Below are 56,718 nucleotides of genomic sequence, written 5' to 3'. Positions count from 1 at the left end.
GTCGTGGCGGCGGTTCTCGACGACGACGGAGTCCTCGTCGAGGCGCGTGCGCACGGGCGCGACGATCTGCTTCCACTCGAACAGGCCCGGGCTCGGGGTGCTGTCCGAGAGGACCATGCCGTCCATCACGAAGTTGCCGTCGTGGACGACCTCGCCGAAGTCGCCGCCGTAGGCCCAGTACTCGACGCCGTCGGCGGTGCGGGCGCGGAGCCCGTGGTCGCGCCACTCCCAGACGAAGCCGCCGTGCAGGCGCGGGTAGCGCTCGACGAGGTCCTCGTACTGGTCGATCGCGCCGGGTCCGTTGCCCATGGCGTGCACGTACTCGCAGAGCAGGAACGGCTTGGAGCGCTGGCGCGCGGACTCTCCGGGGGAGCAGCCGAGCAGGGTGGTGCGCGACGCGTCGTCGCCGATCTGCCGGGTCTCGGGCACCGAGGAGTACATCCGCGAGTACACGTCGGTGTACGCGCCGGTGTAGTCGCCCTCGTAGTGCACCGGGCGCTCGGGGTCGCGGCCGTGCACCCACGCCGACATCGCGGCGAGGTTCGCTCCGGTGCCCGCCTCGTTGCCGAGCGACCAGAGCACGATGCTCGGGTGGTTCTTGTCGCGCTCGACGGTGCGCTCGATGCGGTCGAGGTACGCCTCGCGCCAGGCGGGGTCGCCGCTCGGGTTCCCGGCCCAGCCCCAGCGCTCGAAGCCGTGGGTCTCGAGGTCGCACTCGAGGACGACCCAGAAGCCGAGCTCGTCGGCGAGGTCGAGCAGCCGCGGGTGCGGCGGGTAGTGGCTGGTGCGGATCGCGTTGACGTTGAACCGCTTCATCAGCGCCAGGTCCTCGCGGGCGGAGTCCTCGTCGAAGGCGCGCCCGCGATCGGGGTGCGTCTCGTGCCGGTTCACGCCGTGGAAGACGACGCGCTCGCCGTTCACCAGGAAGCGGTCGCCGCGGATCTCGACCGTGCGGAAGCCCAGGCGGAGCGAGACGGTCTCGCCCGCGGAGGCGATCTCGGCGTCGTACAGGTGCGGCGACTCCGCCGACCACGGCTCGACGGCGTCGAGGGCGATCGGAGCGACGTCGTCGGCGCTCGCCCACTCGACGTCGAGGCCGAGCCCGGGGACGCGCAGGACGACGGGGAACGCCTCAGGCGACGCGGTCAGCTCGGCGTCGATCGTGCCCGTGCCGTCCGAGTAGCCGGTGCGCACCCAGACGTCCTCGAGCCCGCCGAGGGGGCGGGCGAGCAGGTGCACCGAGCGGAAGATCCCGGGCAGCCACCACTGGTCCTGGTCCTCGACGTAGCTCGACGCCGACCACTGGTGCACGCGCACCACGACGAGGTTCTCGCCCGGACGCACGGCCCCGGTGACGTCGAACTCCTGCGCGAGGCGGCTGCCGGATCCGATGCCGATCTCGACGCCGTTGACCCAGACCCGGTAGCGCGATTCGACCCCGTCGAAGCGCAGGACGACCGCCTCGGCGCCGCTCCACGACTCCGGGACCTCGATCGTGCGGCGGTAGTCGCCGGTGGGGTTCTCGTCCGGCACGAAGGGCGGCTCGGTCGCGAAGGGGAACCGGACGTTCGTGTAGGCGGGGAGGCCGTAGCGGCCGTCGCCCTGCAGCACCCAGTGCGCGGGCACCGGGATCGAGTCCCAGGCGGAGTCGTCGAAGGACTCGGAGCCGACGTCGTCCACTCCCTCGCCCTCGGGCAGCACGTCCAGTCCGCCGAGGGTGCCGGGCGCGGCCGGCAGCAGGCGGAAGCGCCACTGCCCGTCGAGCGCGATCGACGGGGCGTCGGAGTGGAGCCACGAGCGGGCCCGGCGGCGCAGGCCCCGACCGGGGCCGGTGTCGGTGAGGTAGTGCTCGGGAGCCGAGGTCGGGGTCACTTCACGGAGCCTTCCGTCAGGCCGCCGCGCCGGAGCGCTGCGGCGCCGCGCGCCTCAGCATCCGAGCGGAGTCGAGCCGTCACGTCGTCGTGGGGGACGCCTCCGCCTCGTGCGGCTGCGCCGTCTCGGACGCTAGCACAATGTCGAGTGGACGCTCGAATTTCGAGTCCTCACATGGTGATGATCGAGATCACGGTCGGCCCCAGCACCGCGATGAAGAGGACCGGCAGGATGAACAGCATGAGCGGGAAGAGGATGTTGACGGGGATCTTCATCGCCTTCTCCTCCGCGCGCATCCGGCGCTTCAACCGCATCTCCTTCGCCTGCGTCCGCAGCACCCCGCTGACCGAGACGCCGTAGACGTCGGCCTGCACGATCGCGCGGACGAAGCTGCGCAGGTCGGGCACCGAGGTCCGCAGCTCCAGCGCCCGGTACGCGTCGCGACGCGTCATGCCCACGCGCATGTCCTGGAGGGTGCGCACCAGCTCCTCGGCGAGGGGCCCCTTGCCGTTGTCGCCGGCCCGGGCCATCGCCGCCTCGAAGCCCAGTCCGGCCTCGACGGCGATGAGCATCTGATCGAGGGTGTCCGGGAGCTCGAGGGCGATCGCGGCCTGCCGCTCGAGTCCGCGGCTGTGCAGGAGCAGATCGGGCACGAAGTACGCCACGGCCACGATCGCGACGAGGACCAGGACGAGGATCGGCGGCGGCTGGCGCGTGATCACCAGGGCGGCGGCCCCCGCGGCGACGAGCGCCAGCAGGGGTTTCGCGAGGATCACCCGCGCCAGCGGCCAGGCGGCGGGACGCCCGGCGTGCGCGTGGAGGCGGTCGAGCCGTCGGAGCGCCCCGGGCAGCAGCAGCCTCCTCGCGATCCGCTCCAACCGGTCGGCGGCCGAGCGGGTGTCGGCCGCCTCCTGGACGAGCCCCTGCATGAGGTTGCGGCGGGCGGCGGTGCGCTCTCCGCCGACGGGAGCGAGGGCGGCGAACAGCAGCGGGAGCGCGGTGAGCAGGCACAGCGAGGCGATGAGCACGGTGTCGCCCCTCAGAACTTGAAATTGATGACGCGGCGCATCCAGAGGCCGCCGATGACGAACATGATCGCGGCGACCACCATCAGCACGTAGCCCAGCCAGTGCTCCGTGAACTTGATCACGTACGACGGACTGGTCAGGCTCAGGACGCCGAGGACGACGAACGGCAGCGCCATCAGGATGTAGACGGACATCTTCCCCTCGGCCGCGAGAGCCGAGACCTGACGGCGGATCTGGTTGCGCTCGCGGATCGTGCTGCCCACCTGGTCGAGCACCTCCGCGAGGTCGCCGCCCACCTCGCGGTGGATGCCGATCGCCTGCCCCACCCAGCTGAGGTCCTCGCTCCGCATCCGCTCGGCGGTCTGGGCCAGGGACACGTTCAGGTCGCGGCCGAGACGGGTCTCGTTCACGATGCGGGCGAACTCCTCCGCCGTCGGTGCCTCCGACTCCCGGGAGGCGGCGTCGATCGCGCGCAGCAAGGAGTGGCCCGCGCGCAGTCCGCTCGCGAGCAGCTGGAGCGTGCCGTCGAGCTGGTCGGCGAACCGGCGCCGGCGGCGGTCGGCGAGGATGCGGAGGAGGGCGACGGTGGTGCCGATGACGACGGCGACGAGCGCGACTCCGACGACGGCGGACCCGGCGAGCAGCCCGAGCAGGAAAGCCACGACGGAGGCCGCGGACACAAGGATCAGGAGCTCCGAGGGCGTCTGCGAGAGTCCCGCCTCGCGCAGCGCGTCGGCGAGCCGCTCCGTCCATCCCCGTCTCGTGAGAGCGGCCGAGATGACGTCGCTCGTCGAGCGGGTCAGCTGCGAGAGACCGGAGTTCCCGGCGCCGGCGTCGGGACGCCGCCGCTCGAGGGGGAGGCGGGGGGCCGAGGAGCCGAAGACTCCGAAGACCACGACGAGCACGGCGGCGTAACAGAGCACGACGCCGAGCACCGCCATCATCGGCGCTGGCCGGGCATCGGGGGCGCGAAGACCCGAGGCGAGACCTCGATGCCCAGCTCGGCGAAGCGGTCGAGGAAGCGCGGACGCACTCCGGTCGCGACCGGGGCGCCCTGGATCCGGCCCGACGCGTCCACTCCGGCGTAGTCGAAGACGAAGGCGTCCTGCAGCACGACCACGTCGCCCTCCATGCCCTGCACCTCCGTGACGTGGGTGACGCGGCGGCTGCCGTCGCGCATGCGGGTGAGCTGCACGATGACGTCCACCGCCGAGGCGATCTGCTCGCGGATCGCGCGGAGGGGGAGGTCCATCCCCGCCATCAGCACGAGGGTCTCGAGTCGCGAGATGGCGTCGCGCGGCGAGTTGGAGTGGACGGTCGACAGCGAGCCGTCGTGACCGGTGTTCATGGCCTGCAGCATGTCGAGCGCCTCGCCGCCGCGGCACTCGCCGACCACGATGCGGTCGGGACGCATCCGGAGGGAGTTGCGCAGCAGCTCGCGGATCGAGACCTCGCCGCGTCCCTCGATGTTCGCCGGCCGGCTCTCGAGCCGCACCACGTGCGTCTGCTGGAGTTGCAGCTCCACCGCGTCCTCGATCGTGATGATGCGCTCGCCGTGGGGAATGAAGGAGGAGAGGACGTTGAGCAGGGTCGTCTTGCCGGTGCCGGTGCCGCCCGAGACGATGATGTTGAGGTGCGCGCGTACGCAGGCGTCGAGGAGCTCGCCCATCTCGGGGGTCACCGAGCCGAAGCCGATCAGGTCGGACACCGTGAGCGGGTCGCGCGAGAACTTGCGGATGGTCAACGACGACCCGTTCACGGCGAGGGGTGGGATGACGGCGTTCACGCGCGAGCCGTCCTCGAGCCGGGCGTCGACCAGCGGTGACGACTCGTCGATCCGTCGTCCGACGCGGGTGACGATCTTCTCGATCACCGCGCGCAGCTGCGCCTCCGACCGGAAGCGTGTGCCGCTCAGCGTCAGTCGGCCGCTGCGCTCGACGAAGATCTGCTCGTGCCCGTTGACCATGATCTCGGTCAGCGTCGGGTCGTCGAGGAGCGGCTGCAGCGGCCCGAAGCCGAGCACGTCGTCGGCGATCTGCGCGACGAGGCGCTGACGCTCCTCCGGAGTGAGCGGAGCGGACTCGGCGTCCACGATCTCGCCCAGGATGTCGCGCGCCTGCCCGAGCAGGTCCGACTCCGCGAGCGTCGGGTCGTTCAGGCGCGAGCCCATCCTGCGGAAGAGCTCGTCGCCGACCCTGCTCTTGAGGGCGAGCAGTCCGTCGACCCGCTCGCGCTCGTCCTGCTGCCGGTCCGTCTCGGGATCGGGCTCCTGCTCGGGGGCGGGAGGCGGGGAGGCGACGGGCAGGTGCGGGGCGTCGCGCCCGGCGTGCTTGGAGGCGAGGCGTTCGGCGAGGCTCACTGGATCCTGACCCTTCTCTGCTGTGCGGTGCCTTCGGCACCCGTGAACGCGCCCGCGAGCCGCGCGAGCAGCACGGCCGCTCTGGAGCGGCGCTTCGCGAGGAGCAGCGGCCTGCCCGTGTTGGTCGCGAGCGCGAGGTCGGCCGAGCGGGGCAGGACCGCGGTGACCGACATGCGGACCGTGGCCTCGATGTCCTTCACCGTGATGCCCGACTTCTTCTCGGCGAGGTTGACGACGAGGTGGCGGTTCTCGGGCAGGAGGCCCAGCTCCTCGAGCACGGTGAGCTCGCGGCGGAGCCCTCGGACCCCGGGGACGTCCATCGCCGTGACGAACAGAGCGTCGGTCGCCACTTCGAGGGCGGCGAGCGTGTGATCCGTGAGCCCGGCCGAGGTGTCGACGACGACGGTGGCGAAGTCGGACGAGAGCTGCCGCAGCAGGTGCGTCACCGCGTCGGACGAGATGCGGTCGGCGTCGGCGGGGTCGATCGGAGCGGCGAGGGAGTAGAAGCCCGCCTCGTGCACGGACAGGTAGGCCTTGAGCACCAGCAGGTCGGAGGACGCGGCCGGGCCGACCGCGTCGCGGAGGGTGTGCACCGGATCCAGGCCCAGCGCACTCGCGACGTCGCCGAACTGGGCGTCGAGGTCGACGAGGACGGTCGAGAGCGGAGCGGCACTGCCGAGGGCGACGGCCAGATTGACCGAGAGCGTGGTCTTGCCCACCCCGCCCTTGGGCGAGAGGACGACGATGACCTTCTTCTCCCGACCGCCGCGGGGGGCCGCGGGACGATCGCCGATCCGCGCCTGGGCGGCCCGGCTCGACCGGCGGATCACGTCGCCGAGGGAGTCGTCGTCGGCGTCGGGGGAGAGGACGTCCCGGATGCCGGCCCTCATCGCGGCGACCGCGAGGTCGGGGTCGGGCTCGGCGACGAGGACGAGCGTGATCCGCGGGAAGGCGGTGTCGAGGGCGGCAGCGAAGCGCAGCGCCGTCCCGTTCTCGACTCCGGGACCGATCAGGACGACGTCGACCGGGTCGTCGCCAGGCGGCGGGAGGATCGCCTCGGGACGCAGACCGGTCGCGGCCGCGGGGAGGGCGGTGACTCCGGAGTCGTCGTCCCCGGCGAGGGCGGCGGAGACACGGTCGACGAAGGTGGCGGAATCGGTCACCGCGAGGAAGCGTGTCACTGGAGGAGCTCCTGAGGGGTGATGATCCGGGTTCCGCCGGTGTCGGTGTCCTCCGACTGCTTCGTCAGCCAGATCGAACTCGACTGGGCAGCGCTCACGATCAGCTCCGCGTCGGGGCCTGACACCGCGAAGGTGACGTAGACCGATCCGGCGGGCAGCGGTTCAACTCCGCTCGTGTCGTCCTCCGCTGCGGAGCCGAGACCCTGCAGCGTCGTCACGAGCACCTTCTGCAGCCGCATGTGCGTCTTCTCGCTCACCGTGAGGATCATGCCGACGGTGTCGCCGGGCGCCAGAGCCCCGCCCACGACCCGTTCGGGGCCGAGGATGACGGTCACCTCCTGCAGACCGGCGGGCACATCGACACGACCGGGCACCTCGAGCGCGTCGGGAGACACGAGGCGCACGGTCAGCAGCTGCTCCCCCGTCACGAGATCGACCGAGGTGACGAGTCCGCCCAGGCCGTCGAGCGTGGTCGCGGCGCCGGCGGCGACCGCCGCCTGCGGGAGCGCCTTGACCTCCAGGTACTCCGACAGCTGCTCGGAGGGCGTGCCTGCGGGGGCGTCACGGGAGAGGACGAGGACGTCGACCGGCTGTTGATCCTCGAGAGCTCGCTGGTCGGCGCCCCTGGTGTAGAGGGTCACGGCGATCACGCCGACGACGGCGAGCACGAATCCGAGGATCGCGAAGAGGATGCGGAGCTTCACGGGGCAGGGGGTCCTAGTCCGACAGGGTGATGATGGCGGCGCCGAGGTTCTCGCCGCCGAGGGTGAACGCGTCGTCGAGTGAGACGAAGGACTTGAACTTCCCGATGATGCCCTTGCACGTGCCCTTGCACTGCGCACCGGGATACGTCTGGTTGTTCCAGCTCATGCCGGGGAAGTTCCAGCCGAGCACCTGGAAGGCGGCGAATCCCCGGATCGTGTACCAGCCGCTCGAGCCCGTCCCGCCCTTGTCCGAGTAGACGGGGAGGAGCACGGTCGTGCCGCCGAGTCCCGACAGCTGCGCGGCGCAGCCAGTGGGCAGGCTCACCCCGGTGCTGCCCGAGACGGGCGCGGGCTTCGTGATGTCGACCCGCGCCTTGCAGGTGCCGGCGGGGTCGAGCAACCAGCCGAAGCCGCCCGGGAGGAGCTGACCGGACGGGCTCGTCGTTTGGCAGGCGGTGCCCCCGGAGTCGCCGTGCATGCTGATCACCTGCACGGCGCCGTCGAGCTGGAAGACGCAGGGGGCGAAGGCCAGCGCGAGAACCGCCTCCCCGGCGGCGGGGCTGCCCCACGAGGCGGTGGCGGAGGCGCCGACCTGGAGGGACTTGACGCCGAAGACGGGGGCGAACACCGTCGCCAGCGAGCCGGCGCCGGTGGAGCCGTCCTTCGCCGATGTCGTGACGCGCACCGAGCCGGCGCTCGGGAAGGTCGTGGTGGATCCGGACGCCCCGTCGCCGGCGTTCGCGTCGGCGTAGGTCGCGGCGAGGGCGACGGCCGCGGCCTTCGCGCCCACCGTCGTGCACGGGGTCGCCGCGCAGCTCTGCGCCACCGCGAGGGCGGCCGCGTCGGCGCCGTTCTGCAGCTCGGCGCGCTCGACGTTCAGCCGGGCGATGTCGATCGCCAGGGCGGCGCACGCCAGCACGACGACCATCGAGACCGCGACGATGATCGCGACGGCGCCGTGCTCATCGGCGAGGCGCGAGGTCAGCCGCCGCATCGCATCGCCGCCTTCCCGGTCAGGGTGATGCCGTCGCCGAAGAGACCGGTCATCAGGTGGTACTGGTAGTGGATCGTCGTCGTGCCGCGGGCACCCGCGGTGCAGGTGGTCGGAGAGACGGAGATCTGCGCATCGGTGAGAGCGGGGGACAAGTAGAAGGCCGAGTCTTTGACGGCACTTCTCGCTCGAGCGGGATCGTTATGGAGAGCCATGCTCCTCGCGCCTTCTCTGGCGGCATTCGTCAGAGTGGTCTGCGCGGTGAAAAGGAGCGAGAACTCGATGATCCCGACGAGTATCACCATCAGGATCGGGAGCACTAGCGCGAACTCCAGAGCGACCGCGCCCTTTTCCTCGCGGAATCGCAGAGACATGGCCATGATCCGGATCGGAGCGGAAGAGGGGAAGGGTGCCGCGGAGGCCGCGGCACCCTTCCCCTGCTGAACCGGACCTACGGACGGGTCGTCGGGGTGGCCGTCGCGGCGGGCAGCTTGTTGCTGACATCCGCGAAGATGCTCGCCAACTGCGGTCCGAGGAGGACGACGACGACGATGATCACGACGGCGATCAGGCCCACCAGCAGGCCGTACTCGACGGCGGTCGCGCCCTCCTGCTCCTCGCGGAGACGGTCCTTCGCGGTGGCGACGAGAGACTGAAGGGTGATGAGGAGAGAGAGCATGGTGAACCTCCGAGATGGGGTGAGCGAGACCGGTTTACAAGGGGAGCAGGAATTCGACGACCCAGTGTGAGACCGATCGCGCGAATACCAGTGGTGCTGCTGCAGAGAAGGAGCCGGATCACGGGGGTGATCGAGTGCCCGCCGAATTGATTCGGCTGTATTCATTTCTGCGGCATCACTGATGATAGAGAGATCACCCGGCTCGTCTCGTACCCTTCCGGGGGACAAAGCACTTGACGATCCGTCCCTCCGCGTCAGGGGGAGAGCGCGAGCACCGCCACGGCCCCGACGAGCATCATCGGGCCGAACGGCACCGGCGTGCCGCGACGGGCTCGACCCGTCAGCAGCAGCACCGCCGCGGCGAGGGCCGCGAGCGCGAAACCGCCGGCGGCGCCCACGAGCAGCTCGCTCCAGCCGCGCGAGGCGAGCATCGTGCCGATCACCGCGGCGAACTTCACGTCGCCCATCCCGAGGCCGCCGGGCGAGATCAGCGCGAGCACCAGGTAGACCGCGAACAGGGCCAGCCCGCCCAGCAGCGCGCGGAGCCCGTCGCCGGGCCGTCCGTCGACGAGGCTCGCGATCAGGACGAGCGGCCCGCCGACCGCGATCGCGGGGACGACCACCACGTTCGGCAGCAGCCGGTGCCGGAGGTCGATCGCGGACAGGTGCACGCCCACGACCGTGAGGAGCACGAGGACGGCGAGCACGGCGCTCGGCGGGCTCGTCGCCGTGAGTGCCGCCGCACCCACGGCGCTCGCCGCTCCGGTCGCCACCGCGATGGCCGGGGAGGAGCGACCGGGCGGCAGGCCCCGCTCGACGCGGGGCATGCGCCGGAGCACGGCATCGAGGAGGGCCCCCGCGACGAAGGCGACGAGCGCCGCGATCACGACGAGGGCGGCGCTGGCGGACATGCGCCCATCCTGCCCGCGCTCGCCTCTCGGACTCGGCTCATTCCCGGCTTGGCGGTGCAGACTCGCGGCGGCCGCGCGCGGGAGACCCCGCGGTCCGCCGGCGGTCATACGCCGGCGAGCGGGAGAGCGAGACCGTTCCACCGCCACACGGGAGCCCCCTGGCGTGAGACCCCGGGGGGCTCCTCCACCCCCTCCGGATCGCCCTTCCTCCGCGCGCCGCTACTTCACCGAGCCCTCGGTCAGACCTCCGCGCCAGAAGCGCTGCAGCACGACCATCGCGATCGCCAGCGGGATGATCGACAGCAGCACGCCGCCGGTCGTCAGCTCGTAGAACTCGGGCAGGCGGTCGACCTGGCTGAGCCAGTTGTTCAGCCCCAGCGTGATCGGGAACAGCTCGGTGTCCGAGAGCATCACCAGCGGCAGGAAGTAGTTGTTCCAGATGCCGACCAGCTGGAAGAGGAACACCGTCACCAGCGCCGGCGTCAGGATGCGCAGCCCCAGCGTGTGGAAGATCCGCAGCTCGCTCGCCCCGTCGATCCGCGCCGCCTCGATGATCGCGGTGTCGACCGTCGCCTGCGCGTAGATGCGGCAGAGGAAGAGGCCGAACGGCGAGACCAGCGAGGGGATCAGCACGCTCCAGTAGGTGTTCGCGATGCCCATCTGGCTGAAGAGCAGGAACAGCGGCAGGGCCGTCGCGGTGCCGGGCACGAGCACCCCCGCGAGGATCGTGCCGAAGACGAGGCGGTCGCCCCGGAACTCGTACTTCGCGAGCGCGTAGCCGCCCGCCGCGGCGAGGTACGTCGCGAGCAGGGCCCCGACCCCGGCGTACAGCACCGAGTTGAGGAACCAGCGGACGAAGATGCCGCCGTCGTAGGTCAGCACCTGGCTCAGGTTGTCCCAGAGCGCGAACGTGGGGGCGAACCAGAAGCCGTAGGTCGCGAAGAGGTCCTCGGTGGTCTTGGTGGCGGCGACCACGACCCAGTAGACGGGGACGAGGAAGTAGACCGCGACGATCACGAGGACCGCCGTGACGATGATCGTGGAGGCGCGGTGGCGGCCGGCCGAGCGGTCGGGGCCGCGCCCGGACTTCACGGGCCGGTTCGCGGTGACCACCCCGGTGGTCGTGGGCTGCACGGTGTCGCGCGTCGCCTGGCTCATGAGGACTTCCTGTTCGAGATCGAGAGGAACGTGAAGGAGAGGACGAACGCGACGAGGGCGATCAGGACGGCCTGCGCGGCGGCGACGTTGTAGTCGTTGTAGGCGAAGGCGGTCGTGTAGGCGCTGAGGTTCGGCGTGTACTGGCTGTCGATCGCGGGCGCGACGGTCTTGAGGACCTGCGCCTCGGCGAAGAGCTGCAGGGTGCCGATGATCGAGAAGATCGTGGTCAGCACGAGCGCCGGGCGGATGAGCGGCAGCTGGATGCTGCGCGCGACGCGGAGGGTGGACGCTCCGTCGACCTTCGCCGCCTCGTACAGCTCGACCGGGATCGCCTTCAGCTGCGCGACGATGATCAGCATGTTGTAGCCGGTGTAGCTCCACAGCGAGATGTTCGCGATCGACCACAGCACCGAGTCCGCGCCGAGGAAGTCGGGCTCGAGGCCGACCACGTTCGCCGCGTCGATGATCGGGCTGAGCCCGGGCACGTAGAGGAACGACCAGAGGATCGTCGCGATCACCCCGGGCACGCCGTAGGGGAGGAAGTAGGCCGCGCGGAAGAAGCCGGGGAACCGGGCCGAGGCCGACTCGAGCATCAGCGCGAGCACGGTGCAGAGCGCGATCATCACCGGCACCTGGACGATGCCGAAGAGGAGCATGCGGCCGATCGACGCGAGGAAGTTGCCGTCGGCGAGGGCCTGCGCGTAGTTCGAGAAGCCGGCGAACTCCGTCGTCACCCCCGCCTCGCCGAAGAGCCCCGAGCGGGTCACCTTCGTGAAGCTCGAGCCGATGGCCACGACGATCGGGAGGAGGAAGGTGAGGACGAACAGGGCGAGGAACGGGGCGAGCAGGATCCACGGGGCGCGGCCCACGGCTCCGCTCCGCTTCCGGTTCCCGGTGTCGCCGGTGGCCGCGACCGCGGCGGCGGCGGCGGCGGCGGGAGAGGTCGTCGTGGTCATGCGGAGGCCTTCCTGATGCTGAGGCCCTTGTTCTCGAAGACCGTGATGATCTGCCTCTCGGCCTCGGCGACCGCGTCGACGAGGCTGGTGCCCGACGCCTTCTTCCGGAAGCCGTCGCTGAGGATGTTGAAGGACTGCTGGGTGACCGGCCACCAGGACCAGTCGGGGTTCTGCTGCTGCGAGGCGGGCACGAGGACCTCCTCGGTGTAGTTCTGGCCCGAGAAGAACTCGCTCGGTCCCTTGCGCGCCGTGCCGATCTCGCCGACCGCGGGCGACCAGCCGATGCCGCTGTTCGCGATCATCGCGTCGATGCCCTCCTGCGACGTGGTCATCCAGACGGCGAACTCGAGCGCCTCCTTCGGGTGCGCGCTGCTCGCGAAGACCGCGGCCGTCGAGCCGCCGAGGAAGCTCGATCCGAAGCCCGTGCCGCCCCAGACGGGCATGGGCGCCGCGCGCCACTTGCCCGCGCCGCCGCTCACGCCCTGGATGAGCGCGTCGCCCCAGCTGCCCGTGGTGCAGGAGGCGATGCCGCCCGTCGCCGCCGCCGCGAACCACGCGGGGGAGTAGGCGCCGTAGCCGGTCTCGACGAGGTCCTGATCGATCGCGGTGTCGAAGAAGGAGGCGACCTGCGTCGTGGCCTCGTCGGTCATGTCGATGACCCAGCCGTCCTCCTCCGCGGTCAGCCACTGCGCACCGGCCTGCGTGGCGAAGGCCGCGAAGACGGAGGCGTCGGCGAGGGGGAAGCAGTCGATGTAGGAGTCGGCGCCGCGGAGCTCGGCGGCGACCGCGGCCCAGTCGTCCCAGGTGCGCGGCGGCTCGGCGCCCACGCGTTCGAGCACCTCCGGCTGGTAGAAGAAGGCCATCGGACCGCTGTCCTGCGGGATCCCGTAGACGCCCCCGGAGTAGCTGACCTGCCCCCAGAGGGTCGGGTCGTAGAGATCGGCGTAGTCGGCGGCGCCGTAGCGCTCGAGGTCGACCAGCCCGTTCACGAGCATGAACTCGGGCAGCGAGCGCAGCTCGACCTGGCCGATGTCCGGACCGCCGCCGGCCGCGAGGGCCGAGTAGAGCTTCTGGTAGCCGCCCGCGTTGCCGCCGGGGATCCAGACGGCGTCGACCTGGACGTCCGGATGCGACGCGTTCCAGACGTCGCAGACCTTCTGCAGGTCTTTCAGCCAGGCCCAGTACTGCAGGCGGATCGGTCCGCTCGCGGCCGGGATCGCCGGCGCGGTGTTGACCGAGGTGGTGCCGGGGGTGGCGCAGGCCGCCAGCGTCCCGAGTGCGGCCGTGCCGAGTCCGGCGGCCATGAGCTGTCTCCGTGTGAACGGCGTCACTGTCCCTCACTTCGTCGTGGGTGGGTGCCCGGGAGGTCTCCCGGCCCGGTGGATCGGACGCTACCACAAAATCGAGTATCCGCTCGAAATTGGTGTGAGGGCGGCTGGAGCGCGGGGTACGCTGGCCGCCTGAGGGCGGCATCCGCTCTCGCGAGCAGCGGAGGGAGCCGTCGTGTCCGAGACCGTCGAGCCCGTCCGCCCCCGCCGCGGCCCCTACGCCAAGTCGGCGCAGCGCCGCCGCGCGATCATCGACGCGGCCCACGCCGTCTTCGCCTCCCGCGGCTACGCCCGCGGATCGCTGCAGGAGGTCGCCGACCGCGTCGGCCTCAGCCAGACGAGCCTCCTGCACTACTTCCCGACCAAGACCGACCTGCTGCTGGCGGTGCTCGAGCACCGCGACGAGATCACCGGCGACGGCTCGTCCCCGCCCGACCCCGGCGAGAGCATGGTCGAGGGGATCCTCCGTCAGACCCGCTACAACGAGACGGCCCCCGGAGTGATCGAGCTCTACGCGGTGCTGTGCGGCGATTCGACGACGGCGGATCATCCGGGCCGCGAGTTCTTCGCCCGGCGCTTCCGGACGCTCCGCCAGGGCTACGCCGACGACCTGCGCGCCCTGCAGGCCGAGGGGCGGCTGCGCGAGGGGGCCGACCCCGACCGGGTCGCCGCGTCGATCATCGCGCTGTGGGACGGGATCCAGCTGCAGTGGCTGCTCGAGCGCGACGCGGTCGACATGGTCGCGTGCCTGGCCGACTACCTCGACCTGATGGTCCTCCCGCCCCGGTGACCAGCCCCTAGGCTCCGGGCATGGGGACGACCTGGAACGACACCGGCTGGATCTGGATCGGCTTCGCGCTCGTGACCGCGGGGCTCGCGGAGCAGAAGGGCCGCTCGCGCTGGCGCTGGTTCGTGCTGGGCCTGCTCCTCGGACCGCTCGCGCTGGCCCTGGTCGTGATGTGGGCGAGGCCCGAGGCCGGCGTGACCACGGACGTCCGCTGGAACTTCGCGCTCGGCGCGGGGCTCGCGGCGGTCGCGCTGCTGCTCGTGGCGGTGGCGTCGAGCCTGTGGCTCCTGCTCGTGCCGGCGGTGCTCGCGGCGGTCGTCGCAGGCCTGCTGGCCTGGCTCAGCCGCCGCGTGCCGTACGAGCGCCTCCCGCGCTGACGCCCGGTGCCCGGACGCGAGGGAACCCCGGACCGTCGAGGGAACCAGGTGCTCCTGGCGGTCTCGACGGTCCGGGGTTCCCTCGGTGGACGGTGCCCTACGGCAGCAGGCGCGACGGGCCGCGGAAGAGGTAGGTGACCTCGCGCAGGTTCGCCTGGTGCAGCATCAGCATGATCACGCGGGAGAGGCCCATGCCGAATCCTCCGTGCGGCGGGACGCCGTAGCGGAAGAAGTCGAGGTAGAAGCCGAGCTCCTCGGGGTCGAGGCCCTTCTCGCGGGCCTGCTCGACGAGCACGTCGACGCGGTGCTCGCGCTGCGCCCCGGTCGAGATCTCGACGCCGTTGTAGATGAGGTCGTAGCTGTTGGTGATCGCGCCGTCGCCCTCGCGGCGCATGTGGTAGAACGGCCGGATGCTCGAGGCGTAGTCGGTCAGGAACACGAAGTCGTGGCCGAACTCCTCCTTCACGTAGGCCGCGATGCGGCGCTCGCCCTCGGGGTCCATGTCGTCGTCGGCGCGGGGCACCTCGTAGCCGCGCTCGGCGACGATGCGCTTGGCCTCGGCGAGCGGGATGCGCGGGAACGGCGTGGTGGGCACCTCGAGGTCGATGTCGAAGAGCGCCTTCACCTCGGCGCCGTGCTTCTCGACGACGGCGGTGAGGCCGGCGACCATCAGCTGCTCGTGCAACTCCATGACGTCCTCGTGCGACTCGATCCACGAGACCTCGGAGTCGACGCTCGTGAACTCGGTCGCGTGACGGGAGGTGAAGCTCGGGTCGGCGCGGAAGGCCGGCCCCACCTCGAACACCTTGCCGAAGCCCGCGGGCTGCGCCATCTGCTTGAAGAACTGCGGGCTCTGCGCGAGGTAGGCCTTGGTCTCGAAGTACTCGACCTCGAAGAGCTCGGCGCGCGACTCCGAGGCGCTCGCCATGAGCTTCGGGGTGTGGATCTCGATGAAGTCGTTGTCGATCCAGTAGGTGCGCAGCGCGTGCTCGAAGGTGGTCTGCACCCGGGCGATGAGGTTCTGCTCGGGGCGGCGAAGGTCGAGGAAGCGCCAGTCCATGCGCTTGTCGATGCCGGAGTCGGGGGCGATGGGCGCCTCGGGGATCGACGCGGCGACGATCTCGAGCGTCTCGAGCTTCACCTCGATGCCGCCGAGCTTCACGCGCTCGTCGTGCTTGAGCTGTCCCGTCACGGTGACGAAGGAGCCCTGGGCGAGGCCCGAGATCTCCTCGGTGATCGCGAGCTTCGCGGTGGCGACCTCGTCGCCCTCCTCGGCCTCGCGGACGGCCGGGTTCACCAGCTGCACGGCGCCGGACTCGTCGCGGAGGACCACGAACTGCACCTTCTTCTGGTCGCGCACGGTCTCGACCCAGCCGGACACGCGGACGGGTCCGTCCTCGAGCGCGGCGAGCTTCTTGACGGTGGTTCGGGGGAGGCGGGTCTCGTCGGTCACGGTAGGGGAGTCTACCCGCGGGGCGGCGAGGCGGCCGAGGGCGCCGGGTAGCGTCGGGGCATGAGCACTGCACTGATCACCGGAGCATCCACCGGCATCGGAGCCGCCTTCGCGCGGGCGTTCGCGAGCCGCGGCTGGAGCCTCGTGCTCGTCTCGCGCGACGAGGCCCGGCTCGAGGAGGCGGCCGCCGCCTTCCGCGCGCTCGGCGCCCCGGGTGTCGAGGTGCTGCCGGCCGACCTGACCGATCGGGAGCAGGTGGAGCGCGTCCGCACCAGGCTCGCCGATCCGGAGCGGCCGGTGCGGGTGCTCGTCAACAACTCCGGGTTCGGGATCGACAGCAGCTTCTCGGAGCCGGACGTCGCGGCGCAGGACGCGGCGTTCGAGGTGATGGTCCGCTCGGTCGCGGTGCTCTCGGGCGCGGCCGCCGAGGCGATGACCGCACGGGGCCGCGGCGCGATCCTCACCGTCGCGAGCGTCGCGGGCTTCGTGCACCTCGGCCCCTACTCGGCGGTCAAGGCGTGGGCGACGGCGTTCACGCAGTCCCTCGCGGTGGAGCTGCGCGGCACCGGTGTGCGGGCGGCGGCGCTCTGCCCGGGCTGGGTGCGCACCGAGTTCCACGAGCGCGCGGCGATGGACACCTCCGCCATCCCCTCCTTCCTGTGGCTCGACGCCGACGCGGTGGTCGAGGAGTTCCTGGCCGACGTGGCGCGCGGACGGGTCGTCTCGGTGCCGTCGTGGCGCTTCGGGGTGCCGGTCGCCGTGGTGCGGCACCTGCCGGACGCCCTCGTGCGCCGGCTGTCGGCGGCGGTGCTCGCCCGCCGCTGAGCGCGTCGCGCTGAGCACCCGTTCAGCGTCCGCCCAGGCCTGCCGTTCCCGGCGTTCCCCCACGCGGCGTTCCGTACACTTGACGCTCGTGGTTGCCGATCAGATCCATCTCGTGCGGCACGGCGAGGTGTTCAACCCCGACCGGGTCCTCTACGGGCGACTCCCGAACTTCCGGCTCTCGGAGCTGGGCCACCGGATGGCCCGCGCGGCGGCCGACGACCTGCTCGAGCGGCGCCGTCACGTGACGACGCTCGTCGCCTCCCCGCTCCAGCGCACGCAGGAGTCGGCGCAGCCGATCTCGCAGGCGTTCGAGCTCGAGATCACCGGCGACCCGCGGGTGATCGAGCCGAGCAACCGCTTCGAGGGCAAGTCGCTCGCCGCCCGGAGCTCGGCACTGCGCAACCCGAAGCACTGGCCGTGGCTGCGCAACCCGTTCGAGCCCAGCTGGGGCGAGCCCTACCTCTCGATCTCGGCGCGGATGTACGCGGCCATCGAGTCGGCCTGGCAGAGCACCGCCGAGGGCGACGCCGTGATCGTCAGCCACCAGCTCCCGATCTGGACCGTGCACCGCGCCCTCGCGGGGGAGCGGCTCTTCCACGACCCGCGCAAGCGCCGATGCGCGCTCTCGAGCATCACCACGATCGAGCGCCGCGGCGACGGCTTCGTCGAGGTCGGGTACACCGATCCCGCCGCGGGGCTCCAGGGCCTCGCGACCGACGTGGGCGCCGTCTGATGCGCCGACGCCTGCTCTCCGCGTCCGCGCTCGCCCTCGTCGCGGCCGTCGTGCTGACCGGCTGCACCCGCGACCAGCTCGCGGAGGACTACCGCAAGGGCGACAACAAGGGCTACATCTCGGGCGACGGCACGATCACCGAGATCGCCGAGGCCGACCGCTCCGATCCGATCGTGTTCGCGGGCACCGACGAGAACGGCGAGGCGGTCGATTCGGCGGACCTCGCCGGCCGGGTCGTCGTCGTCAACTTCTGGTACGCCAGCTGCGCCCCCTGCCGGGCAGAGGCGGCCGACCTCGAGTCGGTGAACGCCGAGTACGCCGGCCAGGACGTCTCGTTCGTCGGCGTCAACGTGCGCGACCAGGCCCCCCAGGCCGCCGCCTTCGCGAAGACCTACGGCATCACCTACCCCTCGATCGTCGACGTCGACGGATCCGCGCAGCTCGCCTTCAGCGGCACCGTGCCGCCGAACGCGGTCCCCACCACGCTCGTGCTCGACCGCGAGCACCGCGTCGCCTCGCGGATCCTCGGTCAGCTGCAGGAGGCGTCGATCCTGTCGACCCTCGTCGGCGACACGCTCGCGGACGCGGAGTAGCGCCGTGGGCGAGATCGTCATCAGCGGTCAGCTGCTGCTCGCGGTGCCGATCGCGCTCCTCGCGGGGCTCGTGTCGTTCGCCTCGCCCTGCGTGCTGCCGCTCGTGCCCGGCTACCTCGCGTACGTCGGCGGGTTCACCGACGCCGACGAGCGCCGCGCCCGCGGCCGCAGCCGGGTGCTGCTGGGCGTGCTGCTCTTCGTGCTGGGCTTCTCCCTCGTCTTCGTGCTCTACGGAGCGGCGGCCGGGTCGATCGGGTTCTGGATGAGCCGCTACAGCGACGTCATCACGCGCGTCCTCGGCGTGGTCGTCATCGCGATGGGCCTCGTGTTCGTGGGTCAGTTCTCGTTCCTCCAGCGGACGCTCCGCCCGAGCATCCGCCCCGCGACCGGCCTGATCGGCGCTCCGCTGCTGGGCATCGTGTTCGGCATCGGCTGGACGCCGTGCCTGGGCCCCACGCTGAGCTCGATCCTCGCGCTGGGCCTGGGCGCCGGCTCGCCCTGGCGGGGAGCGCTGCTCGCGCTGATGTACTGCCTGGGCCTCGGCCTCCCCTTCCTCCTGGTCGCGTTCGGCTTCAGCTGGGTCACCTCGACCCTCGCGTTCGTGAAGCGCCACATCCGCGCCATCAACATCATCGGCGGCGTCGCGCTCGTGGTCATCGGACTCCTGATGGTCACCGGCGTCTGGAACGCCCTCGTCTACGGAGCCCTCGGCGAGGTGATCTATGGCTTCCAGCCCGCGATCTGAGCGCGGTGACGTCGACGAGCAGAAGCGCGCCGACGCGAATTTCCGCCCGTCCGACCACTACGACTCCGCCGCCGAGACGATCACGCAGCCCCGGCTCGGAGTCGTCGGCTGGCTGCGCTGGATGTGGCGCCAGCTCACGAGCATGCGCACGGCGCTGTTCCTCCTGCTGCTGCTGGCGATCGCCGCGGTGCCGGGCTCGCTCGTGCCGCAGCGCTCCTCCGACCCCAACGGCGTCACCCAGTACTTCGTCGACAACCCCGACCTGGCGCCTCTGCTCGATGAGGTGCAGGCCTTCGACACCTACACGTCGGCCTGGTTCTCGAGCATCTACCTGCTGCTGTTCGTCTCGCTCATCGGCTGCATCATCCCGCGCACCAAGCACCACTTCGAGGCGATGCGCTCGCGCCCGCCGAAGACGCCGGTGCGCCTGCAGCGGCTCGCGGGCTACACGGTCCGCGAGGTCGAGGGGGCGACGGCCGAGGAGGCGGTCGCCTCCGCCGACGCCGTGCTGCGCCGCGCGGGGTACCGCGTCGAGCACTACGACGACCCCCGCGGGCGCTGGAGCAGCGTGTCGGCCGAGCGCGGCTACCTCCGCGAGACCGGGAACCTCGTGTTCCACTCCGCTCTCGTCGGGATCCTGCTGGCCGTGGGCATCGGCGGCGGCTTCGGCTACAGCGGGCAGCGCGTGCTCGTCGAGGGCGGCCAGGGCTTCGCGAACAACCTCGCGGCCTACGACTCGTTCAACCCGGGGCGCTTCTTCGACAGCGGCTCGCTGGACCCGTACCAGCTGACCCTCGACGGCCTCGACGTCGAGTACGTCACGGAGCCGGGCGACGCGTTCGGGCAGCCGATCGACTTCACCGCGAACGTCACGACCACCGAGCGCGGCGGCGGGAGCGAGGAGCGGACCGTCAAGGTCAACGAGCCGCTGGCGATCGGCGGGACCAACGTCTACCTGCTCGGCAACGGCTACGCGCCGACGATCACGGTGCGCGACCCGTCCGGCACGGCGATCTTCACCGACTCCGTGCCGTTCCTCCCGACCGATGCGAACCTGACCTCCGTCGGAGTGGTGAAGGTGACGGACGGACTCGCCGAGCAGATCGGCATGACCGGCTTCTTCTACCCCACCCAGCAGGAGGGGGCGACCGGCGCCTCGTCGTCGATCTTCCCGGACCTGCAGTACCCCGTCCTCTCGCTCAACGTGTTCGCCGGGAACCTGGGCCTGGACGAGGGCGTGCCCACATCGGTCTACGTGCTCAACACCGACACGCTCACCCGCCTCACCGGCGGTGACACCGGGGTGGCGTCGCTGACGCTCAAGCCGGGCGAGACGGTCGACCTGCCGGACGGCCTGGGCACCGTGACCTTCGAGAACGCGGGAGCCGACCCGGACGTCGTCGGGACCGACAGCGTGCGCCGGTTCGCGTCGTTCGACATCCACCACGACGCCACCCAGGGCTGGGTGCTGGTCTTCGCGATCCTCGTGCTCGCGGGCCTGCTCACGTCGCTGTTCGTGCCGCGCCGACGGGTCTGGATGAAGGCGACGCCCGCCGAGGACGGTGGGCTGCGGCTCGAGTACGCGGGGCTCGCCCGCGGCGAGGATCCGCAGCTGGTGCGCGCGGTGCGCACGATCGCCGATCGGCACGCTCCGCTCGACTGAGAGCCTGCCGGGCGAGGCCGAACCTGTGCATCCGTGCAGGGGCGGTTCGAAGGAGCGTCGCCTATCCTTGTCCGGTGATCGAGACCCTCTCCCAGTACTCGGTGCTGACCCTGTCCTCGGCGATGGGCGTCTACGCCCTCGCCTTCATCTTCTTCGCGATCGACCTGGCCCGCCGGTCCTCGCTGGCGGACGGGGAGTCGCTCGGGGTCGTGCAGGAGGCCGAGCGGGTCGCCTCCGTCGCCGCCGCCGACAAGGCCGCGAGCGGCCGTGCCACCGTGGCGTCCGGAGGGGCGAGCCGTCCCACCGCGACGCTCTCGCGCCTGGGCAGCCGCGTCGAGGACGAGGTCTACAACGCCCCCGCCCGCTCGAAGACCATGCGCATCGGCTTCTCGCTGACGCTGCTGGCCTTCGTGCTGCACGCCGCCGCCGCGGTGCTGCGCGGAGTGGCGGCCGGCCGCGTGCCGTGGGCCAACATGTACGAGTTCTCGCTCACGGGCACGCTCATCATCATCGGCGTGTTCCTCGTCGTGCAGCTGCGCTGGGACCTCCGCTTCCTCGGCGCCTTCATCACCGGCCTCGTGCTGGTGCTGCTGGGCATCGCGACGGTCAACTACTACGTGGCCGTCGTGCCGCTCCCGCCGGCACTGCAGTCGTACTGGCTCGTGATCCACGTGCTCGTCGCGATCCTCGGCACCGCGTTCTTCGCCCTGGGCTTCGCGCTGTCGGTCACGCAGCTGCTGCAGGCCCGCCGCGAGGGGGCGGAGGAGAACCCGCGCTCCGTCCTGCGCTTCCTGAAGACCCTGCCCAGCGCGCTCACGCTCGAGAACCTCGCGTATCGCGTCACGATCATCGGCTTCATCCTCTGGACCTTCACGCTCATCGCCGGCGCCGTGTGGGCCGAGAAGGCGTGGGGCCGCTACTGGGGCTGGGACACCAAGGAGGTCTGGACCTTCATCATCTGGACCATCTACGCCGGCTACATCCACGCCCGGGCGACCCGCGGCTGGCGCGGCACCCCGTCGGCGTGGCTGGCGATCATCGGCTTCGCGGCCGTGATGTTCAACTTCGGCGTGGTGAACGTGTTCTTCAAGGGGCTCCACGCCTACTCGGGTTTGGACACGGGCATGTAGTCGGCGGGCGCCGGCGGGGCCGCTCGCGGCGTTGTCGTCGGGGCTCGTAGCGCCGCTACGAGCCCCTCCTCCGCCTTGCGACCGACCCCACCGGCACCCGCCGACCGCGTCGAGTGGGCGTCAGGCGTTCGAGACGATGACGTCGACGAGGTGCGGGGCGAACGGCTCGTCGAGGGCGAGCACGAAGCGCGTGCGCGAGCCCTCCGGGTGCACGTCGCGGTAGATGCCGCGGAGGTCGGGGATCGTCTGCCCCCGGCCGGGACCGGAGGTGGCGTCGACCTCGACGGGGACGCTCGGGGCGGAGGCGACTCCGACCGCGTCGAGGGCGATCGCGGCGGCCATCGGGTCGTGCATAGCGGCGGTGCGCTCGCCGAAGTGGCCGACGTAGAAGTCGAAGTAGTAGTCGAGCGCCTGCCCGATGGCCTCCGAGAGCGGATCCCCCGACTCGAGCAGGATCGCGCGGTGCTCCTGGGTCATCAGGTGCCGCATGGTGACGTCGAGCGGCACCAGGGTCAGGTCCCAGTCGGCGGCGACGACCTCCGCGGCCGCGGCGGGGTCGTGCCAGATGTTCGCCTCCGCGACGGCGGTCACGTTGCCGGGGACGAGGGCGGCCCCGCCCATCACGGTGACGGAGTGCAGCAGCCCCGGCAGCTCCGGGTGCTTGCGCAGCGCGAGGGCGATGTTCGTCAGCGGGCCGACGGCGATCAGCCGCAGCTCGCCCTCGTGCTCGCGGGCAAGGCGGAGGAGGAGATCGGCCGGGTTCTCGTCGACCGGGTCGGCGCCCTGCGGCAGCTCGACGCCGCCGATGCCGTTCTCGCCGTGCACGTGCGGGGAGCCTCCGGAGTAGGGCTCCTCGAGGAAGTCGTGGGCGCCGACGGCGACCGGGACGTCGGTGCGACCGGCGAGGGCGAGCAGACCGAGGCTGTTGACGGCCGCCTGGCGGGCGTCGGTGTTGCCGCTGACCGTGCTGATGCCGACGAGATCGGCGAGGGGGGACCGCAGCAGGTAGGCGAGGGCGAGGGAGTCGTCGATGCCGGTGTCGCAGTCGAGGAAGACGGGGACGGTGGGTGCGGTCACGGGGCTCCGATGCTCGAGGGGGAGGGGGGTCGGCCCGGGCATCGGCGACCGGGCCGCTCCATTCTCGCGCAGTGCACCACTCGGTTCACACCGTCGGGCCGGCCGCGCGCTCGTGCGCGAGCGACAGTGCCCGGACGACGTGCGGCGACCACCGCTCCAGGGACGTCCGATCGTCGGGGAGGCGGGGCACCGAGACCCACTCCCGGAGCGTCCGGCGGCCCATCACGACCGGTTGAGCGCCGCCGTCGGCGACGAGGGCGAGCGTCTCCTCCCGGGTCAGCTTCACCACCAGGTGCTCGTCACCGCCGAGGAAGCACACGATCACCCCCTGGAACCGGATCGCGGGGGCGCCGAACATCGTCGCGATGTCGACGCCGTCGATCCCGCTCGCCTCGATCAGGTCCTCGAGGAGGGCGCGCCGGTGCGCGAGGGTGCCGCCCGGTCCGGTGCTCATGCCGCGAGGGTAGCGCCGCGGCGCATCCGGGCACAGACTCGGCGGCCCGCAGCACGGAGCTCAGAGCAGCGCGTACGCCCCGCGGAGCCGGTCGCGCCACCAGGCGAGGCGCTCCGGCGACACGGCGTGCCGCACGAGCAGCTCCTCCGAGACGTCGACGCGCTCGACGGGGATCGCGCCGTCGAGGGGTCGCAGCGGCCGCTCGGTGACGTCGGCGGCGAGGAGGGAGGCGGTCCCGAGACCGCAGTCGTACGGCAGCTCGGGCAGCGCGGCGGCGAGGGCGGCGCCCATCGCGAGTCCGACCGAGCTGTCGAGAGCGCTCGAGACGACGGCCGGCAGTCCGGCCTCGGCGGTGATCGCCAGGGCGCGGTGCACGCCGCCGAGCGGCTGCGCCTTCACCACCAGCAGGTCGGCGGCTCCGGCGCGCGCGACGGCGAGCGGATCCGCGGCCTTGCGCACGCTCTCGTCGGCCGCGATCGGGATGCCCATGTACTTCACGCGCGTGCGGAGCTGCGCGAGCTCGTCGACGCTCGCGCACGGCTGCTCGACGTACTCGAGGTCGTACTCGGCGAGGGCGTGCACCGCGTGCTCGGCCTCGTCGACGTTCCAGCCGCCGTTGGCGTCGACCCGGACGCGCCCCTCGGGACCGAGGACCCGGCGCACCTCGGCGACGCGCGCGACGTCGTCGGCGAGGGTCTGCCCGCGCTCGGCGACCTTCACCTTGGCCGTGCGGCAGCCGTGGTAGCTCGCGAGGACCGCCGCGACCTCGTCCACGCGGACGGCCGGCACGGTCGCGTTCACCGGGATGCGGTCGCGCAGCGGCGCCGGCAGCGGGGTCCACCCGTAGTCGAGCGCGGCGCGGAGCCAGGCGGCCGACTCCTCGGCGCCGTACTCGAGGAACGGCGAGAACTCGGTCCACCCCTCCGGTCCGCGCACCAGCGCGATCTCGCGGTGGTCGACCCCCCGGAACCGCGTCAGCAGGGGCAGAGCGACGACGCGGAGTCCCGCATCGACCTCGTCGAGGGTGGGGAGGGCACGGGTGGGCACGACGTCGTCCATGCCGCCATCATCCTCCGCACCGGCTGCGCGGTCGCCCGGACGCCCCGCTCCCGGCCTTCGTGCAGTGCGTGCAAGACTGGCGCGCAGCCGCTCGACCCCGGAGGAACGCGATGAGCCAGGTCCCGATGAGCCCGCCGCCGGTCGCTCCGTCCGCGCCGGGGCGCACCCCGCTCGGTGCGGGTGCGTGGGTCGCGATCGCGATCAGCGGTGTCGTCGGGCTCGTCTACACCGGCGTGCTCGCCACGCTCCTGGCGGTCGGCGTCGGCCTCGCGGTCGACGCCGCGGAGCCGGCGGCGACGGGCGTCCCCGCGCCCGGGGGCTCCGAGGAGCCGTTCGGGGAGGGCGACCCGTTCAGCGACGACGACTCCGGCGACCCGACCGACCCCCTCTACGGCTACCCCGGCTACGAGGAGGGCGACGCCTCCTTCGTCCTCGACCAGCCCTCCGCCGAGGAGGCGGTCGCGCTCTCGGAGCAGGCCGTCGCCGCGGTCGAGGCGGCCGTCCTGGGCGGGTGGGACTCGGCGGAGGACGAGTACTACGAGCGCTCCGAGAACGCCTACGGCGGCCCCTCCCTGCTCGTCGACTACCTCTCGGCGACCGGCTACGCCGAGGCCGATCTCTCGACCGACGCGGACAAGCAGGCCGTGGTCGATCGTTTCACGGCCGCGCTCGCCCCCCTCGGCTTCGACTCGATCGACATCGCGGACGCGCCGTCGGAGTGGTCGGAGGTCGGCTACACCCTCTCCGGCGAGCTGAGCGACGAGGAGGCGCGGGCGGCGCTCTGGGTCGTCACGGCTTCCTCCACCGACCGGGTCGTGCCGGCGGTCGAGCTGGGGCTCGTCGACCTCGACTCCGACCCGAGCGGCGAGGTCGAGGCGATGCTGGACGACGTCGGCCTGAGCCCGTCGCCGAGCGGCGCGTTCCTGGCCGGCTACGCGAGCGGAGTGCTCGAGTCGGCCGACCGCGCCGAGTTCACCGCTCGGATGGAGGAGTTCGGCGGCATCGCGACCGCCTGACGACGTCGCGCTATCCGCATCCGCCCGCCCCCGCAAGCCCAGGTCCGCCGCAGGCGTCCCGCCTAGCGTGAGGGCATGGCGGAACCCCGAGCGACCAGACCCCTGCGCGACTACGCGGCGATCGGCGACGGGAGGACGGTCGCCCTGATCGCGCGGGACGGCAGCGTCGACTGGATGCCGGTTCCCGACCTCGGCTCGACCCCCGCGTTCGCCGCGCTGATCGACCCGGAGTCCGGCGGCTGCGTCGAGCTGCGACCCGAGGAGCCCGCCGAGGTCGCGCGCCGGTACCTGCAGGACACCAACGTCCTCGAGACCACGTTCACCACCGAGTCCGGATCCGTCAGGGTCACCGACGCGCTCGTCACCGGCATCGCGGGCCGCCTGCCGTGGGCCGAGCTGGCCCGGCGCGTCGACGGTGTCCAGGGCGAGGTGCGGATGCGCTGGGCCGTCCGACCGGGCACCGGCCTCGGCACGGTCTCGCCGTGGATCCAGAACGCCGACGGCCGCTCGCTCATCCGCGCCGGCGACATCACCATCGGCATCACCGGGCAGGAGCACGGGCCCGACGGCGACGACGCCCCCTCCGGAGCCGGGGACGAGCTGACCGGGGCCTTCACCGTCACGGGCGGGAAGAAGCCCTCGCGCCACGTCCTCGTGGTCTCGGCCACGCACGACGAGCCGCTGCACTTCCCCGACGCGCACAACGTCGATCGCGGCATCGACCGCACGATCCGGAGCTGGCTCTCCTGGTCCGAGGAGTTCTCGTACGACGGCCCGTGGGCCGACGCCGTGCAGCGCAGCGCGCTCGCACTCAAGCTGCTGATCTACTCGCCCACCGGCGCGATCGCGGCGGCCGCCACCACGTCGCTCCCCGAGTCGCCCAACGGCGGCAAGAACTGGGACTACCGCTTCGCGTGGGTCCGCGACGCCGCCTACACGGCGCACGCGCTCGTGCGCTTCGGTCTGCGCGAGGAGACGCACGCGGCCCTGTCGTGGCTCCTGCGCACCATCAAGGAGCACGGCCCGGACCTGCACATCTTCTACGGTCTCGACGGCTCGCTGCCCTCCGGGGTGACGGAGTACGACGTGCCCGGCTGGGCGGGCATCGGTCCGGTCGTCTCGGGCAACGGAGCGCAGAACCAGCTGCAGCTCGGCGTCTTCGGCGATCTCTTCGACATCTGCCGCATCTACGTCGACTCGGGGAACGTGCTCGACATCCAGACCGGCCGGCTGCTCTCGCGTGTCGCCGACACCACGTGCGACCTCTGGCGCAACCGCGACGCCGGCATGTGGGAGCTGAAGGAGGAGCAGCACTACTCGTCCTCGAAGATGGGCTGCTGGCAGGCGCTGGACGCCGCCGTGCACCTCGCCGAGGTCGGGCAGATCCCCGGCAGCCCGGACCGGTGGCGGTTCGAGCGCGACCGCCTCCGCGAGTGGATCGAGGAGCACTGCTGGTCCGAGGAGCTGGGCTCCTACGTGATGTACCCCGGTTCGTCCGAGCTCGACGCCTCGGTGCTGCTGCACGCCCCGAGCGGGTACGAGCGCGGCGAGCGGATGATCTCGACGATCGACGCCCTGGTGGGCGAGCTCGGCCGCGGCGCCCTGATGTTCCGCTACTCCGGCATGGAGGGGGAGGAGCACCCCTTCGTCGCCTGCTCGTTCTGGCTCGCCTCCGCGCTGGCCTGCGTCGGCCGGCACGACGAGGCGATCGCGCTGATGGACGAGCTGGTCGCGACGATGCCCAACGACGTCGGACTGATGTCCGAGATGGTCGCCACCGACGACCTGGCCTTCTGGGGCAACCTGCCGCAGGGCCTCAGCCACCTGGCGCTCGTCAACGCGGCGATCACCATCGAGGAGCTCGCACCCGAGAAGGTCGGGTCGAGGAAGCCCGGGTCGAGGAAGCCCGGGAGCGGCAAGAGGAGGAGTTCATGAGCGAGCTGAGTGCGCGTCTGTTCCGCGACACCCGGGCGATCCTGGTCGAGAGCCCGTTCTGGTTCGACGGCCGGCTGCTGTGGTGCGACATCTCGACCGGGACGATCCATGAGAGCGCTCCCGACGGCGCGGTCGACGGCTCCGACGACCTGGTCGTGCCCGTCGAGGCGCCGCTGGGATCCTTCCAGCCGGTCCGCGGGGGCGGCTTCGTCGCCGCCCTGGGCGACCGGATCGTGCTGCTCGACGACGCGTTCGCGATCGAGCGCGAGCTCGCGCCGATCGAGCACGTGCACGCCGGCCTCCGGATGAACGAGGGCAAGTGCGACCCCTCCGGTCGGTTCGTCGCGGGATCGATGAACCTCACCACCGAGGAGCCGGACGGCGCTCTCTACCGCGTGGACGCCTCCGGGCGCCTCGAGACGCTGCTGGGCGGCTTCGCCGTCGCGAACGGCTTCGAGTGGTCCGACGACGGAGCGACCTTCTACTTCACCGACACGGGCGTCTCGACCGTCTTCCGCTGCTCCTACGGCGACGAGCTCGGCGAACCGGAGCCGTTCCTGGTCGGCCGGTCGTTCGACGGCCTCGCCCTCGACGTCGACGGCTGCTTCTGGACGGGCGCGAACGGCGAGAGCGCCGTGCTGCGGTGGAGCCCCGAGGGCGAGCTGCTCGACGAGATCGCGATCCCCGCGCCCAACGTCACCGGTCTCGGCTTCGGCGGACCGGACCTGTCGACGCTGTTCGTCGGCACCGCCCGCGAGAAGCTCGAGGAGCAGCAGCTCGTCGACGCCCCGCTCTCGGGCGGGATCTTCGCGATCGACACCCCCACGCGCGGTAGACCGGTGGAGGTGTTCGGCGCAAGTCGTTGAGCGCCCGGGGCAGGGGAGCGTAGACCGGAGTCATGGATCTAGGAATCACCGGACGCACCGCCCTCGTCACCGGAGCGGACTCGGGCATCGGGCTCGCCACCGCGACACTCCTGCTCGCGGAGGGCGCGACCGTCGTCGTGTCGGACCGCGATCAGGAGAAGCTCGACGCGGCGGCCGCAGGGCTCAACGCACCCGAGGGGCGCCTGCACGCCTTCGCCGCCGACGTCACGAGCATCGAGGAGCTCGCCGCCCTGCACGCGAGGGTCGCCGAGGCGGTCGGCGAGATCGACATCCTCGTGCAGAGCGCGGGCGTCACCGGCGCCCAGGGCCTCTTCCACGAGATCGACGACGAGGGCTGGACCAGCACGCTCGAGACCGACCTGCTGGGTCCCGTGCGGCTCGTGCGCGAGTTCCTCCCGGATCTGCGCAGCGGCGGCTGGGGACGCCTCGTGCTCGTCGCCTCCGAGGACGCGGTGCAGCCCTACGACGACGAGCTGCCGTACTGCGCCGCCAAGGCGGGGGTGCTCGCCCTGGCGAAGGGCCTCTCGCGCTCGTACGCGCTCGAGGGCCTGCTCGTGAACGCGGTCTCGCCCGCGTTCATCCGGAGCCCCATGACCGACGCGATGATGCAGAAGCGCGCCGACCAGCGGGGCACGTCGACCGAGGAGGCGATCACGTCGTTCCTCGACGAGGAGCGCCCGTACATGGAGCTCAAGCGCCGCGGCGAGACCGACGAGGTCGCCGCCGTGATCGCGTTCCTCTGCTCCGACCGCGCCTCGTTCGTGAACGGGTCGAACTACCGCGTCGACTCCGGCTCGGTCGCCACGATCTGAGCGCCGCCCGCGCGCCCGGAGTCAACCCCCCTTCGCTCCCGGCCGCCGTCCGGGCGGCATCCAGCCGCAGCAGTCACACTCGGTGGAGGGGATCACCCCGACACCGTCAAGAGAAAGGAATGGTCCATGACCACCACCCTCGAACGCCACGTCGAAGCCCCCGCCGGCTCCGGAGCCAAGACCAGCCGTCGTCAGAACGCCGAGAAGGGCTTCAAGGCCTCGAAGGAGCTGCTCGACAGTCTCCAGATCGTCCTCGTCGACCTGATCGAGCTCCACGTGCAGGGCAAGCAGGCGCACTGGAACGTCGTCGGCAAGAACTTCCGCGACCTGCACCTGCAGCTCGACGAGATCATCGAGGCCGCGCGCGAGTTCAGCGACGACATCGCCGAGCGCATGCGCGCCCTCCACGGGATCCCGGACGGCCGCAGCGACACCGTCGCGGCGACCACCACGCTGCCCGAGTACCCGCACGGCGAGATCGACACCGCCGAGACGGTGGACCTCGTCACCATCCGCCTCGAGAACACCGCCGCCACCATGCGCGAGGTGCACGACCAGGTGGACGAGGAGGACCCGACCAGCGCGGACCTCCTGCACGCGATCATCCAGAGCCTCGAGCAGTTCGCCTGGATGGTGTCGGCCGAGAACCGCCGCACCTCCACCGCGAAGTAGCACGCCGCAGCACCGACGACAGAGGGACCCCGCGCCGCGCGGGGTCCCTCTTCGCGTGCCGGGGGCTCGCGGGTCTCGATACGCCCCTGCGGGGCTGCTCGACCAGCAGAGGGCGGCGGTCCTCCCTGCTGATCGAGTAGCGCGCGGAGAGCGCGTATCGAGATCCCCGTCCTCCGGGCCCGGGCGTCCGCTCGGCTCGCGACAGTAGGGTCGAGGGCATGAGCACGCAGGTTTCCGAGCTGTTCGACGCGAGCCGGTGGGAGCCGGTGCGCGGCTTCGACGCTCTCGAGGACATCACCTACCACCACGACCGCACCGGGCGCATCGCCCGGGTCGCCTTCGACCGGCCGGAGGTGCGCAACGCGTTCCGCCCGCGCACCGTCGACGAGCTCTACACCGCGCTCGAGGACGCCCGGACGAACCCGCGCATCGGCGTCGTGATCCTCACCGGCAACGGCCCGAGCCCGAAGGACGGCGGCTGGGCGTTCTGCTCCGGCGGCGACCAGCGGATCCGCGGGCGCGACGGCTACCGCTACTCCGACGGCGAGACGGCCGACGGGATCGACGCGGCCCGGTCGGGCCGCCTGCACATCCTCGAGGTCCAGCGCCTCATCCGCTTCATGCCGAAGGTCGTCCTCGCGGCGGTGCCCGGCTGGGCGGCGGGCGGCGGGCACTCCCTGCACGTGGTCTGCGACCTCACCATCGCCTCGGCCGAGCACGGCCGGTTCAAGCAGACGGACGCCGATGTCGGCTCGTTCGACGCCGGCTACGGGTCGGCGTACTTCGCCCGCCAGATCGGGCAGAAGGCGGCCCGCGAGGTCTTCTTCCTCGCCCGCGAGTACTCGGCGCAGCGCGCCTACGAGATGGGCGCCGTGAACGCGGTCGTGCCGCACGCCGAGCTCGAGTCGACGGCGCTGGAGTGGGCCGAGACGATCCTGACCAAGTCGCCCACCGCCATCCGCATGCTCAAGTACGCGTTCAACGCCGTCGACGACGGGCTCGTCGGCCAGCAGCTCTTCGCCGGCGAGACGACGCGGCTCGCCTACGGCACCGACGAGGCCGTCGAGGGGCGCGACTCGTTCCTCGAGAAGCGCGAGCCCGACTGGTCGCCGTTCCCGTGGCAGTACTGAGCGCATGACGCGCGAGCTGATCGCGGTCGACGCCGCTGCGGAGCGGGTGCTGATCGCCCTGCGCGCGGCGCTCGACGGCAGCGGCCCTGCCGTGCGGGTGGGCGCACCCGGAGCGTCGATCGCGGCCGCCGGGGAGGTGCCGCAGCGCGTCGCGGTCGTCGTCGAGACCTCGGGCTCCTCCGGCCCGCCCAAGCGCGTCGCCCTCGCGACCGGGGCGCTGCTGACCAGCGCCGCCGCCGCCCTCGCCGAGCTCGGCGGACCGGGCCGCTGGCTGCTGTGCCTGCCCACGCACTACATCGCGGGGGTGCAGGTGCTCGTGCGCTCGATCACCGCCGACGCCGACCCGGTCGTGCTCCCCGAGGGCCACTTCGATCCGCTCGCGTTCCTCGCCCTCGCCCGCACGATGCCCGCGGGGGAGCGCCGCTACTCCTCCCTCGTGCCCGTGCAGCTCGCCCGGCTGCTCGACGCCGCGGAGGCGGACCCGGCCGAGGCCGCGACGCTCCGCTCGTTCGATGCGCTGCTGATCGGCGGACAGGCCGCACCGCGGTCGCTGTGCGACCGGGCCGCGGCGCTCGGAGTGCGGGTGCGCCTCACCTACGGCTCGAGCGAGACGGCGGGCGGCTGCGTCTACGACGGAGCGCCGCTGCGCGACGTCCGGGCCCGGATCGACGACGGCCAGGTGCTGCTGGGCGGGCCGACCCTCGCCGAGGGGTACCTCGACGCCGACGGCGGGGTCGACCTCGACCGCACGGCCGCCGCGTTCGTCAGCCTCGCGGGGGAGCGCTGGTACCGGACCGGCGACGCGGGCGAGCTGGTCGACGGGCGGCTCCGGGTGACCGGCCGCCTGGACCGGGTGATCGTCTCGGGTGGGGAGAAGGTCTCGCTCGACGCGGTCGAGAAGGTGCTGCGCGACGGTGCCGTCCCCGATGCGGTCGTCGTGCGCCGGGCCGACGAGGAGTGGGGCGAGGTGCCCGTGCTGGTGACGACGTCCGGGGCGGCCCTCGCTGAGGTCAGATCCGCGGTGCAGGAGGTGCTCGGCCGCGCCGCCCGGCCCGCCGCGGTGCTGCGCGTGGAGGCCGTGCCGCTGCTCGTCTCCGGCAAGCCGGACCGCCGTGCGCTGGAGGGCCTCGCCGCGACCGCCGACTGAGGCGTCTGGGTAGGATTCCCTCCGTGTCGAGTACGAGTCGCAAGAAGAAGCCGCAGGCGAAGCCCCGGAGCGGCCGTCCCGGCGGCAACCCGCAGAAGGTGCAGGTCGCCCCGGCCGGAGCGCGCGAATGGATCGCGGGAGCCCGCCTGCGCACGCTCCCGCTCGCGATCGCTCCCGTGCTGATCGGCACCGGAGCGACCCAGGTCACGGACGAGGGCTGGCACTGGGTCCGCGCCCTGCTCTGCCTCGCGGTCTCGCTCGCGCTCCAGATCGGCGTCAACTACGCCAACGACTACTCCGACGGCGTGCGCGGCACGGACGCGAACCGCGTCGGCCCCTCGCGCCTCACCGGCTCCGGAGCGGCGAAGCCGAAGCAGGTGCTCACCGTCGCCCTGGTCTTCTTCGGCCTGGCCGCGGTCGCCGGTCTCGTGCTCACCGTGCTGTCCGGCCACTGGTGGTTCCTGCTCGTGGGCGCCGCCGCCATCGCCGCGGGCTGGTTCTACACGGGCGGCCGCCGCCCCTACGGATACCTCGGCCTCGGCGACGTCTTCGTCTTCGTGTTCTTCGGCCTCGTCGCCACCGTCGGCACCACCTTCGTGCAGATCGGCCGCACCAATCAGGAGTCGTGGCTCGGCGCGGTCGCCGCCGGCCTCTTCGCCTGCGCGGTGCTGATGGTCAACAACATCCGCGACATCCCGACCGACCGGGCGTCCGGCAAGCGGACCCTCGCCGTGATCGTCGGCCCGACCGTCGCCCGCGCGCTGTACAGCGCGTTCGTGCTGGTGCCGTTCGGCATCTCGGTGATCCTGGCGCTGTTCTACCCGCTCGCCTGGCTCACGCTGTTCGTGCTGCTGGCGATCCTGCCGGCGATCCTCATCACGCTCACCGCGCGCACGGCGAAGGAGCTGATCCTGGCGCTGCAGCTGACGAGCCTGGGCGGGCTGGCGTACGCGGCGATCCTCGGGGCGGCGCTCGCGTTCTGAGGCGCGGTAGCGCTCTAGCGCTCCTCGCGCGAGCGGTCGACCGCGGCGTCCTCGATGTCGTCGTCGGTGGGCGCGCGGGGCACGTCCTTGCGGCGCTCGTAGATCGCCTCGGCGATGGCCTCGCGGGGCCTGCGGAGCACGATGTAGGAGAGCGACATGCTGGCGATCGCCGCGACGACGCCCGCGGTGACCGCTGCGGTCAGCTCGGAGTCGACGAAGTTGCGGGCGGGCAGGTACACCAGGACGAAGACAGCGGCGAACATCGCCAGACGCAGGAGCGAGTAGACGACGACGGCGCGGCTGAGTTTCACCGGGACAGTGTACGTCGGCCCCTGCACGCGCTTCCGTGAGCACCCCGGGAGCCTCCTGTCCAGCCTCCGAGCGCCCGGTCCGCGAACAGCAGGCGGACGTAGACTGAACTCTGTGATCCGCCTCGTTATCGGCCTGCTCGTGGCCCTCGCCGTCTTCACGGTCTACACCGTGATCGATGTCGCGATGAGCAACCGCCACGCGGTGCGCGCGATCCCCAAGTGGTCCTGGGTCCTCGTGGTCCTCCTCCTGCCGGTGATCGGCGCGGGGCTGTGGTTCTGGATCGGCCGTCCCCGCAAGCAGCGAGCGAACGGACGCCGATTCACGGCTCCGGACGACGACCCCGACTTCCTCGGCACGATCCGCCAGGAGCGCGATCCCGAGAAGGAGCGCGAGCAGGCCGAGCGCATCGCCCAGCTCGAGCGCGACCTCGCCGATCTGGACGACCCCGACAAGTCCGACGGCCCCGGCCGACGGGATGCCTGAGCACCCTCCGGTCGCGCCCTCCACCCGTTCCGCGGTCGACCTCCTCGCCCGCTTCGTCGCGCTCGGCGTCCGCGACGTCGTCGTCTCTCCGGGATCGCGGTCGCAGGCGCTGGCGCTCGTCGCCGCCGAGCTCGAGACGCGCGGCGCGATCCGCCTGCACGTGCGCGTCGACGAGCGCTCGGCCGGCTTCCTCGCCCTGGGTCTCGCCCTGGAGTCCGGACTGCCGGCGCTGGTGATCACCACCTCCGGGACCGCGACCGCCAACCTGCACCCCGCCGTCCTCGAGGCCGACGCCTCGGACGTGCCGCTTATCGTGCTCACCGCCGATCGTCCGGACGAGCTGCGCGGCATCCGCTCCAACCAGACGACGGAGCAGCGCGAGCTCTACGGCCGCGCCGTGCGGCTGTTCGAGGACGTCGCCGCGCCCGGACCCGAGACGCCGCCGGAGGAGGCCGCCGCGCTCGCCGACCGGGCGATGGCCGCGGCGCTGCACCCCGGCGGCCCGGTGCACCTGAATCTGGCGTTCCGCGACCCGCTCTCCTCGCGCTTGCCGGCGTTCGAGGTCCCCGCGGCCGAGCCGCTCCCCGTGCGCGGCCCCGCCGAGGAGGTCGAGCGCGTCGTCGCCGGGCCGGACGAGCCCTTGACGGTCGTCATCGCCGGGGACAAGGCGGGGGACGTCGCCGAGGCGACCGCCCGCGCGGGCGACTGGCCCCTGCTGGCCGAGGTCTCCTCCGGGGCGCGCTTCGGGCCGCAGCTGGTGGTCGCCTGGCGGCGACTGCTGGGCGACCCGGACTTCGGCGGGCGGGTGCGGCGCGCGATCGTCTTCGGTCATCCGACGCTCTCGCGGGAGGTGCCGGAGCTGCTGCGCCGCGAGGACGTCGAGGTGATCGTCGTCGACCGGGGCCGTCCCCAGTTCTACAACCCCGGCCGACGTGCGCGGCGGGTCGCGGGAGTGGAGGTGGTGCGCCCCTCCGACGCGCCGCGTCCCGATCGCGCCGAGCGTGCGTGGGCCGGCTCATGGGTGTTCCGCAGCCGCGCGCTCGTGGAGGATCCCGACGCGCTGCCCGAGGCCCCCGACGGCGGCACCATGTCGCTGGAGGACCGCCGCAGCTTCGCGCGCAACGCCCTCGCCGCCGTGCGCGCGCCCCTCACCCGGGACTTCGTCGTGTCGGCCGTCTGGCGCGTGACCTGGCCGCACGACCGCCTGCTCTTCGGGGCGTCGCGCCTCATCCGCGTGGCCGACGGCGTGCTGCCGGGCAAGAAGGTCACGGTGCACTCCAACCGCGGTCTCGCCGGCATCGACGGCACCGTCTCGACGGCGCTCGGCATCGCCGTGGCGTCGCAGTCGGCCGAGCGCGGCGCGGCGGGAGTGACGCGCGTGATCCTCGGCGACCTCACGCTGCTGCACGAGGCGGGCGGGCTGATGCTCGCTCCCGGCGAGCGGCGGCCGCGGGTGCAGCTCGTCGTCGTGAACGACGGAGGAGGCACGATCTTCGACGGCCTCGAGGTCGCGTCGAGCTCGGCGCCGGACGCCTTCGACCGCGTGCAGTTCACTCCGCAGTCGGTGGACCTGGAGTCGCTGGCACGGGCGTACGGGTGGGCGTACTCTCGGGTGTCGACCCGTGGGGAGCTGGAGCAGGCGCTGACGGCGCCGGGTGACGGGCCGGGGATCGTGGAGATCCCGCTGGGGCGCTGAGGGCCGAGTGGGGAGGGGCGTTCCTCCACCGGCAGGTGTGAGCTGTTTCCTCCCCCGATCGCGGCCTGCGCGGAGCGGTCGCCGGCACTCCCTGCTTCACTGCGCGTATGACGGAGACGGGAACGGCGGAAGCGGCACTGAGCGAGGTGCGGAGACTCGGCGACCGAGCAGCGGAACTGGCGCTCAGCGCGGCCCCGGTGCTCCTCGCCGCGGCGGAAGCGCTGCACGCGGGATACCGCGCGGCGCTGGCCAGCCCGGTGTCCTTCGCGCGGGGGCGGAGCCTCACGACGGCCGAGTCGCGCGATCTCGTCGACCGGTCCGCGCGAGCCGAGTTCGCGGTGGCGCTGCAGATCTCCGAGAGAGCCGTCACACGCGAGATCGAGTACGCGGCGCTGCTGGTCGACGAGCTGCCCCGCACCCGCGCCGCTCCGGCGGCAGCACTGATGCGGTGGGAGGCGGGCCAGGTGATCTGCGCGGTCGCTGCGTCCCTCCCGGCGCAGTCGCGCGCGGCCCTCGATGAGCGGGCTGTCGAGCTCGCCGTCGCGATGACGCCCACCCAGCTGCGGCGCGCCCTGGCACGGCTCCGGGACGAGCTGCACGAGCGGCCTCTCGCCGAGCGGCACGAGCGGGCTCGGGAGGGCCGCGCGGTCTGGCTCAGAGCCGATGCCGACGGGATGGCGACGCTCTGCGCGCACCTGCCCGCTCCGACCGCGGTCGGGGCGCTCGCGCGCCTCGACCGGATCGCCCGCGCCCTGCGCGACGCGTCCACCTCCGACGGAGGCGGTGACGGGCGCACTCTCGCTCAGCTCCGCGCCGACGCGCTCGGCGACCTCCTGTGCCTGGGCGACGTCCCCGGGACGGCGACCGATGCCGACGGTCGGGGGCCGACCGCCTTCGTCCCCGGCATCCGCGCGGAGGTGACGTTGCTGATGGCGGAGACCACCGCCTCCGGCGCCGACGACGGCCCCGTCGATCTCGACGGGTACGGCCTCGTGCCCGTCCAGGCAGCGGACGGACTCGTCGGGGCCGAGACGACCTTCACCCCGGTCCGCAGCGACGCGACGACCGGCGCGATCCTCTCAGTCGGGCGCACGCATCGAGTGCCGCCCCCGCGGATGCGCCTGCTGGTTCAGCTGCGGGACCGGACGTGCCGTTTCCCGGGTTGCACCCGACCGGCGTCGACCTCCGAGGCTGACCACACCGTCGAGTGGCGGAACGGCGGAGAGACGTCGCCGGGCAACCTCGCCTCGCTGTGCGTCGCCCACCACCACGTCCGCCACGGCGATCGCTGGACGTACGTGCTGCATCCGGACGGCGCGGCCGACTGGACCACGCCGACCGGACGACGCGTGACGACGCGTCCGCCGGCGCGCTTCGGGGGCCGACCCGGACCGCGTCCTCCGTCTGTCGACGTCCCCGCGCCGCTCTGAGATCGGGCGGCGGATCGACGCGCTCCACCGCCGCCTCCGCACACGTCGGGGAGTTCGCGGGCGCACGCCCGCGGCAGATTCTTCGTTCAACTCGGAGACGGCCGGCGGTGTCGTGAGCACGTCAGGAGGCGCGCTCGGGCTCAGCTCAGCGCGTCCTGCACCGGACGGAACTTGATCCGCGTCTCGGCCAGTTCGGCGTCGGGGTCGCGGTCGGCGACGATCCCGGCGCCGGCCCACGCCGTGAGGTCGCCGTCGTCGTCGATCTGGGCGCTGCGCAGGCCGACGGCCCACTCGCCGTCGCCGCGGCCGTCGATCCAACCCACCGGCCCGGCGTAGCGGCCGCGGTCGAAGGGCTCGAGCTCGTCGATCAGCTCCAGCGCCGAGGCGGTGGGCGTGCCGGCGACGGCTGCCGTCGGGTGCAGGGCGTCGACCAGGTCGAGCGCGGTCGAGGCATCGCCGAGTGTGCCGCGCACGTCGGTGGCGAGGTGCCACAGGTTCGGCAGCTTCAGCGTGAACGGCTCGCCGCTCGCGCTCAACGACGACGTGTGCGGCCGCAGCTCCTTCAGCAGGCTCGCGATCGCGAAGGCGTGCTCGGAGCGGTCCTTGGCGCTGTCGAGGAGGGTCTGCGCGATCGCCGCGTCGGACGCCGCGTCCGTCCCGCGCGCGCTCGTGCCGGCGAGGACCCGCGCGGTGATCGCTCCGTGGTCGACCCCCACGAGGGTCTCCGGGCTCGCGCCGACGAAGCCGTCGACGGCGAAGGTCCAGCAGTCGGGATACGTGGACGCGAAGTCCACCAGGATCCGCCGCAGGTCGGCACCGCGGGGGAGGTGCCCGCGGAGGTCGCGCGCCAGCACGACCTTCTCGAGCGCCCCGGCGCGGATGCTGCCGACCGCCGAGGCCACCGCCGAGCGGTAGCCGTCCGGCGTCATCGCGCCGGGAAGAAGGGAGAGGCGGTACTCGTCGCCGAACGGCTGCGCGGCGGGCCGGTCCGCTCCCAGTCCGCCGTCGGAGGAGATCGTGGTGACCCAGGAGCGGCCTCCGCGCGAGCCGACGACCGTCCGCGGCACGATCAGCACGCTGGTCGCCGACGAGCGGCTCGAGAACGCGAACGCGCCGAAGGCGACGAGCCCCGTTCCCGGCAGCCCGATCGGATCGTCGACCGTGGCGGAGGCGCAGAGCGTCCGCCACGCGTCGGCGGCCTCGCGCAGGCGGTCGGGCCCCGAGAACTCGAGCCGGAGCGCCTCGCCGAGACCGACGAGTCCGGAGCCGTTGCGCTGCCAGAGGAGGGGATGGCGGGGATCCGCGAGAGAGGGGAGCGCCGCGGGGGAGTCCAGCGGGGTCGTCCCGACGTGGAGAGGGGGAGCCCCGGCGCCGATGAGCGTCACGCCCTAAGGCTACGCCCGCCCCGCTGGGCCCTCCGCCGGATCGGGAGGGTGTGCAGGACCCCGCGGTCCGCGCCGGAGCAGCGGACGTCCCGCGCCCCGCGCCCTCCGGCCGGATCCGCGCCGGTACCGTGATGCGCGCCGGAGCCGCCCGCTAGGCGGAGCAGGGCGGTTCCGGCTCCTCGCACGTCCTCCCGGAAGGGCGCTCCGGAGGCGGATCCACAGCCGCCGTCCCGCCGCTCGCTCTAGACTCGATGATCGTGACTAAGGCTGACCTCACCAAGCGCCCCGACGAGGTCGCCGCCATGTTCGACACGGTGGCGCCCGCCTACGACCTGACCAACACCGTCCTGTCCGCGGGCAACGACCACCTCTGGCGCATCGCCACGACGCGTGCCGTGAACCCGGTGAAGGGCGAGCGGATCCTCGACGTCGCCGCGGGCACCGGCACCTCCTCCGCCTCCCTCGCGCGCTCCGGCGCCGAGGTGGTCGCCGCGGACTTCTCGCGCGGCATGATCTCGGTCGGCCGCCGCCGCCAGGCCGGCAACGAGCTGATCGAGTTCGTGCAGGCCGACGCGATGGACCTCCCCTTCGAGGACGAGTCCTTCGACGCCGTCACGATCTCGTTCGGACTGCGCAACGTCGCCGAGCCGCGCACGGCGCTCGCCGAGTTCTTCCGCGTGGTGAAGCCGGGCGGTCGCGTCGTGATCTGCGAGTTCTCGACTCCGCCCGTGAAGCCGCTCGCCGCGGCCTACGACCTCTACCTCTCGCGGGTGATGCCGGCGATCGTGCGCGTCGCCTCGTCGAACGACCCCGCCTACGACTACCTGGGCGACTCCATCCGCGCGTGGCCCGAGCAGAAGGTCGTCGCCTCGTGGCTCCGCGAGGCCGGTTTCGAGCGGGTCGCCTACAAGAACCTCACGTTCGGCATCGTGGCGCTGCACCGCGGCATCAAGCCGATCGTCGCGACCTCATGAGCACCGGAGCCGACCCGGGCCGAGACGTTAGGGTTTCAGTGTGAACGCCACTGCGCCCGTCGCCCGCCGCAGCCCGTCCCTGACGGCGCAGCTCGGCCTCTCCGAGCGCATCTTCTCGACCGCGTCGGACCGCTCGCTCGCCCGCGCGATCGACGAGGGCCTCGAGCTGGTCGAGTCGGGGCTGGTCCACCAGCTCTCCTTCGCCGACCAGGTCGCCGACGTCTCGACGCGCTACCTGCTCGAGGCGGGCGGCAAGCGCGTCCGCCCCATGCTCACGCTCCTCGCCGCGCAGCTGGGCCGCGGCAATACTCCGCAGGTGCTGCTGGGCGCCCAGGCGATCGAGATCACGCACCTCGCCTCGCTGTACCACGACGACGTCATGGACGAGGCGGAGAAGCGCCGCGGCGTCCCCTCCGCTCAGACCGTCTGGGGCAACAACGTCGCGATCCTCACCGGCGACCTGCTCTTCGCCCGCGCCAACCAGCTCATGATCGAGCTCGGCGACCGCGCGATCCGCCTCCAGGCCGACACCTTCGAGCGCCTCGTCCTCGGCCAGCTGCACGAGACCGTCGGCCCGACCGACGGCGAGGACCCGGTCGAGCACTACCTCGCGGTGCTCGCCGACAAGACGGGCTCGCTCATCGCGGCCGCCGGCCGCACCGGCGTCGTCTTCGCCGACGGCCCGGCCGAGTACGAGGAGGCGATGCGCGTCTTCGGCGAGAAGATCGGCGTCGCGTTCCAGATCGTCGACGACGTCATCGACCTCTCCCCGCAGCCGGAGGAGACCGGCAAGAACCCGGGCACCGACATCCGCGCCGGGGTCTCCACGCTGCCGATCCTGCGCCTGCGGGAGCGGGCGGAGTCCGACCGCGAGGCGGCCGTCCTGCTGGCCCGCATCGAGAGCTACGTCAGCCGCTCCCACGACGAGATCGCGCACACCGACGAGCAGCACGCCGACATCTCGGACGCCATCGCCCAGTTGCGCGACCACGACGTCACGGCGCAGACCCTCGCCGAGGCCCACCGCTGGGCGGACGAGGCCGTCGCCGCCCTCGCCCCGCTGCCCGACGGCTCGGTCCGCAAGGCGCTCACGCGCTTCGCGGACACCGTCGTCGACCGCAACGGCTGACCCCGATCGTCGCGGCGCTCCCTGCGCCGCAGGAAATGAGACCGGACGTGCGCCGCGGCGCCCCGGCAGGAGGAACGCAATGACCAAGCTCAGGCTGGCCATCGTCGGCGCGGGGCCCGCGGGCATCTACGCCGCCGACCTCATGATCAAGGCCGAGAAGAAGTACGACGTTTCGATCGACCTGTTCGAGCAGCTCCCGGCCCCGTACGGCCTGGTCCGCTACGGCGTCGCGCCCGACCACCCGCGCATCAAGGGCATCGTCAACGCCCTGCGCGAGGTCCTCGACCGCGGCGACATCCGCATCTTCGGCAACGTGCACTTCGGCACCGACCTCACTCTCGAGGACCTGAAGCGGCACTACCACGCGGTGATCTTCTCGACCGGGGCGATCCGCGACGCCCCGCTCGACGTCCCCGGCGTCGACCTCGAGGGCTCCTACGGCGCGGCCGACTTCGTCAGCTGGTTCGACGGCCACCCCGACGTGCCGCGCACCTGGCCGCTCGAGGCCTCCTCCGTCGCGGTGATCGGCAACGGCAACGTGGCGCTCGACGTCTCGCGGATGCTCGCCAAGCACGCCGACGACCTGCTGCCCACCGAGGTCCCGCCGAACGTCTACGAGGGCCTGAAGGCCTCGCCCGTCACCGACGTGCACGTCTTCGGCCGCCGCGGCCCAGCCCAGGTCAAGTTCACGCCGCTGGAGCTCCGCGAGCTCGGCGAGCTGCGCGATGTCGACATGATCGTGCACGACGAGGACTTCGTGCTCGACCCCGCCTCGCAGGCCGCGATCGAGACCAATAAGCAGGTCATGGTCATCAACCGCGTGCTGAACCAGTGGCGCACGCGCGAGACGGGCAGCGCCTCGCGCCGCCTCCACCTGCACTTCTGGGCCAAGCCGCTCGAGTTCGTCGACGACGGGCAGGGCCGCGTCGCCGCGATCCGCTACGAGCGCACTGAGCCGGACGGCGAGGGCGGCGTGCGCGGCACCGGCGAGATCCGCGAGGTCGCGGTGCAGGCCGTGTACCGCGCGGTCGGCTACTTCGGCTCCCCGCTCGACGGCCTCCCGTTCGACGAGATGCGCGGAGTGATCCCCAACCGCGAGGGCCAGGTCCTGGACGACGAGGACCAGCAGGTCCACGGCGTCTACGCCACCGGCTGGATCAAGCGCGGCCCGGTCGGCCTCATCGGCCACACCAAGTCCGACGCCATGGAGACGGTGGGCCACGTGCTGCGCGACCAGGCGTCGTGGTGGACCCCGGCGCACCCCGAGGAGTCGGCGATCGTGGGCCTCCTCGAGGAGCGCGGCGTCGCCTACACCGACCTCGAGGGCTGGCACCGCCTCGACGAGCACGAGCAGGCGCTCGGCGCTCCGGAGGGACGCGCCCGCGTCAAGGTCGTGCCCCGTGAGGACATGATCGCGATCTCCCGCGCCGAGACCGTCGCGGGCTGACCCCTCGCTCCCTCGAAGGCCCTCCGGTGCGCGCCGGGGGGCCTTCGTGCATGTCGGAGGGCTCCCGTACACTGCGGGCAGCCGCGAGGGCGGCGCGACGGACGGGGATGCGATGACCAGCACGACGACAGCGGGGCCGCACGACGTCATCCGGGTGCGCGGTGCCCGGCAGAACAACCTCCGGGGCGTCGACGTCGACATCCCCAAGCGCCGCATCACCGTGTTCACGGGGGTCTCGGGCTCGGGCAAGTCGTCGCTCGTCTTCGGCACGATCGCCGCGGAGTCGCAGCGGCTCATCAACGAGACCTACTCCGCCTTCGTGCAGCAGTTCATGGGGTCGCCCGCGCGGCCCGACGTCGAGTCGCTCGACGGGCTCTCGGCGACCATCGTGGTCGACCAGGAGCGGATGGGCGCCAACGGCCGCTCCACGGTCGGCACCGCGACCGACGCGTACACGATGCTGCGCATCCTCTTCAGCCGGATCGGCGACCCGCACGCCGGCACGAGCGGCGCGTTCTCGTTCAACCTGCCCGAGGGCATGTGCCCGCGCTGCGAGGGCACCGGCCGCGCCTCCGACATCGACCTCGACGCGCTCTTCGACCGCTCGAAGTCCCTCGAGGGCGGCGCGCTCGACGCGATCCCCAACTTCGTCGTGGGCGGCTGGTACTGGAAGGCCCTCGCCGAGTCGGGCCTGTACCCGGCCGACCGCCCGATCGCCGAGTTCACCCCGGAGCAGCTCGACGCGTTCCTCTACCGCCCCGCCACCAAGATGGCGATCGGGGGGATGAACCTCACCTACGAGGGCCTGGTCGTGAAGGTCACCCGGCTCTACCTGGCGAAGGAGTCGCCCCAGGCGCACATCCGCGCCTTCGCCGAGCGCGTGGCCACCTTCGCCGCCTGCCCCGAGTGCGGCGGGGCGCGGGTGACCCGCGCGGCGCTCGCCTCCCGCATCGCCGGCCGCAACATCGCCGAGTGCTCCTCGATGCAGGCAACCGACCTGGCCGAGTGGCTCCGCGGCGTCGACGACCGCTCCGTCGCCCCGATCGTCGAGACGCTGCTCGGCACCCTCGACTCGCTCGTGCAGGTCGGGCTCGGCTACCTCTCGCTCGATCGCGAGTCCGGCACCCTCTCGGGCGGCGAGGCTCAGCGCGTCAAGATGGTGCGGCACCTCGGCTCCAGCCTCACCGACATCACCTACGTCTTCGACGAGCCGACCGCCGGACTGCACCCGCACGACGTCTCGCGCATGATCGAGCTGCTGCGCCGCCTCCGCGACAAGGGCAACACGGTGCTCGTCGTCGAGCACAAGCCCGAGATCATCGTGATCGCCGACCACGTCGTCGACCTGGGGCCGCGGGCGGGAGCGCACGGCGGCGAGATCCGCTTCGAGGGGTCGGTCGAGGGCCTGCGCGGCTCCGACACCCTCACCGGGAGGCACCTCGATCACCGCGTGCCGCTGAAGGGCGACGTGCGCAGGCCCACCTCGTTCGCCGAGATCCGCGGGGCGGCCACGCACAACCTCCGCGGCGTCGACGTCGACGTTCCGCTCGGGGTGCTGACCGTCGTGACCGGCGTCGCCGGGTCGGGCAAGTCCTCCCTCATCCACGGCAGCCTCGCGAAGCGGCCCGGAGTGGTCGTGGCCGACCAGTCGCCGATCCGCGGTTCGCGCCGCAGCAACCCGGCGACCTACACCGGGGTCCTCGACGCCATCCGCGCGGCGTTCGCGAAGGCCAACGGAGTGAAGCCCGCGCTGTTCAGCGCCAACTCCGCCGGAGCGTGCCCCGTCTGCAAGGGGGCGGGGCTCATCTTCACCGAGCTCGGACCGGCCGCCACCGTCTCGTCGGTCTGCGAGGAGTGCGAGGGCCGGCGCTTCACCGCCGAGGTGCTCGAGTACCGTCTCCGGGGCCTGAACATCCACGAGGTGCTCTCGCTGCCGATCGTCGAGGCCGCCGAGTTCTTCGGCTCGGGTCCCGCGCACACGATCCTCGCCCGCCTGGTCGACGTGGGCCTGGGCTACCTGACCCTCGGCCAGCCGCTCAACACGCTCTCGGGCGGCGAGCGGCAGCGCCTCAAACTCGCGATCAACATGGCCTCGAAGGGCGCGGTGTACATCCTGGACGAGCCGACGACCGGCCTGCACCTCGCCGATGTCGACAACCTGCTGGGTCTGCTCGACCGGCTGGTCGACTCCGGCAGCTCGGTGATCGTGATCGAGCACCACCAGGCGCTGATGGCGCACGCCGACTGGATCATCGACGTGGGCCCCGGCGCCGGTCACGACGGCGGCTCGATCGTCTTCGAGGGCACGCCCCGCGATCTCGTCTCGGACGGCTCCACCCTCACCGCCCGCGCGCTGAAGGCGTACGCGTCCTGAGCGGGGGATGGCGGCCGGACGTCCTGGGCCCCGGTTTCGAGCAGCGCACACTGCCCCTCGGCGAGGACGACGAAGGGGAGGTCGTCGCGACCCTGGTGCGCCACCGGCCGGTCGCGCCGCGCTGGCCGGGTCCCGCCTCCGGAGTGGACGTGCTCTACGTGCACGGCTGGAGCGACTACTTCTTCCAGACCGAGCTCGCGGAGTTCTGGCACGGACTCGGCGCGCGCTTCTTCGCGCTCGACCTGCGCAAGTACGGCCGCAGCCTGCGGCCCCACCAGACGCCGGGCTTCACGACCGACCTCGCCGTCTACGACGAGGATCTCGCCGCCGCGCGGGCCGCGATGGCCGAGCACGGGCACCGCGACCGCCGGCTCGTGCTGATGGGGCACTCGACGGGCGGCCTGACGCTGAGCCTCTGGGCGGCCCGCCATCCCGACGAGCTGTCGGCGCTCGTCCTCAACAGCCCGTGGCTCGAGTTCCAGGCCCGCTCAATGGGCCGTCAGATGCTCGCGCCGTGGATGATGCTGCGCGCCCGCGTCGCTCCGCACGGCACTCTGCCCGCGATCGATCAGGGCTTCTACTCGCGCACCGTCTCGGCGACGCTCGAGGGCGAGTGGGAGTACGACCCCGCGTGGCGGCCCGAGCGGGGGTTCCCGGTGAGCCCGGCCTGGCTGGCGGCGGTGCTCGCGGGGCACCGCCGCGTCGAGCGCGGGCTGAACCTGCGGATGCCCGTGCTGACGATGCTCTCCTCCCGCAGCGTGCTGCTGCCGTGGTGGAGCGACGAGATGCGCTCGGCCGACGTGGCCCTCGACGTGCGGTCGATCGGCGAGCGCGCCGCGACGCTGGGATCCACCGTGACGATCGTCCGCCTCGACGGAGCCGTCCACGACGTCGTGCTCTCGGCGCCCCGGATCCGCGCCCGCGCCTACGCCGAGCTCGAGCGATGGGCGCGCGGCTACCTCGCTCCGGACCGCCCGGCCGACGGGAGGGGCACGTCGATCGCCGAGCGGCTCAGCGCGAGAACGGGCCGCGCAGCGCCGCCCACTGCAGGAGCATGATCGTCTTCGCGTCGACGATCTGGACCCCGATCTGGGCGAGGGCCTCGTCGAACGAGAGCTCCACGACCTCGGTGTCCTCGCCCTCGTCGGCGAGGCCGGCGAACGCGCCCTCCCGGGAGCCGGCCCGGTAGCGTCCCGCGTAGAAGTGCAGCATCTCGGTGATCGAGCCGGGGCTCATGTACGCGTCGAAGACGTGCTCGAGCCGGCCGACCTCGAGGCCGGTCTCCTCGGAGGCCTCCCGGCGGGCGCCCTCCTCGGGGCCCTCCTCGTCGAGCAGACCGGCGGGCACCTCGAGGAGCATGCCGTCGAGGTTCCCGTTGACGTAGGTCGGGTAGCGGAACTGCCGCACGAGCACCACGGTGCGCGCGTCGGCGTCGTAGAGCAGCACGGCGGCTCCGTTGCCGCGGTCGTACGTCTCGCGGTGCTCGGTCGTGACCCGGCCGTCGCGGTGCCGGTACTCGAACTCGGTGGTGCGCAGGACGTACCAGTGGCTCGAGAGCAGGGTCACCCGCTTCACGTCGACGTCGGGATTGCCGGTGAGGTCGTAGCCCTCCTGATCGAGGCCGGTGCGGCCCCGGTGGTCGGGCTCGTCGATCCCGGCGGTCATGCTCGTGCTCCTGCGGCGGACATCCCTCAGCGGAAGTTGACGAACTGGAGGTCGAGATCGAGGTCCGCGCCCTTGAGCAGCGCCATCGTGGCCTGCAGGTCGTCGCGGCTCTTCGACGAGACGCGCAGCTCGTCGCCCTGGATCTGCGACTTGACCGACTTGGGGGCCTCGTCGCGGATCAGCTTGTTGATCTTCTTCGCGTGCTCCTGGTCGATGCCGTCCTTGAGCGTCGACTCGATCCGGTACTCCTTGCCCGAGGGGAAGGGCTCGCCGGAGTCGAGGCTCTTGAGGCTGATGCCGCGCTTGATCAGCTTCGACTGGAAGACGTCGAGGATCGCGTTCGCGCGCTCCTCCGTGTTGGCCTTGATCAGGATCTTCTCGCCGCTCCACGCGATCGAGGCGCCCACGTTCTTGAAGTCGTAGCGCTGCTCGACCTCCTTGTGCGCCTGGTTGAGGGCGTTGTCCGCCTCCATCTTGTCGACCTTGCTGACGACGTCGAACGTTGAATCTGCCATGCCTGCGAGTTTAGCTTCCGGGCGTCCCGGGCTCCCGGGCGGTGCGGGGCGTCCACGGAGGCTGTGCTGGTACCACTGGAGGATGCGCCGTCTCCCCGCTCTGCTCCTGCTGCCGCTCGTCGGCGCGCTGCTCGCGGGCTGCAGCGCCGCCACCACGTCGACCATCGAGTACGAGGGCGGAGTCCTGACGGTCCCGCCGGCGGCGCCGGCCCCCGCGGCGGTCGATCCCGCGCTGCTCGAGGACGCGGACGCGACGGCCGCGACTCCCGTGCGCTTCCTGACCACCCGGGAGTGGCTGTCCGGCACCGCCGAGGGCAGCGGGATCCCGGAGCGCGCGCTGACCGCCTACGCGGGAGCCGCGCTGCTCACCTCCTCCGTCGATCCCGACTGCCGCCTCGACTGGGCGACGCTCGCCGGCATCGGGTACGTCGAGAGCAGGCACGGCACCATCTTCGGCAGCGCGCTCGGCGAGGACGGGCGCGCTGCCGAGCCGATCTACGGCCCGCGCCTGGACGGCACGGAGTTCGACCGGGTCGAGGACAACGATCGAGGGGCGCTGGACGGCGACCCGGAGGTCGACCGCGCGATGGGCCCGCTCCAGATCATCCCCGCGACGTGGATGCGCTGGGCCTCCAGCGGCTGGGATCCGCAGAACGTCGACCAGCAGGCGGTGACCGCCGCCCGCTACCTCTGCGAGGCGGGCGGCGACCTGTCGACGGAGTCGGGCTGGCGCGCGGCCATCGCCGCCTACAACCCCGCGACCAGCTACGCCGGCAAGGTGGCCGAGGCGGCGTCGCGCTACGCCGCGGCGGCCGAGTGACGCGTCCCCGCGCCGATTTCCGATCCGCCCGCCCCGCGGGTATCCTTTACCAGCGCCTTCGGTCGAGAGCACGACTCCCGGTCGGGTGCGCCACGGCGAGTTACCCTAGCGGCCAAAGGGATCTGACTGTAAATCAGACGGCGTAGCCTTCGGGGGTTCGAATCCCTCACTCGCCACACGCATCGCAGAACGCCCCGATCACCAGCAGGTGACCGGGGCGTTCCCGCGTCCGGGGGCGCCGTCTCCGGGGCCCGCGCTCTCAGCGCCGCAGGCGCAGCGTCACCAGCTGGAACGGCCGGAGCGACAGGGTCGCGCCGGATCCGGTGGCGGAGGAGACCGTCGCGTCGTCCTCGAGCGGGCGCTCGAGCAGGTCGGTCGCCACGACCGCCGAGACGGCGAAGTCGGCCGTCAGCTCGGTCGTCGAGCGCAGGCCCAGCGCCTCGTAGAGCCGCACGATCACGTCGCCGCTGCCGTCCTCGGCGAGCTTGACCGCCTCCATGACGGCCGCGGGGGAGGAGAGGGAGACGAGCGGAGCGAGCTCCTCCTCCGCCGTGCCCTCGATGCGGCGCTCGGGGAGGTTGATCCGGTAGCCGGCGGTCACCGCGTCCTGAGTGGTGGCCCCGACGACCAGGCCCACGCGCAGGCGGTGCTGCCCGCGGTCCTGCTGCGGGTCGGGGAACACGGCCGAGCGCAGCAGCGAGAGCCGCGCCACCGTGGTGCTGCCGCCGCCGCGGCGGGGCTGCCGGGTGACGTCGTAGCCGTAGGTCGAGTCGTTCGTGATCGCGACCCCGTACGCCCCTTCGCCGACGCGGATCCAGCGGTGCGCGCTGGTCTCGTAGCGGGCCGCGTCCCAGGACGTGTTCGCGTGCGTCGGCCGCTCGATGTGCCCGAACTGGATCTCGGAGGCGAACCGGTCGGCGTGCACATCGACCGGGAATGCGAGCTTGAGGAGCTTCTGGCTCTCCTGCCAGTCGATGTCGACCGTGAGCCCGAGCTCGGCCGATCCGGGCTCGAGGGTGATCGTCTCGACGAGGCGCGAGGAGGAGAAGGAGCGCTCGACGATCACCGAGACCCCGTCCTCGCCCAGGTGCACGGTGTCGGCGGCGACCAGGTCGGTGACATGGCGGCGGTAGTGGTGGTCGATGTCCCAGGCGTCCCACTTGTTCGGGGTGTCGCGGTGCAGCTGGAACACGCCGGCACGCTCGCCGGGCGGCACGGCGTCCCGGCCGGTCGCCAGGTCGACCAGCTCGGCCAGCAGGCCGTCGGAGTCGACGCGGACGCGGATCCGCTCGTTCTCGAGGACGAACCCGCCGGCCTGCTCCTGCACCCGGAGTCGCGAGGGCGCGACTGCGGAGGACGTCGCGCCGAGCGCGGCGACGCCGGCGCGTGCGTGCGGAGCGGCGTTGACGCGCAGCGCGTGCTCGCCCGTCCCCGCCAGCGCCCGCAGGGCCTCGGCGATCACGGCCTCCAGTCGCACGGCGATCGCCGCGTAGTTGCGCTCGGCGTCCTGGTGCACCCAGGCGATGGAGGAGCCGGGGAGGATGTCGTGGAACTGCTGCAGCAGCACGAGCTGCCAGAGCTCCCGCAGCTCCGCGGCCGGGTACTCGGCTCCGGTGCGCACGGTAGCGGTGCTCGCCCACAGCTCCGCCTCGCGGAGGAGGTGCTCGCTGCGGCGGTTGCCCTGTTTGGTGCGCAGCTGGCTCGTGTAGACGCCGCGGTGCGACTCCAGGTAGAGCTCGCCGCTCCAGACCTCGGGCCGCGGGTACTCGGCCTCCGCCGCCTCGAAGAACGCGCGGGGCGACGAGTGCTCGACTCGCGGCGAGCCCTCGAGGGAGGTCGTGCGCGCGATGGTCGCGACCATCTCGCGGGTCGGGCCGCCGCCTCCGTCGCCGTAGCCGTAGGGGAGGAGGGAGGCGGTGCTGCGGCCGTGGTCGGCGAAGTTGCGCTCCGCGTGGGCGAGGTCGGACGCGACGAGGTCGGAGTTGTACTTGTCGACCGGCGGGAAGTGGGTGAAGATCCGCGTGCCGTCGATGCCCTCCCAGTCGAAGGTGTGGTGCGGCATCGTGTTGGTCTCGTTCCACGAGATCTTCTGCGTGAGGAACCAGCGGGCTCCCGCGGCGCGGGCGATCTGCGGCAGGGCACCGGAGTAGCCGAACGAGTCGGGCAGCCAGACCTCCTCGCACTCCACGCCGAACTCCTCGAGGAAGAACCGCTTGCCGGCGACGAACTGGCGGGCCATAGCCTCGCCGCCCGGCAGATTGGTGTCGGACTCGACCCACATCCCGCCGACCGGCACGAACTGACCGGCCGCGACCTTCTCGCGGATCCGCTCGAACAGCTCCGGGTAGTGCTCCTTCATCCAGGCGAACTGCTGCGCGGACGAGCAGGCGAAGACGAAGTCGGGGTGCTCGTCCATCAGGGCGATGACGTTCGAGAAGGTGCGCGCGCACTTGCGGATCGTCTCGCGCACGGGCCAGAGCCAGGCGGAGTCGATGTGCGCGTGCCCGACGGCGTGCAGTCGGTGGGCGCTGGGGACGGCCGGGCTCGCGAGGACGCTCTCGAGGGCACGGCGCCCGGCGGCGGCGGTCCCGGAGACGTCGGACGGGTCGACCGCGTCGGTCACCGCCTCGAGTGCGACGAGCAGCTCGGCGCGGCGGGGCGAGCCGACCACCAGCTCGTCCACCAGTCCGCGCAGCACGCGCACGTCCTGCAGCAGCTCCCAGACGTCGACGTCGAGCAGCGCCACGTCGACGCGGCGCAGGACGTACTGCGGAGCGTCGCCCGCCGTCGCGAGGTCGCCCACCGTGGTCGGGCGGAAGCTCCAGTCGCTGCCGACGTCGGGGTTCGCCGCGGCCTCGATCAGCACGTCGACCCGGCCGTCCGAGTCGACCGCTCCGGCCGCCGTGTTGTTGAACGGCGAGATCGCCTTCACGATCACGCCGTCGGGCCGCCAGACGAGCGCCTCGGACTGGAAGCCCGACTGCCCGCCGTCGAAGCCGAGGTCCACGACCAGCTCGGGGCGCACACCCTCGGGCAGCGCGCCGTCGACGAGCCACTCGGCGGGAAGAGAGCCCGACACCTTGAGCCACAGCGTCGACCAGGGGCGACCCCAGGCGGTCCCGGCCGAGAACGGCGCGTACTCGGCCGAGGCGGCCTCGGCGAAAGGCACCGGCTCGTCCGGCACCTGCCAGGCGAGGAGGTCCAGCGGAGCGGTGGCGCGGTGGACGGCGGGGAGCAGGCGCTCGCGGACGAAGCGGTCGACGCGCTCTTCGACGAGCAGGCGGCGGTCGTGCATGAGGGGGTTCCTTCCGGAGGGGGCGGCGGTCGGGCGCGGGTTCAGCCCTTGACGGCGCCGGCCAGCGCCGAGGCGCCGCCGAGACCGCGCTGGACGAGCACGTAGAGCGCCAGGACCGGCAGCGAGTAGACGAGGGAGTAGGCGGCGAGCTGGCCGTAGGCGACCGCTCCGTTCGCGCCGAAGAAGTTGAAGATGCTGACCGCGGCCGGCTGCTTGCCGGGGCTGAGCAGCAGCACGAAGGGGACGAAGAAGTTCCCCCACGCCTGGACGAACGTGAAGATGAAGACCACCGCGATCCCGGGGCGCATCAGCGGGATGACGATGCGCACGAGCGTGGTCATCGACGAGGCGCCGTCCATCCAGGCGGCCTCCTCGAGGCTGATCGGCACCGAGTCCATGAAGTTCTTCAGCATCCAGATCGCGATCGGCAGCGACGAGGCGGTGAGGAAGAGCACCGTGCCCATCAGCGAGTCGATCAGGTTGAGCTGCAAGAACAGGCTGTAGACGGGCACCATCATCGCGGTGATCGGGAGGCAGGTGCCGAAGAGGATCCCGTAGAGGAACGGCTTCGTGATCCGCATCCGGTACCGCGAGAGCGGGTAGGCCGCGAGCAGTCCGAGCACGACCGTGAGCAGCGCCGCGCCGCCCGAGAGCAGCACGCTGTTGCCCAGCGGCCCGAAGGTCAGCTCGGGTGTCAGGACGCTCCGGAAGTTCTCGAGGGTGAGGACCGTGGGCAGCCGGACCGAGAGGGTCGGAGCGGCGTCGATGGAGGCGAGCACGAGCCACAGCAGCGGCAGGGCGAAGCACGCGCCGATGACGAGCAGCACGGTGTTCGAGAGCGTGCGCATCACGCGATGCGAGGGGGCGGACATCGAGATCGACATGGTCAGTCCACTTCCGAGCGCAGCGCGCGCACGTAGAACACGGAGAAGATGCCGCCGACGAGCAGCATGATGGTGGCGATCGCGGTGCCGAAGCCGATCTGGCCGAACTTGAACGCCTCCTGGTAGGCGAGCAGCGGAAGGGTCGTCGCCGAGGTGCCGGGTCCACCGCCCGTCATGACGTAGACGAGAGTGAAGACCGAGAGGGTCTGGAGGGTCGTGATCATGGCGTTCGTCGCGATGGTGCGGCGGATCATCGGGATGGTGACGAACAGCAGTCGCTTCACTCCGCTGGCGCCGTCCATCTCGGCCGCCTCGGTGATCTCCGGCGGCACGTCGGCGAGGGCGGCGGAGTAGACGAGCATCGAGAACGCGGTGCCGCGCCAGATGTTCGCCACGATCACCGTGACCATCGGGAACACGTAGAGCCAGCTCGGGCCACTGATCCCGAGCAGGGCCAGGATCGAGTTGGCCGTGCCCTCGTCGCGGAAGAACGCGTAGGAGGCGAAGGCCGCCACGATCTCGGGCAGCACCCACGCGGTCACGACGATCGTGCCGACGATGCTGCGGACGATCGGGCCGGAGGCGCGCATCAGCAGGGCGAGGCCCAGGCCGAGCACGTTCTGCCCGATCACGGCCGAGCCGAGCACGAACACGACCGTGAGGATCACGGCGTTGGGGAAGTCCGGGTCCTGGAAGAGGGCGACGTAGTTGTCGAAGCCGACGAACGAGTTCGCCGCGGCGGTGCTCCCCGAGAGCGAGGAGTCGGTGAAGGATCCCCAGAACGAGACGAGGATCGGCCCGAGCAGGAAGATCGCGAGGATCACCGTGGCGGGCCCCAGGGGCAGGGTGCGCAGGAGCGAGCGGCGGCGGTGCAGGGCCGCCGACCCCGCCCCCTCGCCGGTCGGCGGCCGGGAGCGGGTGGGCTCCTGGCCGTCGACCGGTCGCGCGGGTGCGCGGAGGGAGTGGGTCACGCTACTCGGCTTCCGTCACGCCGTCGGCCCCGACGATGCCCTCGACGGCCTCGTCGTAGGCGGCGGCGGCCTCGTCGACGCTCTGCTGCCCGGTCATCACGGACTCCATCGCGACGGTGATCGCGTTCGAGATCTGGCCGTAGTCCTCGGTCGCCGGACGGAAGTGCGTGTTCGGCACGAGGCTCGAGAAGAACTCGAACGACGGGTTGGCGGCGGTGTACTCCGGGTCCTCTGCCACATCGGCGCGGACCGCGATCTGCGAGTTCGAGATCGCGTACGACTGCGAGTTGTCCTTATTCAGCGCGGTGGTGAGGAAGTCGAACGCGAGGTCGGGCGCCTTCGTGTTCGCGCCGATCGCGAGCGTCCAGCCGCCGGACATGCTGGTCGAGCCGGGGGCGTCGCCGAACTGCGTCGGCATCGGCGCCAGGGCGAGCGTCGAGTCCCACTCGGGCCAGGGGCTCGAGCCGCCCTCGATCCAGGCGCCGGACTGCCAGGAGCCGTCGAGGGCGATGGCGAGGGTGCTGGAGGGCAGCCACTCCGCGGTCACGTTGGTGAAGATGTTGGGGTCGAGCGCCTGCTGCGGGGTCGGGCCGAGGCCGTCCTGGTAGACGTCGCTGATGAAGGAGAGGGAGTCGCGGAAGCCCTGGCTGCCCGTGATCCACTTCTTGGTGTCGGCGTCGTAGAGGGTGTCCTCGGTGCCGTAGAGCAGCATCTCGAGGCCCTGCATCGAGGCGGCCTCGCCGGCGGCCTTGCCGGAGTAGACGTTGAGTGGGATCACGTCGGGCAGCTCGGCCTTGATCGTCGCGGCGGTGTCGAGCACGTCCTGCCAGGTCGCGGGCGCCCACGGCGTCGCGATGCCGGCCTGCTGGAAGAGCTCGGTGTTGTACCAGAGGCCGCGGGTGTCGGTGCCGAGCGAGACCCCGTAGGTCTTGCCGTCCGGGCCCAGCCCGGCCTGCTTGGCTCCGTCGGCGAACTGCGACCAGTCCTCCCACTCGGCGAGGCGGTCGTCCAGAGGCAGGAGGTAGCCGGCCGCGGCGTCGGACTGGATCTTGAAGGTGTCCTCGTACTGCACGTCGGGCGCGGTGGCCGCCGACTTGTTCATCAGTGCGAGCTTCGTGTAGTAGTCGGGACCCTCGCCCTGGATCGGGACCAGCTCGATCGTGACGCCCTCGTGGGCGGCTTCGTACTGCTCCTTCGCGGTCTCCATCAGCGTCTGCATCTGGGCGAAGGTGGCGGTGGTCTGGTAGGCCACCTTGATCGACTTCAACTCCTCGCCTCCGGCGGAGGGGGTCGACGCCGAGCAGGCCGTGAGGCCCATCACGACGGTGAGTGCAGCGGCGGCGACCGCGACTCGACGGGACATGAAAGCTCCTTTGCTTCGGGGTCGCGACTGCGACCGGACGACCCCCGCCCCCGAGGGAGGGGCGAGGGTCGGAGCGTCCGCGCACGCGGGTCCGCTCCGGGGCCGAGCGAGTTGTCCCACCGGCCTCCGGGCTATTTATAAATCGTCTTGAATAACTCTGTCAAGAGCGACCGGCAGGTCCAGAGCCGGGCGATGATGACGATCAGGTCTCGATGAGGAGCGACGCCGTCGCGGGCGTCAGCGCGCGGTCGAGGACCACGCAGGCGGCGCCGATCGCCGCGATGTCCTCGCCCAGCCGGGAGCTGCGCAGCTCGACGCGGTGGGTCAGCATCGAGGCGGGGTCCTCGGCGAGGGCGGTGGCGACGACGGGCAGGACGGCGCCGGCCGCCCGCTCCCAGAAGGGCCCGCCGAAGATCACGTGATCGAGGTCGAGCAGCCCCGCGACGTTGAGCACGCCGCGCGCGATCCGCTGCGCCGCGACACGGACGATGGCGACGGCGTCCTCGTCCGCGGCGTCCGCACGCTCGAGCAGGCGGCTGAACCCGGCGTCGACGGAGCTCGGATCGAGTCCGTCGCGCGGAGCGGGCAGGATGCCGCGCTCGACGGCCTCGGCGACGAGCGCGCTCGGGGCGATGGAGTCGCCCAGGCAGCCGCGCCGCCCGCACCGGCACAGCGGTCCGTCCGGGTCCACGATCAGGTGCCCGATGTCGCCCGCGTTGCTGCTGGCGCCGCGCACGATGGCGCCGTGCACGACCAGGCCCGCTCCGACTCCGGTGCCGTAGTAGAAGAGCAGGCCGTTCGCGCCAACGTCCTGGGTCGAGATCCAGGTCTCGGCCACCATCGCGGCCGTCACGTCCTTCTCGACGTGCACGGGGAGGCCCGTCGAGGCCGACAGCGACTCGCCCAGCGGCACGTCGTGCCACTCCTCGAGCAGCGGCGGGTCGAAGATCCGGCCCTGCTCGGCGTCGAGCGGGCCGGGGAAGGCGATGCCGACTCCCAGGACCCGCTCCCGGTCGACGCCCGAGGTCTCGATGATGGCCGCGACCGAGGCGCTCAGGCGCGCGATGGTCTCCTCGGGGCGGATGCCGCGCGGGGTCCGCGTGCGGGCGTGGGCGACGGTGCGGCCCTCGAGGTCGAGCACCACACAGGTGGTGACGGTGGGGTCGATGTGCAGCCCGATCGCGAAGCGCGCATCGGGTTCGAGCTGGAGGATCGTGCGCGGCTTGCCCGGGCCGGATCCGGATTTGCCGGCCTCCCGCACGAGTCCGTCCTGCAGGAGCCGCCGGGCGACGTTCGAGAGCGTCTGCGCCGAGAGCCCGGTCTGCGCGGCGAGCTCGATCCGGCTGATGCCGGCGGGCGCGCGGCGGATGAGTTCGAGGACGAGCGCCTGGTTGTAGCCGCCGAGCGCCGGGAGGTTCGTGCCCCGCTTCATCGCTGCTCGCGGGCCAGGAACCCGGCCAGCGACAGCGGAGGGCGCCCGGTGAGGCGCTCCACGTCGTCCGAGACGTGCTCGAGCTGCCCGGCGGCGATCGCGGTGTAGGTGCTCACCCAGGCGTCGAGCTGCCAGTCGGGGGCGTTCCAGCGCTGCCGGGAGGCATAGGCCTCCTCGAGCGTCTCGTCGACGAACACGGCGGGGCGGCCGGCGGCGGTCAGGGTGGTGGCGACCTCGTCGAGGGTGAGCGCCTCGGGCCCGGTGAGCTCGTAGAGCGCGTCGCGGTGCTCGTCGGGGGAGCGGAGGATCGCCGTGGCCGTGCGCGCCACGTCCTCGCGGGCGACGACCGCCGCCCGTCCTGTGCCGGCGGGCCCGCGGATCGCGCCGTCCTCGCCGAGCATGTCCGGCAGGAAGTCGAGGTAGAGGTTGTCGCGCAGGAAGGTCCAGCCCATGCCGGAGTCTCGGAGCGCGTCCTCCGTCGCGGCGTGATCCCGCGCGAGGGTGAACACGGCGTCGTGCGCCGCTCCGGCGAACGACGTGTAGACCACGTGCTCGACGCCCGCCTCCGCGGCGGCGGCGACGAGCGAGCGGTGCTCCGCGAGGCGGTGCTCGTTCTCGGACGCCGAGACCATCAGCAGCAGGCGGACGCCCTCGAGCGAGGCGCCGGGCTCGGCGAAGGTCGAGCGCACGACCTCCGCTCCGGGGAGCTCCGGGGCTCGGGAGGGATCGCGGACCAGCAGTCGGAGGGGGAGGCCGGCGTCGGCGAGCTCGCGTGCGACGCGCCCGCCCACGGCTCCGGTGGCTCCAGTGATCGCGATCGGGATGCTCATGCCTCCATGATGGCGCGGTCCCTAGGCTGGGACCATGAGCGCCCACGCCTCCCTCCTCGCCATCGCCCGCTCGATCGCTGTCGAGGCGGCGCACCTGGCCCGCCAGCGGCGGGAGGACGGCGTCGAGATCGCCGCGTCGAAGTCGTCGCCCGAGGACGTGGTCACGGCCGCCGACCGCGAGGTCGAGCAGTTGATCCGGCGCCGGCTCGCCGAGGCGCGGCCCGACGACGGCTTCCTGGGGGAGGAGTCGGGCGGCGGCGGCGGCACGAGCGGACTCACCTGGGTCGTCGATCCGATCGACGGAACGGTCAACTACCTTTACGGCATCCCCTCGTACGCGGTGAGCATCGCGGTGGTCGAGGGGGAGCCCGACCCGCGGACCTGGAGGGCGCTCGCCGGCGCTGTCGTGAACGGCGCGACCGGCGAGGTCTTCACGGCCGCCCTCGGCGAGGGCGCTCACCGCGACGGAGCGCCGCTGCGGGCGACGCCGCCCGCCTCGCTGTCGCTGGCGCTGGTCGGCACGGGCTTCGGCTACGACTCCGCGCGCCGGATGCGCCAGGGCGCGGTCGTGCAGGAGCTGCTCGGCGAGGTGCGCGACATCCGGCGCATCGGCTCCGCGGCGCTCGATCTCTGCGCCGTCGCCTCGGGGCAGCTGAACGCCTACTACGAGCGCGGACTGAACCCGTGGGACCAGGCGGCGGGCGTCCTGATCGCCCAGGAGGCGGGCGTACGTGTCGCCGGCTTCGACGGCCGGCCGGCGAGCTCCGACCTGCTGATCGCGGCTCCCGTCCCCCTTTTCGACGAGCTGGAGCAGCTGCTGCGCCGACTGCGCGCCGACGCCGTGTGAGCGCTCTCCCGGGGGTGCTCCGGCGCAGGGTCGGTGCATGCGTGCGAATGGTCGCGCAACGGAGCGATGCTGCGACCGCCGGATCACGCTCGGATCGTGCCTGGGCACCCGCCCCTCTGGTCGAATTCCGCGGTCCGTGGCATCCTTTATGAATTCGTGACATTCGCACAGGATGCGGTCACGGAGACCCGAGCAGTGCCCCGGCCCCTGACGGAGCGCCC

52 protein-coding genes, 1 tRNA gene and 2 pseudogenes (1 of these 55 only partly in view) are annotated in these 56,718 nt (G+C 72.1%); 27 read left to right on the top strand and 28 right to left on the bottom strand.

Annotated features, from left to right (window positions below; genetic code table 11):
- The 13 genes from NB037_RS04210 to NB037_RS04150 all read right to left on the bottom strand — a co-directional run.
- Positions 1-1,872, bottom strand: the 5' portion of a protein-coding gene (locus NB037_RS04210; protein ID WP_251944015.1) for a glycoside hydrolase family 2 TIM barrel-domain containing protein. It extends 1,161 nt beyond the left edge of the window; only the first 1,872 of its 3,033 coding nucleotides appear in the window; its start codon is at positions 1,870-1,872; the stop codon falls past the left edge of the window.
- A gap of 170 nt (positions 1,873-2,042) precedes the next feature.
- Positions 2,043-2,900 carry a type II secretion system F family protein gene (locus tag NB037_RS04205; RefSeq protein WP_251944013.1) on the bottom strand — a complete coding sequence of 286 codons (858 nt, stop codon included), beginning with the start codon at positions 2,898-2,900 and terminating at the stop codon, positions 2,043-2,045.
- 11 nt (positions 2,901-2,911) lie between these two features.
- A complete protein-coding gene (locus NB037_RS04200; protein ID WP_251944030.1) occupies positions 2,912-3,841 on the bottom strand; it encodes a type II secretion system F family protein in 930 nt (309 codons plus the stop codon).
- The gene (locus NB037_RS04195) at positions 3,841-5,259 is read right to left on the bottom strand and encodes a TadA family conjugal transfer-associated ATPase (RefSeq protein WP_251944011.1); all 1,419 of its coding nucleotides are present in this window, start codon (positions 5,257-5,259) and stop codon (positions 3,841-3,843) included. Before NB037_RS04195 ends, NB037_RS04200 begins: the two co-directional genes overlap by 1 nt.
- Entirely contained in the window at positions 5,256-6,440 is a 1,185-nt protein-coding gene (locus tag NB037_RS04190; RefSeq protein ID WP_251944008.1) for a CpaE/TadZ family protein, read from the bottom strand. The genes NB037_RS04195 and NB037_RS04190 overlap by 4 nt, the downstream gene beginning before the upstream one ends.
- Positions 6,437-7,144: a Flp pilus assembly protein CpaB gene (gene cpaB, locus NB037_RS04185; protein ID WP_251944005.1), complete on the bottom strand. Its 708-nt coding sequence runs from the start codon at positions 7,142-7,144 to the stop codon at positions 6,437-6,439. The genes NB037_RS04190 and cpaB overlap by 4 nt, the downstream gene beginning before the upstream one ends.
- Positions 7,145-7,157: 13 nt before the next feature.
- On the bottom strand, positions 7,158-8,138 hold the full coding sequence (locus tag NB037_RS04180) for a pilus assembly protein TadG-related protein (RefSeq protein WP_251944002.1): 981 nt from the start codon (positions 8,136-8,138) through the stop codon (positions 7,158-7,160).
- Entirely contained in the window at positions 8,126-8,515 is a 390-nt protein-coding gene (locus tag NB037_RS04175) for a TadE/TadG family type IV pilus assembly protein (RefSeq protein ID WP_251943998.1), read from the bottom strand. Before NB037_RS04175 ends, NB037_RS04180 begins: the two co-directional genes overlap by 13 nt.
- Positions 8,516-8,586: 71 nt before the next feature.
- On the bottom strand, positions 8,587-8,814 hold the full coding sequence (locus tag NB037_RS04170; protein WP_251943996.1) for a Flp family type IVb pilin: 228 nt from the start codon (positions 8,812-8,814) through the stop codon (positions 8,587-8,589).
- Between the two features lie 254 nt (positions 8,815-9,068).
- Positions 9,069-9,725 (bottom strand): prepilin peptidase, encoded by a 657-nt coding sequence (locus NB037_RS04165; protein ID WP_251943994.1) that lies wholly within the window; start codon positions 9,723-9,725, stop codon positions 9,069-9,071.
- Between the two features lie 219 nt (positions 9,726-9,944).
- The gene (locus tag NB037_RS04160) at positions 9,945-10,883 is read right to left on the bottom strand and encodes a carbohydrate ABC transporter permease (RefSeq protein ID WP_251943990.1); all 939 of its coding nucleotides are present in this window, start codon (positions 10,881-10,883) and stop codon (positions 9,945-9,947) included.
- Positions 10,880-11,839, bottom strand: a complete 960-nt coding sequence (locus tag NB037_RS04155; protein ID WP_251943987.1) for a carbohydrate ABC transporter permease — start codon at positions 11,837-11,839, stop codon at positions 10,880-10,882. Before NB037_RS04155 ends, NB037_RS04160 begins: the two co-directional genes overlap by 4 nt.
- Entirely contained in the window at positions 11,836-13,170 is a 1,335-nt protein-coding gene (locus NB037_RS04150) for an ABC transporter substrate-binding protein (protein WP_251943985.1), read from the bottom strand. The genes NB037_RS04155 and NB037_RS04150 overlap by 4 nt, the downstream gene beginning before the upstream one ends.
- A gap of 172 nt (positions 13,171-13,342) precedes the next feature.
- Between NB037_RS04150 and NB037_RS19795 the strand changes: the two genes are divergently transcribed.
- On the top strand, positions 13,343-13,957 hold the full coding sequence (locus tag NB037_RS19795) for a TetR/AcrR family transcriptional regulator (protein WP_251943982.1): 615 nt from the start codon (positions 13,343-13,345) through the stop codon (positions 13,955-13,957).
- Between the two features lie 20 nt (positions 13,958-13,977).
- Positions 13,978-14,331: a hypothetical protein gene (locus NB037_RS04140; protein WP_251943979.1), complete on the top strand. Its 354-nt coding sequence runs from the start codon at positions 13,978-13,980 to the stop codon at positions 14,329-14,331.
- A 97-nt stretch (positions 14,332-14,428) separates the two neighbouring features.
- Here the strand turns inward: NB037_RS04140 and aspS are convergent, their stop codons facing one another.
- Positions 14,429-15,784, bottom strand: a complete 1,356-nt coding sequence (gene aspS / locus NB037_RS04135) for an aspartate--tRNA(Asn) ligase (protein WP_251943976.1) — start codon at positions 15,782-15,784, stop codon at positions 14,429-14,431.
- A gap of 60 nt (positions 15,785-15,844) precedes the next feature.
- On the opposite strand from aspS, the gene NB037_RS04130 reads away from it, so the two are divergent.
- The 6 genes from NB037_RS04130 to ccsB all read left to right on the top strand — a co-directional run bounded on the left by NB037_RS04130 (position 15,845) and on the right by ccsB (position 21,473).
- Positions 15,845-16,609, top strand: a complete 765-nt coding sequence (locus NB037_RS04130) for an SDR family NAD(P)-dependent oxidoreductase (protein WP_251943974.1) — start codon at positions 15,845-15,847, stop codon at positions 16,607-16,609.
- 88 nt (positions 16,610-16,697) lie between these two features.
- Positions 16,698-17,342 carry a histidine phosphatase family protein gene (locus tag NB037_RS04125; protein ID WP_251943971.1) on the top strand — a complete coding sequence of 215 codons (645 nt, stop codon included), beginning with the start codon at positions 16,698-16,700 and terminating at the stop codon, positions 17,340-17,342.
- Positions 17,342-17,935: a TlpA disulfide reductase family protein gene (locus NB037_RS04120; RefSeq protein WP_251943968.1), complete on the top strand. Its 594-nt coding sequence runs from the start codon at positions 17,342-17,344 to the stop codon at positions 17,933-17,935. The genes NB037_RS04125 and NB037_RS04120 overlap by 1 nt, the downstream gene beginning before the upstream one ends.
- A gap of 4 nt (positions 17,936-17,939) precedes the next feature.
- On the top strand, positions 17,940-18,680 hold the full coding sequence (locus NB037_RS04115; protein ID WP_055790466.1) for a cytochrome c biogenesis CcdA family protein: 741 nt from the start codon (positions 17,940-17,942) through the stop codon (positions 18,678-18,680).
- Positions 18,658-20,343, top strand: a complete 1,686-nt coding sequence (gene resB, locus NB037_RS04110) for a cytochrome c biogenesis protein ResB (RefSeq protein WP_251943966.1) — start codon at positions 18,658-18,660, stop codon at positions 20,341-20,343. The genes NB037_RS04115 and resB overlap by 23 nt, the downstream gene beginning before the upstream one ends.
- Before the next feature lie 74 nt (positions 20,344-20,417).
- Entirely contained in the window at positions 20,418-21,473 is a 1,056-nt protein-coding gene (ccsB, locus tag NB037_RS04105; protein ID WP_251943963.1) for a c-type cytochrome biogenesis protein CcsB, read from the top strand.
- A gap of 120 nt (positions 21,474-21,593) precedes the next feature.
- Here ccsB and NB037_RS04100 read toward each other — a convergent pair whose 3' ends face one another.
- The 3 genes from NB037_RS04100 to NB037_RS04090 all read right to left on the bottom strand — a co-directional run bounded on the left by NB037_RS04100 (position 21,594) and on the right by NB037_RS04090 (position 24,063).
- On the bottom strand, positions 21,594-22,550 hold the full coding sequence (locus tag NB037_RS04100; protein ID WP_251943960.1) for a nucleoside hydrolase: 957 nt from the start codon (positions 22,548-22,550) through the stop codon (positions 21,594-21,596).
- An 85-nt stretch (positions 22,551-22,635) separates the two neighbouring features.
- Complete coding sequence (locus tag NB037_RS04095) at positions 22,636-23,004, bottom strand: hypothetical protein (protein ID WP_251943957.1); 369 nt, start codon at positions 23,002-23,004, stop codon at positions 22,636-22,638.
- A 60-nt stretch (positions 23,005-23,064) separates the two neighbouring features.
- The gene (locus NB037_RS04090; protein WP_251943954.1) at positions 23,065-24,063 is read right to left on the bottom strand and encodes an o-succinylbenzoate synthase; all 999 of its coding nucleotides are present in this window, start codon (positions 24,061-24,063) and stop codon (positions 23,065-23,067) included.
- 110 nt (positions 24,064-24,173) lie between these two features.
- On the opposite strand from NB037_RS04090, the gene NB037_RS04085 reads away from it, so the two are divergent.
- Together NB037_RS04085 and NB037_RS04080 are read left to right on the top strand one after the other, a co-directional pair.
- Positions 24,174-25,079 (top strand): hypothetical protein, encoded by a 906-nt coding sequence (locus tag NB037_RS04085; protein ID WP_251943952.1) that lies wholly within the window; start codon positions 24,174-24,176, stop codon positions 25,077-25,079.
- Between the two features lie 75 nt (positions 25,080-25,154).
- A pseudogene (locus tag NB037_RS04080) lies at positions 25,155-26,909 on the top strand (glycoside hydrolase family 15 protein); the annotation flags it as partial.
- Here the strand turns inward: NB037_RS04080 and NB037_RS19990 are convergent.
- A pseudogene (locus tag NB037_RS19990) lies at positions 26,792-27,124 on the bottom strand (hypothetical protein); the annotation flags it as partial. The pseudogenes NB037_RS04080 and NB037_RS19990 overlap by 118 nt on opposite strands.
- Between NB037_RS19990 and NB037_RS04075 the strand changes: the two are divergent.
- From NB037_RS04075 to NB037_RS04050, 6 genes are all read left to right on the top strand, one after another.
- On the top strand, positions 27,011-27,880 hold the full coding sequence (locus NB037_RS04075) for an SMP-30/gluconolactonase/LRE family protein (protein WP_251943946.1): 870 nt from the start codon (positions 27,011-27,013) through the stop codon (positions 27,878-27,880). The pseudogene NB037_RS19990 and the gene NB037_RS04075 overlap by 114 nt on opposite strands.
- A 32-nt stretch (positions 27,881-27,912) precedes the next feature.
- Entirely contained in the window at positions 27,913-28,713 is an 801-nt protein-coding gene (locus NB037_RS04070; RefSeq protein WP_251943943.1) for an SDR family NAD(P)-dependent oxidoreductase, read from the top strand.
- 126 nt (positions 28,714-28,839) lie between these two features.
- Entirely contained in the window at positions 28,840-29,385 is a 546-nt protein-coding gene (locus tag NB037_RS04065; protein WP_055790487.1) for a Dps family protein, read from the top strand.
- Positions 29,386-29,603: 218 nt separating this feature from the next.
- Complete coding sequence (locus NB037_RS04060) at positions 29,604-30,515, top strand: 1,4-dihydroxy-2-naphthoyl-CoA synthase (protein WP_251943940.1); 912 nt, start codon at positions 29,604-29,606, stop codon at positions 30,513-30,515.
- 4 nt (positions 30,516-30,519) lie between these two features.
- Positions 30,520-31,662, top strand: a complete 1,143-nt coding sequence (locus NB037_RS04055) for an AMP-binding protein (RefSeq protein ID WP_251943938.1) — start codon at positions 30,520-30,522, stop codon at positions 31,660-31,662.
- A gap of 23 nt (positions 31,663-31,685) precedes the next feature.
- Positions 31,686-32,645: a 1,4-dihydroxy-2-naphthoate polyprenyltransferase gene (locus tag NB037_RS04050; RefSeq protein ID WP_251943935.1), complete on the top strand. Its 960-nt coding sequence runs from the start codon at positions 31,686-31,688 to the stop codon at positions 32,643-32,645.
- Positions 32,646-32,659: 14 nt separating this feature from the next.
- Here the strand turns inward: NB037_RS04050 and NB037_RS04045 are convergent, their stop codons facing one another.
- Positions 32,660-32,956, bottom strand: coding sequence for a DUF4229 domain-containing protein (locus NB037_RS04045; RefSeq protein WP_207405442.1), 297 nt, complete (start codon positions 32,954-32,956; stop codon positions 32,660-32,662).
- A gap of 112 nt (positions 32,957-33,068) precedes the next feature.
- On the opposite strand from NB037_RS04045, the gene NB037_RS04040 reads away from it, so the two are divergent.
- The 3 genes from NB037_RS04040 (at position 33,069) to NB037_RS04030 (ending at position 36,566) form a co-directional block, all read left to right on the top strand.
- The gene (locus NB037_RS04040; RefSeq protein WP_251943933.1) at positions 33,069-33,440 is read left to right on the top strand and encodes a PLDc N-terminal domain-containing protein; all 372 of its coding nucleotides are present in this window, start codon (positions 33,069-33,071) and stop codon (positions 33,438-33,440) included.
- A complete protein-coding gene (gene menD, locus NB037_RS04035; protein WP_251943930.1) occupies positions 33,433-35,136 on the top strand; it encodes a 2-succinyl-5-enolpyruvyl-6-hydroxy-3-cyclohexene-1-carboxylic-acid synthase in 1,704 nt (567 codons plus the stop codon). The genes NB037_RS04040 and menD overlap by 8 nt, the downstream gene beginning before the upstream one ends.
- A gap of 107 nt (positions 35,137-35,243) precedes the next feature.
- The gene (locus tag NB037_RS04030) at positions 35,244-36,566 is read left to right on the top strand and encodes an HNH endonuclease signature motif containing protein (RefSeq protein WP_251943928.1); all 1,323 of its coding nucleotides are present in this window, start codon (positions 35,244-35,246) and stop codon (positions 36,564-36,566) included.
- A gap of 140 nt (positions 36,567-36,706) precedes the next feature.
- Here NB037_RS04030 and NB037_RS04025 read toward each other — a convergent pair whose 3' ends face one another.
- Positions 36,707-37,951, bottom strand: coding sequence for an isochorismate synthase (locus NB037_RS04025; RefSeq protein ID WP_372490693.1), 1,245 nt, complete (start codon positions 37,949-37,951; stop codon positions 36,707-36,709).
- 257 nt (positions 37,952-38,208) lie between these two features.
- Between NB037_RS04025 and ubiE the strand changes: the two genes are divergently transcribed.
- From ubiE to NB037_RS04000, 5 genes are all read left to right on the top strand, one after another.
- The gene (gene ubiE, locus NB037_RS04020) at positions 38,209-38,925 is read left to right on the top strand and encodes a bifunctional demethylmenaquinone methyltransferase/2-methoxy-6-polyprenyl-1,4-benzoquinol methylase UbiE (RefSeq protein WP_251943926.1); all 717 of its coding nucleotides are present in this window, start codon (positions 38,209-38,211) and stop codon (positions 38,923-38,925) included.
- A 40-nt stretch (positions 38,926-38,965) separates the two neighbouring features.
- The gene (locus tag NB037_RS04015; protein WP_251943925.1) at positions 38,966-40,054 is read left to right on the top strand and encodes a polyprenyl synthetase family protein; all 1,089 of its coding nucleotides are present in this window, start codon (positions 38,966-38,968) and stop codon (positions 40,052-40,054) included.
- 79 nt (positions 40,055-40,133) lie between these two features.
- Positions 40,134-41,501 carry an FAD-dependent oxidoreductase gene (locus NB037_RS04010; protein WP_251943922.1) on the top strand — a complete coding sequence of 456 codons (1,368 nt, stop codon included), beginning with the start codon at positions 40,134-40,136 and terminating at the stop codon, positions 41,499-41,501.
- A 112-nt stretch (positions 41,502-41,613) separates the two neighbouring features.
- The gene (locus tag NB037_RS04005; protein ID WP_251943920.1) at positions 41,614-43,875 is read left to right on the top strand and encodes an ATP-binding cassette domain-containing protein; all 2,262 of its coding nucleotides are present in this window, start codon (positions 41,614-41,616) and stop codon (positions 43,873-43,875) included.
- 95 nt (positions 43,876-43,970) lie between these two features.
- Positions 43,971-44,933, top strand: a complete 963-nt coding sequence (locus NB037_RS04000) for an alpha/beta hydrolase (RefSeq protein WP_251943918.1) — start codon at positions 43,971-43,973, stop codon at positions 44,931-44,933.
- Here NB037_RS04000 and NB037_RS03995 read toward each other — a convergent pair.
- Both NB037_RS03995 and NB037_RS03990 read right to left on the bottom strand, forming a co-directional pair.
- Positions 44,887-45,540, bottom strand: coding sequence for an NUDIX domain-containing protein (locus NB037_RS03995; RefSeq protein ID WP_251943917.1), 654 nt, complete (start codon positions 45,538-45,540; stop codon positions 44,887-44,889). The two genes, NB037_RS04000 and NB037_RS03995, sit on opposite strands and share 47 nt — an antisense overlap.
- 26 nt (positions 45,541-45,566) lie before the next feature.
- Positions 45,567-46,055, bottom strand: coding sequence for a YajQ family cyclic di-GMP-binding protein (locus tag NB037_RS03990; RefSeq protein ID WP_207405424.1), 489 nt, complete (start codon positions 46,053-46,055; stop codon positions 45,567-45,569).
- A gap of 82 nt (positions 46,056-46,137) precedes the next feature.
- Here NB037_RS03990 and NB037_RS03985 point away from each other — a divergent pair, with 82 nt between their 5' ends.
- Complete coding sequence (locus tag NB037_RS03985) at positions 46,138-46,875, top strand: lysozyme family protein (protein ID WP_251943915.1); 738 nt, start codon at positions 46,138-46,140, stop codon at positions 46,873-46,875.
- A gap of 94 nt (positions 46,876-46,969) precedes the next feature.
- Positions 46,970-47,051: transfer RNA gene (locus tag NB037_RS03980), tRNA-Tyr, on the top strand.
- Between the two features lie 83 nt (positions 47,052-47,134).
- Here NB037_RS03980 and NB037_RS03975 read toward each other — a convergent pair.
- From NB037_RS03975 to NB037_RS03950, 6 genes are all read right to left on the bottom strand, one after another.
- Positions 47,135-50,170 (bottom strand): alpha-mannosidase, encoded by a 3,036-nt coding sequence (locus NB037_RS03975; RefSeq protein ID WP_251943913.1) that lies wholly within the window; start codon positions 50,168-50,170, stop codon positions 47,135-47,137.
- A 41-nt stretch (positions 50,171-50,211) separates the two neighbouring features.
- On the bottom strand, positions 50,212-51,042 hold the full coding sequence (locus NB037_RS03970) for a carbohydrate ABC transporter permease (protein WP_308202045.1): 831 nt from the start codon (positions 51,040-51,042) through the stop codon (positions 50,212-50,214).
- A 14-nt stretch (positions 51,043-51,056) separates the two neighbouring features.
- Positions 51,057-52,025 (bottom strand): carbohydrate ABC transporter permease, encoded by a 969-nt coding sequence (locus tag NB037_RS03965; RefSeq protein ID WP_372490692.1) that lies wholly within the window; start codon positions 52,023-52,025, stop codon positions 51,057-51,059.
- 1 nt (position 52,026) lies between these two features.
- Complete coding sequence (locus NB037_RS03960) at positions 52,027-53,388, bottom strand: extracellular solute-binding protein (protein ID WP_251943909.1); 1,362 nt, start codon at positions 53,386-53,388, stop codon at positions 52,027-52,029.
- Between the two features lie 202 nt (positions 53,389-53,590).
- Positions 53,591-54,820, bottom strand: a complete 1,230-nt coding sequence (locus NB037_RS03955; RefSeq protein WP_251943906.1) for an ROK family transcriptional regulator — start codon at positions 54,818-54,820, stop codon at positions 53,591-53,593.
- On the bottom strand, positions 54,817-55,650 hold the full coding sequence (locus tag NB037_RS03950) for an SDR family oxidoreductase (protein ID WP_251943903.1): 834 nt from the start codon (positions 55,648-55,650) through the stop codon (positions 54,817-54,819). Before NB037_RS03950 ends, NB037_RS03955 begins: the two co-directional genes overlap by 4 nt.
- Positions 55,651-55,684: 34 nt before the next feature.
- On the opposite strand from NB037_RS03950, the gene NB037_RS03945 reads away from it, so the two are divergent.
- Positions 55,685-56,497, top strand: coding sequence for an inositol monophosphatase family protein (locus NB037_RS03945; RefSeq protein WP_251943900.1), 813 nt, complete (start codon positions 55,685-55,687; stop codon positions 56,495-56,497).
- Positions 56,498-56,718 lie beyond the last annotated feature (221 nt).

This window comes from Rathayibacter rubneri (assembly GCF_023743255.1).
GTDB classification, from domain to species: Bacteria; Actinomycetota; Actinomycetes; order Actinomycetales; family Microbacteriaceae; genus Rathayibacter; species Rathayibacter rubneri.
The sequence above is the reverse complement of the archived record's forward strand: the minus strand, read 5'-3'. Positions and strand labels throughout refer to the sequence as shown.

Excerpts from the sequence above, each read along its gene's own strand:
- NB037_RS04200 (WP_251944030.1), bottom strand. The coding sequence starts at position 3,841 with ATGGCGGTGCTCGGCGTCGTGCTCTGTTACGCCGCCGTGCTCGTCGTG.
- NB037_RS04180 (WP_251944002.1), bottom strand. The coding sequence starts at position 8,138 with ATGCGGCGGCTGACCTCGCGCCTCGCCGATGAGCACGGCGCCGTCGCG.
- NB037_RS04175 (WP_251943998.1), bottom strand. The coding sequence starts at position 8,515 with ATGGCCATGTCTCTGCGATTCCGCGAGGAAAAGGGCGCGGTCGCTCTG.
- NB037_RS04170 (WP_251943996.1), bottom strand. The coding sequence starts at position 8,814 with ATGCTCTCTCTCCTCATCACCCTTCAGTCTCTCGTCGCCACCGCGAAG.
- NB037_RS04165 (WP_251943994.1), bottom strand. The coding sequence starts at position 9,725 with ATGTCCGCCAGCGCCGCCCTCGTCGTGATCGCGGCGCTCGTCGCCTTC.
- NB037_RS04160 (WP_251943990.1), bottom strand. The coding sequence starts at position 10,883 with ATGAGCCAGGCGACGCGCGACACCGTGCAGCCCACGACCACCGGGGTG.
- NB037_RS04155 (WP_251943987.1), bottom strand. The coding sequence starts at position 11,839 with ATGACCACGACGACCTCTCCCGCCGCCGCCGCCGCCGCCGCGGTCGCG.
- NB037_RS04140 (WP_251943979.1), top strand. The coding sequence starts at position 13,978 with ATGGGGACGACCTGGAACGACACCGGCTGGATCTGGATCGGCTTCGCG.
- NB037_RS04130 (WP_251943974.1), top strand. The coding sequence starts at position 15,845 with ATGAGCACTGCACTGATCACCGGAGCATCCACCGGCATCGGAGCCGCC.
- NB037_RS04120 (WP_251943968.1), top strand. The coding sequence starts at position 17,342 with ATGCGCCGACGCCTGCTCTCCGCGTCCGCGCTCGCCCTCGTCGCGGCC.
- resB (WP_251943966.1), top strand. The coding sequence starts at position 18,658 with ATGGCTTCCAGCCCGCGATCTGAGCGCGGTGACGTCGACGAGCAGAAG.
- NB037_RS04095 (WP_251943957.1), bottom strand. The coding sequence starts at position 23,004 with ATGAGCACCGGACCGGGCGGCACCCTCGCGCACCGGCGCGCCCTCCTC.
- NB037_RS04090 (WP_251943954.1), bottom strand. The coding sequence starts at position 24,063 with ATGGACGACGTCGTGCCCACCCGTGCCCTCCCCACCCTCGACGAGGTC.
- NB037_RS04085 (WP_251943952.1), top strand. The coding sequence starts at position 24,174 with ATGAGCCAGGTCCCGATGAGCCCGCCGCCGGTCGCTCCGTCCGCGCCG.
- NB037_RS04075 (WP_251943946.1), top strand. The coding sequence starts at position 27,011 with ATGAGCGAGCTGAGTGCGCGTCTGTTCCGCGACACCCGGGCGATCCTG.
- NB037_RS04070 (WP_251943943.1), top strand. The coding sequence starts at position 27,913 with ATGGATCTAGGAATCACCGGACGCACCGCCCTCGTCACCGGAGCGGAC.
- NB037_RS04065 (WP_055790487.1), top strand. The coding sequence starts at position 28,840 with ATGACCACCACCCTCGAACGCCACGTCGAAGCCCCCGCCGGCTCCGGA.
- NB037_RS04060 (WP_251943940.1), top strand. The coding sequence starts at position 29,604 with ATGAGCACGCAGGTTTCCGAGCTGTTCGACGCGAGCCGGTGGGAGCCG.
- NB037_RS04055 (WP_251943938.1), top strand. The coding sequence starts at position 30,520 with ATGACGCGCGAGCTGATCGCGGTCGACGCCGCTGCGGAGCGGGTGCTG.
- menD (WP_251943930.1), top strand. The coding sequence starts at position 33,433 with ATGCCTGAGCACCCTCCGGTCGCGCCCTCCACCCGTTCCGCGGTCGAC.
- NB037_RS04030 (WP_251943928.1), top strand. The coding sequence starts at position 35,244 with ATGACGGAGACGGGAACGGCGGAAGCGGCACTGAGCGAGGTGCGGAGA.
- NB037_RS04010 (WP_251943922.1), top strand. The coding sequence starts at position 40,134 with ATGACCAAGCTCAGGCTGGCCATCGTCGGCGCGGGGCCCGCGGGCATC.
- NB037_RS04005 (WP_251943920.1), top strand. The coding sequence starts at position 41,614 with ATGACCAGCACGACGACAGCGGGGCCGCACGACGTCATCCGGGTGCGC.
- NB037_RS03995 (WP_251943917.1), bottom strand. The coding sequence starts at position 45,540 with ATGACCGCCGGGATCGACGAGCCCGACCACCGGGGCCGCACCGGCCTC.
- NB037_RS03990 (WP_207405424.1), bottom strand. The coding sequence starts at position 46,055 with ATGGCAGATTCAACGTTCGACGTCGTCAGCAAGGTCGACAAGATGGAG.
- NB037_RS03985 (WP_251943915.1), top strand. The coding sequence starts at position 46,138 with ATGCGCCGTCTCCCCGCTCTGCTCCTGCTGCCGCTCGTCGGCGCGCTG.
- NB037_RS03975 (WP_251943913.1), bottom strand. The coding sequence starts at position 50,170 with ATGCACGACCGCCGCCTGCTCGTCGAAGAGCGCGTCGACCGCTTCGTC.
- NB037_RS03970 (WP_308202045.1), bottom strand. The coding sequence starts at position 51,042 with ATGTCCGCCCCCTCGCATCGCGTGATGCGCACGCTCTCGAACACCGTG.
- NB037_RS03960 (WP_251943909.1), bottom strand. The coding sequence starts at position 53,388 with ATGTCCCGTCGAGTCGCGGTCGCCGCCGCTGCACTCACCGTCGTGATG.
- NB037_RS03955 (WP_251943906.1), bottom strand. The coding sequence starts at position 54,820 with ATGAAGCGGGGCACGAACCTCCCGGCGCTCGGCGGCTACAACCAGGCG.
- NB037_RS03950 (WP_251943903.1), bottom strand. The coding sequence starts at position 55,650 with ATGAGCATCCCGATCGCGATCACTGGAGCCACCGGAGCCGTGGGCGGG.
- NB037_RS03945 (WP_251943900.1), top strand. The coding sequence starts at position 55,685 with ATGAGCGCCCACGCCTCCCTCCTCGCCATCGCCCGCTCGATCGCTGTC.